Genomic DNA, 57,671 nt, shown 5'->3' with positions numbered 1-57,671 from the left:
AATATCAAAGTTATATGTAGGATAGCCTATATTTACTAACGGCTGTTCTTCTGTTTTCTTTGGATCAATTTGATTAAACTGACCTGCAGACATTTCAAGCCATTCTTTCACTTGTGCCCCATTTACTTTTACAGCATATAACGTATTTGGATACACGTATAAATCTGCAACGTTTTTAATTGCTAACGTTCCAGCTGGAATATCCGTATAATATGTAGCACCGTTTCGGCCACCTGCTTTAAATGGTGCGCCTGCAGATAAAACCGGAATATCTTTAATCTCTTCGTACTCTGGTTTTTTAAGTTCTTGTTCTACATACCATTTTTGCGCATTTGTCACAATTTGTACGGAAGGATCATCTTGTACTAATGAAAAATAACTATTAATTGGTGCTTTCGTTTTACCTACAGGTGTATTTACATAGTCGATTGTCGCTTGATGCTCATCTTTAATTTCATTAACTAATTTTTGATCAGATTCTACTAATGGGGTACCTTTACTATTAGCAATCGGGCGAAGTTGTGGCTTAGATTGGTCTTTTTGTACTTCCCATTTTCCGTTTACCTTTTTCAATTGCATATCAATAATACCTAAGTTACTTCCAAAGACACCAGGCATTACAACTGGAACACCATTAAATACATCCTTCACTTCAGTATGTGAATGTCCCATTAATACTGCATCTACGCCAGGAACTTCTGTCGCTAAATAAAACGATGAATTTTCCATTCCTTCGTTGTATCCACTCTTATCAACACCTGAATGCGCTAGTGCAACTATAATATCCGCACCTTGCGCCTTCATTTCCGGAACTAATTTTTTCGCTGTTTGCACAATATCTTTTGCCTTTACTTTTCCTTCTAAATTCGCTTTATCCCAATTCATAATTTGTGGTGGAACAAATCCCATTACACCAATCTTCACTATTTGTTTTTGGCCTGCTTCATCCACTACTTCTTTCTCTAAAATATGATATGGTTTATCAAAGTAATGCTCGTCATTCTCATCATTACCATCATGGTCATCTATATAGACATTCGAGTTAATAACCGGGAAATCCGTTTTTTCAATCACTTTATTTAAATAATCTAAACCGTAGTTAAATTCATGATTCCCAAGAGAGATGACGTCATACTTCATTAAATTCATTACACGATATAATGGATGTGTATAACTAGGATCCACACGATTCTTCTGATCTTTTATTTTATTTGCTACATAATCTCCAAGCGGTGTCCCTTGTAATGCATCCCCATCATCAAATAGGACAGAGTTCTTCACTTCTTCACGTGCTTTATTAACGAGTGTTGCCGTTTGTACGAGACCTACTTTATTATCTGTTTTCGTTTGATAATAATCGTAATTCATTAAGTTAACGTGAATATCTGATGTTTCTAGAATTCGTAAGTTAACTGTACTCTCCCCAGTGTTCTCATCTGCATGAGCTGTTGCTGGCATTACTTGCGGTGCTATAACACCAATCGCAAGAGTTGCTCCAGCCAGCATTTTTTTTGACTTTTTCACAAAAAATCCCCCTTATACAATTACCAGAAATAATGAAATGAATCCCTATCTGTCTCTAACCACATACCTTTTTTCTTCTATTAGAGACACAATTTTCATTTCATCCTGCGCTAACGAGTAGTCCCCTTAAACGCCCGATTGATGAAGACTAACAATTAATAGGAAATAAAGCTCCCACTCATTAAAGTTTCACCTTATCTGACATTATCATATATAAAGTTCTTTCCTATCGTCAATATTTTTTGACAAACTTCAACAAATTTTCTGTAAAGTTATTATAAACTTTTCATAAACATATAATATGCCCTTACATTGCTAATACTGCTGAATATGATACAATTACCAATTACAAGGAGGATGAATTTATGAAAAAAGTCATCTTAACAATTGTTTGTCTCCTCCTTCTGATCATTTCTTATTCTTATTTTGAAAAGAACGACGAGACAAAACAAAATGAATCTGAAGAAAAAACAGAAAAAACATCTGCCCCAAATTGGATTGATAAGCAAACAAACGAATCTTTTTATCATCTTGTATTAGGTGATTCACTCGCTAAAGGATATGGATCGACACAAGGTGGATTTGCTGAATTAGCTTCTAAGCAAATAGAAGCACAAATTCATAAACCAATTACAGTAGAAAACCTTGGGGTAAACGGTCTTACAACAGATCGTCTCGCTAAAAAAGTTCAATCAGAAGATGTAAAGGAAAAAATTAGAGCAGCAAATATAATTACAATTAATATTGGAGGAAATAATTTATTTCGTTTAAATCGTGATGTTGGTGTTATAGATGGTATAAAAATGTTAAATAAAGAAAAAGCCCATTTTGAAGCGGATATAAAAAGTATTGTAAAGACAGTTCGAGATCAAAATCCGGACGCTTTACTCATTCTCTCAGAACTCTATAACCCGTTACAACTCGATGACTCCATCGCAAGTTATGCAGATATGTTTTTAGATGGCTGGAATGAATCTGTTTATTCCATTTCCAAAGCAAATCAACCATCTATCGTTTTACCAATTCGCAAATTAATATCAAATGATAAAAAAGAGTTATTATTTGACCAAGTACACCCAAATGATAACGGCTATGCAATTATTGCCAATACATTTACAAAGCAAGTGTTATCCTACAAATATTAAAGCGACCATGAAACAATTCTATTTTTATAACATGTCTTTTTTGTTACAATGATAGTGGAAGGGGGCCTTTATATGGAATCACGCGAGTGGGAACGTATTGTTGATCATCTTCTTTCGCTAGTGCCTCTTTTTTATCGCAAATTTATGCTTCCTGGAGAATTTTCTTCTCAAAGACATATGCCGCCATCACATACACAAGTATTACTGCTTTTGCATGAAAACGGCACATTAGCAGTTTCCGAAATCGGCAAGCGGCTAGCGATTTCACGGCCTAACATGACACCTCTATTAAACAAACTTATTCAAGAAGAACTAATAGAGCGTCATTATAGCGAAAAAGATCGACGGGTCATTTTAATTTCTCTAACAGCTGAAGGGAAATTATTAGTAAATCAGTATCAGCAATTCATTTTAGACAAACTAAAAGAAAATTTCCAAACATTATCTGAGGAAGAGCGCGAAAAGCTCATTCATTCTCTTCAAACCATTCAAAATTTAATTTTGAAAACAAACGTATAAAGCTGCTTCTAAATAGAAGCAGCTTTATGATTCGTAATAATTACCATAGTATACATTGGAATATGGCCATGTTGTTAAATATGGTTTTTTTTCCTGTGTAGGCTGTTGTGTTGGTAATTGTGGTATTTGTGATAATTGCTGTAATTGTTGTTGCCGATATAATTCGTATTGTCTACTCGTATCATAAACCGGATAATAATTTACATATGGATATACTTGAGGTACGTAATAATAATACATTATCCTCTCCTCCTTTTTCTTAAACATATTCAAAGGAGAAAATGAATGTGACATTGTTTATAATTGTACAAGTGGTTCTCTCACTCGTTTCTTCCTTTTCTTCAAACGTAACTTACGGTTCTTTTCGTATAAATAATGCACAACGAAATATGAAATGAGACCAAACACAACTCCTAAAATCGTCATTCCAATTAATACATACACTTCACTTTGTAATAAGCTCTTTAATATCGTAAAAATGTGACTTGAAAACAAGTCCGATATCGTAAATGGTTCATGATGAATTTTCTGTACATGAAATGGATAAATCATTTTTCCTAGCGCATACGCAAGCGGAAATAAAAATACTGGGAGAAACGATATTTTCCCAATAATATTGCCAATAACTGCCGCAGGAAAAGATCCCTTTGCTAACCTGACGATTGGATAAAATATTACATATACGAGCGATGCCGTATAAATGACTAACATTTCTAAGCCGAATCCTATAGCAAACCCTAACGATACTTTCTTTGCGCCTTCTGGCGATCGAAGCAACTTATAATATTGAAACTTTAATATTCTCCACATCCGCTGGAAAAACGAATATGTTTTCTTAGTTGTTTTCACCCTCATCATCTCTTTAACTATATTTTTATATGTAGTATGTCCTTACACACTCTGAAAAACAAATTTAGTTTTCTCTTTTATTATAAATGATATCGAAATGGTTAACCAAATATACATCCGACATTTTAATATAAAAAAACCTCCCTTTTAGGAAGGCTCTTCTACATTTTTAAATAAACTCACTAATAACGCTTTTTGAGCATGCAATCGATTACCAGCTTGCTCAAAGACGATAGACTGCGGTCCATCTATAATTTCTCCTGTTACTTCTTCTTCACGATGGGCAGGTAAACAGTGTAAGAAACGATATGTTTGCTTCGCATGCTTAACAAGTTCGTTATTGATTTGGTAAGGTTGAAATAAAGTATACTTCTCTTCTTCGCCCTCTTGCCCCATGCTCATCCAAACGTCAGTATAAATGAAATCTGCTTCATTCACCGCTAATTCAGGATCATGCAAAACTTCAATTTCAGCTCCTGTTTCCTTGGCAATTGCTAACGCTTTTTTTACAATCTCTTCATTCGGTTCATACCCTACAGGCGTTGCCACAGTCATATGCATTCCGACTTTTGCACTCGCTAGCAACAATGAATGACATACATTATTTCCGTCACCTACGTAAGCCAATTTTATTCCTTTAAATGTATTTGTTTCTTCGTATATCGTCATAAGGTCTGCCAATGCTTGACAAGGATGGTGATCATCCGTTAAACCGTTAATAACAGGAATACTCGATTCTTTTGCAAGCTCTTCTACATCCGCGTGTGAGAATGTACGTATCATGATCCCGTCAATATACTGCGATAATACTTTCGCAGTATCTGAAACGCTTTCTCCTCTTCCCATTTGCATCTCTTTCCCACTTAAAAACATACCATGTCCCCCGAGCTGTACCATTCCTGCTTCAAAAGATACACGAGTACGAGTTGAATGCTTATCAAAAATAAGCCCTAATATTTTGCCTTGTAATAAAGGCTCTTGCTTATTCTTTTTTAAATATATAGCGAACTCAATTAAAGAAATAATTTCTTCTTTCGTTAATTCTTCTAGTGTTAAAAGATCTTTCGTATTTAATTTCGGTACTTGTACAGTTGACATGAAACTTCCCCCTTATATGATTGATACGTTTTTTGTACAAACTACTTTTTTTATTATATATACTGCCTGTTCTAACTCTTCATTCGTGACAATGAGTGGCGGTAATAGTCTTATCACATTAGGACCTGCTTGTAATACGAGAAGTCCTTCGTTTTCTAGTTGTTCTATAAAACTTGCAACTTCATGCTTACACTCAATCCCAATCATAAGCCCCTTACCACGTATATTTTGAATACATTCGACATGCTGTAATTCCTCTTGCAACTTCTCTAATACGTACTCGCCTTTTTCTTGTACTTCTTTTAAAAACGATGGTTTTTCACTTACTTGCAATACTTCTTTCGCTGCAGCCATCGCGATGTAATTCCCGCCAAAAGTTGAACCGTGTGATCCTGCAGTAAACGACGCTCCGAGCTCTTTCCGGCCAATCATCGCTCCGACAGGAATCCCATTCCCAAGCGCCTTTGCAACGGTAACGATATCAGGCTCTATTCCCACTTGTTCATAAGCGAATAGTGTTCCAGTTCTTCCTATCCCCGTTTGTACTTCGTCTATAATAAATAAGGAACCGAACTTATTACATAATGTTTCAATCTCTTTCAAAAAAGATAGATCAGCAAGTATTACTCCTCCCTCTCCTTGAACAACTTCTACCATTACCGCCGCAACTTCTTCATTCATTACTTCCTCTAATGCTTTAATATCGTTAAAAGGGATATGTAAAAAAGATGGAAGTAATGGACCAAATCCTTCTTTTACCTTATCTTGGCCCGTTGCACTCATCGTTCCAAATGTTCTACCGTGAAAAGACTGCTGGCATGTTACGACGAGAGATTTTCCAGTATGCTTACGTGCTAACTTTAAAGCCGCTTCATTTGCCTCTGCCCCACTATTACAGAAAAACACATAATCTAATTCTCTATTTTCTGTTAATAATGACGCAACTTCTTCTTGCAAGCTGTTTGTAAACAGGTTAGATATATGCCATATATCATCAAGTTGCTCTTGTACACCTTTGAGAACAGTAGGGTGACAATGTCCTAAATTACATACGCCAATTCCTGATGTGAAATCTAAATATTCCTTACCGTTATTATCAATAACTTTCGTTCCAGTTCCCTTTACAAACTCAATAGTTCTTCTGCCATACGTTTGAAAAAGATGACTCGTCATGCAATACTCACACCTTTCGTTACCGTCGTTCCAATACACTCTCCCGTAACCTCAGTAAAATCTTTTGTACCATTCACAATACTTATCTTTTGCACTCCCATTTTTAATGATGCTAGTGCCGCCTGTACTTTCGGAATCATCCCACCTGTAATAACACCTGTTTCTATAAAAGTAGCAATTTCAGATTCATCCGTTTCCTTTACCAAATTCCCTTCATGTAATATTCCATCTACATCCGTAATAAAAATAAGCTCTTTTGCCCCTAACGCAGCCGCAATCCCAGCTGCAGCATTGTCCGCATTTATGTTATAAACTTCATTACCATTTACCCCGATTGGAGCAATAACAGGAATATACTCCATATTCATTAATCCTTTTAATAAGGCTGTTTCTACATAACTTACTTCCCCCACATATCCTATCTCTTCACTGACAGGTTGAACTTGAAGTAAATTGCCGTCACATCCTGAACAACCTACCGCAAGTAAATTATGCTTTTGTAAATTCATTACGAGTTTTTTATTCGTACTTCCGCATAGCACCATTTGAACAACATCCATAACTTCTTTTGGTGTTACGCGTAATCCATCTCTTTTTTCTACGTTGATGTTACAATCTTTTAATTTGGCATCAATTTCTGGCCCACCACCATGAACAATCACTACTTTATACTTCTGTTGCAATTTCTTTATACATTCAAAAAACACAGCTTTTAATTGATTCAACATACTACCGCCGCATTTCACTACAATATATTCGCTCATCTTCTCTCTCCTTATGTACGATAACAAGCGTTTATTTTCACATATTCATAGCTTAAGTCACAGCCCCAAGCTGATCCTGTCTCTTCTCCTAAGTGTAAGTACACATTAATGACTATTTCATCTTCTTGTAATCTCTCTTTCATTTCTTCTTCAGAAAATGTTTGAGGCTCACTATTTTTTAATACCAATATAGATTGAAGAGTAATGTCAATTGTATTCGGACTAATAGCTACTTCACTTTGTCCAATACTGCTAATAATTCGTCCCCAGTTTGGGTCTTCACCATGTATTGCTGTTTTCACAAGACTCGAACCGACTATTTGCTTTGCAATTTTTTTTGCCTCTTCATTCGTTTGAGCTCCTAGCACATTTACTTCTATTAACTTCGTAGCGCCTTCACCATCTTGCGCAATTTTTTTTGCTAAATCTTCACATACCTTCTGTAAAGCACATACGAAAGTTTCCCAATCTGTATGTTCCATATTTATCGGCCTTGTTTCTGATAATCCACTTGCCATAACGATGACCATATCATTCGTAGAAGTATCTCCATCTACCGTAATTTGATTAAATGTATGATTCGTAATTTGGGATAATGCCGTTTGCAATACGTCATGCTCTATATGAGCATCTGTCGTAATAAAACTAAGCATCGTTGCCATATTCGGATGAATCATCCCTGAACCTTTTGCAACACCCGCAATCGTCACTTTCTTCCCATCAATAATCATTTCATAGCAAGTTTCTTTCGTTATGAGATCCGTCGTTAAAATTGCTTCAGAAAAAGAATATGCTTCACTTTCTTCCTTCGTCGGTATAAGAGTTGCAACTCCCTTTCGGATTATATCCATCGGTAGCGGAACACCAATTACACCTGTTGAAGCTACTGCAACGTAATTTTCTTTCAATCCAAAATGTTCCGCCCCTAATGTGCGCATCTCGTATGCGTCTTGTAATCCTTTCATTCCAGTACAAGCATTTGCATTTCCACTATTAACGATAATTGCTTGTAACTTCCCTTCTGCCGTTATACTATCCTTCGTTACTTGCAAAGGGGCTGCTTGTATTTGATTCGTTGTATACACAGCGGCACATGATGCTGGTACGTCACAAACGATTGCCCCTAAATCCTTTTTCAGACCATTTGCAGTACCAATTGCCGAAAAGCCTTTCGGCGTTACAATTGAACCATTTTCTAATTTTGTAATAGACGCTACTTTAATCATCATGTCCCCCTTATAGATAAAGCGGCATATGTTGTAAACCTGTTGTCTCTTCTAGTCCCGCTATTATGTTTGCATTTTGAATCGCTTGCCCAGCCGCGCCTTTCATCATATTGTCTATAACAGAAACGACCGTAACTATTTCTGTTCTTTCATCGTAAGCTATGCCAATATCACAATAATTTGAGCCTCTCACTTCTTTTGGACTTGGAAATTTCCCTTGCGTACAAATTCGGATGAAAGGCGATTGTTCATACGTTTCTTCATACAATTTTTGAAGTTGCTTTATTTCCATCTTTTGTTTTACTTTTGCATAAAGTGTAATCATGATTCCTCGTGATATCGGTATTAAATGTGTGCTAAATGTAATTGGCTGTAACTCACTATTCCATTCTGTAAGCATTTGCTCAATCTCTGGAACGTGCTGATGCTGGTTTACTTTATAGATGTGTAAGTTATCGTATAGCTCAGGAAAATGAGTCATTGTTGTTGGTGTTTTACCTGCTCCTGATACCCCTGATTTCGCGTCAATAATAATCGAATCTTCTTCAATCCTGCTACTACGTACTAACGGTGCTATCGCTAGCAATGTGGCTGTAGCAAAACATCCTGGGTTTGCAATTAAATTTGCCTTTTGAATCTTAGTCCTTTTCCATTCACTTAACCCATACACTGCTTTTCTAAGAATTTCTTCTTTCGCTGCTGGCCTTTTATACCACAGTTCATATGACGAAGGATCTATCATACGAAAGTCTCCAGATAGGTCAATTACTTTTAAACCTTCTGCTAATAACTTGGGAGTTAACTCCGCCGATACTCCTGCTGGTGTTGCTAGAAATACGATTTCTGCTTCTTTCCCTATTGTCTCCACATCAATTTCTTGTAACGTATGAACGAGGACATTTCGAAGATGCGGATATACATTTGTTATACACTCACCAACTTGTGAAAAAGAATGAAGAGATGCTATAGAAAAATATGGATGTTGTTCTAATAAACGAATTAACTCAATGCCCCCATATCCAGTGGCTCCAATAATTGCGACTTTCATAAGTTCCTCCTCAAATCGATTCTTTAAATTAAGTATGATTATAATATTGTATATTTATAGAGTCAATTAAATATTTATAAATTTTTAAAAGTAAAAAAACTTAATTTCACTAGAAAAACATTACACACAACCGAATTTTTATACAAAAATAGTGCATGGTAGTTTTTTTATTTCACTTCAAGTACAATAAAACAATACATACGTACATACAGGCGGGAAAAAATATGAACGAAAAATTAATTGAGAAAATGATTATAAAAAGTTTTCAGCAATATCAATGCAGTCCAATATCAAAAGAAGATCAGGAAATGCTAATTAAACATATTCAAACGATAATTCATTCAAATACTGAAATTGATGTATACGAGGCAGTTGAGGATATCGTTTACGATTATGTGACTGGAAAATAAAAAAATAGGAGATTTCCATATGGAAACCTCCTATTTTTTACTTAATGATTTACCTGCTACACGTTCAAATAAACCTGGGAATAAAGCATAAAGTTTCGGTCCAATTCCCATCCACTTCGGTAAGTTTACTTCACGTTTTTTCGTGTGCATCGACTTTACGATTTGTTCTGCTACGTATGTTGGTTTTAACATGTAACGTCCCATATTCTTTACATAGGTACCAGATTGATCCGCTATTTCAAAAAAGTTTGTATCTATCGGACCTGGATTAATTGCTGTAACATAAATATCTGTATTCGCTAATTCCATGCGTAAACTATTCGTAAATCCTAATACAGCATGTTTCGTTGCTGCATACGCACTTGATTTCGGAGTTGCAATTTTTCCGGCAAGGGAAGCAATATTAATAATATGTCCTTCGTTCTTGTTTACCATATAAGGTAGTACCGCTTTCGTACATGCTACTAATCCAAATACATTTACTTGGAACATATCTTTTACTTCATCCATTGACGCATCTTCAAACGTTTTAAAAATACCAAATCCCGCATTGTTTACTAATATATCAATACGTCCTACTTCTTGTAATACCTTTGAAAAAACAGACTGTACTTCCATCTCTTCACTTACATCTAATACATAATAATAGCAAGGCGTATTATAAGTTTCTTTAATTTTGTCTACTAACGCTTGTAGTTTCTCTTCTGTTCGAGCCATTAATACGGGAGTCGCTCCCTGTGCTGCAACTTGCATTGCAACTTGCTCACCAATCCCACTAGAAGCACCTGTAATGACGATTACTTTATTTTGTAAACGTCCTGTCATTGCTGTCACCTACTTTGCATAATAAATCAATTGTTGCGATGATTCATCAATCATCACTTGTTGATTATATGCTAAATAGTCCAATTGTCCAACCGTTTCTGAAATAGTAAGTGGTAATTGTTCTTTATATAATACCGGAAATAGTTTTACACATACTTCAAATGCTGTCATTGGTTTTTCCTTTAATAACTCAAGCACTTTAAAAGCACGTGTTTCTTGCTTTTGTAATCTCGTTTCAATAAGTTGTTTCACATTTAGAACATCTTCCCCATGCCCTGATAAAATGCGTGAAATATTCATTTCGCTTAAACGCTGTAATGTTTGATTATATTGTAGTAATGGGCGTGCCCGTTCTGTTTGCCCTTCATATGGTGGTTCTAGTATTGGATTCGAAGAAATATGACTGATGAGAGCATCTCCACCAATTAATATTCCATCAGATTCTCTATATAAAGAAATATGAGTAGAAGCATGACCTGGTGTTTCAAGTACTATAAATCCAGGCAAAGAATCAATACGATCTCCTTCTCTCACAGTATGCGTTAACGATCTATTACAAGAATATTTAAGTGTCCTCGTCGTCAATAACGACTCGTCTTTCAAAAATGCTGCTGGCACACCAAACTGTAAGGCCGTCTCTCTAAAAAATTCATGATACCGCTTTAAAAATTCTGGATTTTGTGTGATCCAAGGCTCATTCCAAGGATGTCCAATAATATTCGTCTTCTCAGAAAATATATTTAAAAGTCCACAATGATCTGCATGATGATGCGTAATGACTACTGTTTCAATATCTTCTATCGTATGTCCTAATGCACCTAATTGACTTTCTAACGCATTCCTTGCCTCTTCTGTATTCGTCCCTGTATCAATTAATGTTAATGTCTCCCCCTCAACTAAAAACACATTCACAGTTTCCACTGCAAATGGTACAGGAATCTCCATTCGGTGAATCGCCGTCATGCTTAGCCCCCCTGTCTCTTTCCGGTTCAAAAATGAATACTTCTTCAGTTTACAACTTCTATATATATTTGTCATTATTTTCAGATAAAAAGAGGTGTTTCCTATAAAAAAACGAATGTATGTACATTTATAAGAATTTCTAACCAAAATTAAAGGAGGAACATCATGTCTATTCAAAACATTTCCTTTCTCGGTGCAGGCTCTATTGCCGAAGCTATTATTGGTGGCTTGTTACATGCAAATGTCGTTAAAGGTGAACAAATTACTGTAAGTAATCGTTCTAACGAGACAAGATTACAAGAGCTACATAAAAAATACGGTGTCAAAGGTACTCATAATAAAAAAGAATTACTTACTGATGCAAATATTCTTTTTCTAGCAATGAAACCAAAGGATGTTGCAGAGGCGCTTACCCCTTTTAAAGAATACATAAATAATAACGTGCTTATTATTTCATTACTAGCAGGTGTTTCTACTCACTCAATTAGAAAACTACTTCAAAAAGACGTTCCAATTATTCGTGCAATGCCAAATACATCCGCAGCCATTTTAAAATCAGCTACCGCTATCTCCCCTTCAAAACATGCAACAGCGGAACATATTCACACTGCAACATCTTTATTTGAAACGATTGGTCTCGTCTCTGTTGTAGAGGAAGAAGATATGCATGCTGTCACTGCATTATCCGGAAGTGGACCTGCTTATATTTATTACGTAGTGGAAGCTATGGAAGAAGCTGCAACAAAAATTGGTTTAAAAGAAGATATTGCAAAATCACTTATTCTTCAAACGATGATTGGTGCTGCTGAAATGTTAAAAGCAAGTGACAAACACCCTTCTATTTTGCGAAAGGAAATTACTTCTCCTGGTGGAACTACTGAGGCAGGTATTGAAGTATTACAAGAACATAAATTTCAACAAGCACTTGTTTCTTGTATTACACAGGCAACGAAACGATCACATAATCTTGGAAAAACATTAGAACAACTAACAAAAGAAAAATAGAAAAAGGAGCTCAAGTTTATTTGAGCTCCTTTTTCTATAATTTACACTTAGTTATTGTTCTTCCCAAAAATCTCTTCTTGCAGGCGACGACCAGTTGGCGTTGCTGCAAGTCCACCTTCTGCTGTTTCACGAAGTGCTACTGGCATCGTTTGTCCGATTCTAAACATTGCCTCAATTACTTCATCACATGGAATTGTACTCGTTACACCAGCTAATGCTAAATCTGCTGAGATCATCGCATTTGCAGCTCCTGCTGCATTACGTTTTACACAAGGTACTTCTACAAGTCCTGCAACAGGATCACACACTAAACCAAGCATGTTCTTTAATGAAATTGCCATCGCTGTAGCTGCTTGATCTTGTGTTCCACCAGCCATCTCAACTGCAGCTGCAGCCGCCATTCCACTTGCTGAACCAACTTCAGCTTGGCATCCTCCTGCCGCACCAGAAATACAAGCGTTATTCGCAACAACCATACCGAAAGCTCCTGCTGTAAATAAGAATTCAATCATTTCTTCACGTGTAGGCTGCAATTTTTCTCTTAGTGCAAATAGTACACCTGGCACTGTTCCAGCAGACCCTGCTGTTGGTGTTGCACAAATAATTCCCATCGCTGCGTTTACTTCATTTGTTGCCACAGCTTTGCTTACTGCATCCAAAATCGTATCTCCAGATAAGCCTTTTCCACTCTTCATATACGCTTGAACTTTTACAGCATCTCCACCAGTTAAACCAGTTGGTGATTTCACGCCGCGAATACCACGTTCTACTGCTTGCTCCATCACTACTAAGTTCTTTTCCATACCAGCAATTACTTCTTCACGTGAAATACTTCTTGTTTCCATTTCACATTGAATCATAATTTCTGCGATTTTTACATTTTGTTCTTTAGCTTGCGCCACTAGTTCCGCTGCGTTCCGAAACATGGTGTGTCCCCCCTGCAATTATTCCATAATAGTTACTTGACAAATATTTTGTTGCGCTTTTATTTCTTCAATTACTTCATCTGCTAATAATTCATCTGTTTCGATGACCATAAGCGCTCTTCTTCCTTTTTCTTTACGAGATACACTCATCGTACTAATGTTAATCTCATGTTTCGCAAGGATTGAAGCTACCGCTGCAATAGCACCAAAGCGATCGTTATTTACAATAAGTAGTGCTGGGCTCGTGCCTGATAATTGAAGATCGAATCCGTTTAATTCTACAACTTCAATTTTACCGCCACCAATTGAGCAAGCAACAACTTCAATTTCATCTTCACCTTTATACAAACGAATTCTCGCTGTATTTGGATGAGGTGCATTGGCATCTTCTTCAATGAATTCCACTTCAATTTCGCGCTCTTTTGCTATTTCTAGCGCCTCTGGAATACGTAAGTCATCTGTTTCAAATCCTAATATTCCACCGATTAGTGCTACATCCGTACCATGCCCTCGATACGTCTTTGCAAATGATCCATATAACGAAATGCTTACTCTTTCTGGTTCATGACGAAACAGCTGGCGAGCAACTTGCCCCATTCTTGCCGCGCCTGCTGTATGTGAACTTGATGGTCCAATCATAACTGGACCGATAATATCAAATACTGAGCGATACTTCATCATAACTCCCCCTAAACCTCTATGAAAAAAATTTATTCTACTATTCTATTAAGCTGCTACATCTGTCGCTTTTCCAGTTGTACCACGAATTTGTTCTGCTATACGAATTGGATAGTTTTTGAATAAAAGTAATCCAATATAACCTGAAATAACACCAGTTATCATAATACATAAGAATCTTAGCATTATTTTCATTTAAAAATGATACAAGATAATCCACAATAAAGTCTGGTAGCAATCCAAAGTTTAACACAGAAGCCATTGCAAGCATAGCATAAACAAGTGATATAACCATTGCTAATGCAACTAAATTTGCACCCGCTATTCCACCTAGACTACCTGCTGATGTTCTGAACTCTTTTAAAGAGTGGTATACCTACCAATTAAATCTCCACCACCTTATTAATAAAAAGCTTCAACTAAGGAACTTGCAATAGATACACTCGCTAATCATATCGTTTAGCTAAAAAGTGAAAAAGACTTATGACAAATAATAGTAATATCTTTCCTATTATAATTCTCGTGTTACTCTCTCATGATTTAGTCAACTTCACTTGTTACGATAATGACTAAAATACATGTGACTTATCATAAATTATAATCTGCCCTCATTATAGCTTGTTTTTTATAAAACGCTTACTTTTGTTGAATTTTAAAAGTTCTGAATAAAAGTCCATTTCTGCTATTTGTATCACTTGTATGTCATCTGACTTATATAACAGTTTTTCTAAATAATCATTATTTCGTATTTTTATCCTATATATTCAAACCATCCTAATTTTCTGTATCATCCAAGTATAAGTATAAAATAATAACAGTTTTATTTTTAAATTTTTTTAGACAAAAAAAAATGGTAACCCGCCGTTACCATTTTTTATAAAATTATCATTTTTCTACTGGGAATGATTTCAAATCCGTCGCTATTTCTGTATTAGAAAACAACTCTCTAGCCTCTTTCAATAATTCCTTATATGTATCTCCTTGATAGCGAGAACTAATGTGAGTTAATATTAGTCGCTTCGCATTTGCCTGAAGTGCAATGCTCGCAGCTTGCTTAGATGTAGAATGAAAATAATCATACGCTTGTTGCTCATCTTCTGCTGCGAAAGTCGCTTCATGGACAAGTACATCTGCATCTTGCGCAAGCTCCCTACTCGCTTCGCAATATCGCGTATCACCTAAGATAGTAATAATTCTTCCTTTTTGAGGTGGGCCGATAAACTCATTTCCATTTAATATCGTGCCATCCTCTAATTCAACTGCTTCACCATCTTTTAAACGTTTAAAGATTGGACCTGGTTTCACACCCATCTCAAGCAACTTATCAACTAAAAGAGCACCTTGTATATCTCTCTCTACAATACGATATCCAAAACATTCTATACCGTGTGACAATCTTTTCGTTTCTACATAAAATTCATTATCTTCAAATACGGTACCTTCTTCTGTTATCTCCACAACTTCAAGTGGATATTTCACATGTGTCGTACTTACCGATAATGCCACTTCAATAAATTGTTTAATTCCTTTCGGTCCATACACCGTTAAAGGCGTAGTTCCTCCTTGAAATGAACGGCTACCTAATAAACCAGGCAATCCAAAAATATGATCGCCATGTAAATGCGTAATAAATATTTTTTCAATGCGGCGCGGACGTACAGATGTATGTAATATTTGATGTTGCGTGGCCTCGCCACAATCAAATAACCAAGTTTGTCCTCGTTCTTCTAACAATTGTAAAGCAATTGCTGAAACGTTCCTTCCTTTTGAAGGAACACCTGCACCAGTTCCTAAAAATACAAATTCCACTTTCTTTCCTCCAGCTCTAAATATACTCTATCTCTCATCTTACGGAATGTTATTTCAAATGGCAAATTGAATTTACATAACCAATCATCTAGACAACTATATAACACGAACATTATACTTAAAAAATTTAGCCATCGTTCGTGTTTTGTGGTAAAATGATTATACTACATTTTAAGGGAGCGTTTTATTATGAAAGAAGTATTTCGTTTACAAACTGATTTTTCATCTTCATTTGATCGCTGGGTAAGTTCTTTCGTGTCTGATCACCCAGCACAATTAGAATGGACAACTTTAAAGGAATTAATCCATGAATATACAACATCACATACAAATGATACGTTACCAGCATATATTTCTTCAGCTTTAACATATTACGCCCAACGTGTTTCAACTACAAACAGTTCAGAGATTGTTATTTTTGAAAACCCTACAATCTCGTAATCTATAAATAAAAAAGCACTGGTTACAGTGCTTTTTTATTTATACTTATTTAGTAAATCGTCATATTCCGTCCAAAAGTTTGTATACATCCTTTGATCAAACTCATCTAAAATTATCTTGTCACTTGATTTATTAAATAATTCTTTTGCTTGTAATGCAAAAGAAACAATTTGTCTTCTATATTCATTTTCATTCAATTCTATATGAAGCCCTTCATAGTATATAGCCTTTTGATCAGTAGAAATAACTTTGACAAAGTCCTTTAAAATCACGTTTTTACTTATATGGTTTATAGTCCAATGAATTGAAATTGGGCATCCTAACATTAGCATAGTGCCACATCCGTGCAAAATAAGCCCCTCTTCATTTTTAATATCACAAATATATTCTTTATCTAAAGTTCGTAACAAAGCTAAAGCTGATTCACTTATTCCCCATTCCTCATCCATACCTGCCTGCGTAATAATGGTTCCAGCCATATTTAAATATATTTCTCCATGAGAACATAAATCTTCCTGCTCATTAAACAACCATTTTTGATTCTCAATATTTATAATAAAATTTTGTGGTACCATTACAAATTCCCCTTTTATAAAAATATTTATTTTCCATATTATTTATAATCAATATCATGCATTTCATCCCATATATCTATTATAAATCCATTTAATATTTTAAAAACACAGATAAAAAAGATATTGACACTACGATTTTACAGTGCTAACATCAACATGTAATTGAATATGGTCTCTGTTAGGTGAGGCTCCTGTATAGAGAAACGCTGCTGCCCAAAAATGTCGAGAGACGCCAATGGGTCAACAGGAAAGGTCGGAATGAAGGCCTTTTTTAACGTAGCTGGTTTCAGTACCTATGCTATACAGTGCTAAAACTCAACGAGGGAGAGGTGCATGTATTTTGTCATACACAAAAACTGTTTTTATTTATGTTTACTAACAGTCTTTGTTGTAGACTCTTTTAACTGCGAATTCAGACCTTTACTCGTTTTGAGTAAAGGTCTTTTTACGTATATATGCACCTTACTATGAAACAAACATAGCATATTCAGAAACTACTAAATTGTACGGAGGTGAGGAACAGTTGGCAATTGATGATTCGGCCCAGATACCCATACGTTTTACATTCATATTTCATCATGTAGGTAGGAAAGAAACTGTTCCTCACCATTTCAAATAGTTAGGTAACAGATTGTTTCCTCTTTCATGACAGAGGAGGAACTACTGATGTTTAATTTACAAAGACAAGAAACAAAGCATGCTTATGAGCAAGATAGCATGCAAACAAATAACGAATTATTAGTGGAGGTTGCAACACATGATGTAAGCTCTGCGTTAAAACTTCTAGAAACAACACAAGATGGATTATCTAAACAAGAAGCGTCTCGTAGACTTTCTTTATACGGTCCGAACGAAATAGCTCATAATAAAATGGCGCCGTGGTACATTCAATTTCTGCTGGCATTTAAAAATCCATTTATTTTCGTTTTATTAGCTCTTGGAGCCCTTTCCTTTTTCACAGATGACATACAAGGAACAATTGTCGTATCTGCAATGGTCCTACTTAGTGCAACAATTCGGTTTTCCCAAGAATTTCGTTCTCAAAAAGCTGCCGATAAGTTAAAAGCTATGGTTCGAACAACTGCGAGCGTATTTAGAATAAATGGATTTGTACATGAAACAAAAAATGTAACGAATTTAAATCGAAATTACACAACAGAAATTCCAATTGAGGAACTTGTACCTGGCGATATTATTTCCCTTTCAGCCGGTGATATCGTTCCAGCTGATGTGCGTATTGTATCCGCTAAAGATTTATTTGTTAATCAATCTTCTTTAACAGGGGAAGCACTCCCTGTAGAAAAATACGAACACTGCTATCATACAGAAAATAAGCATATCTTACCGACAAACATGAAAAAAAATTACAATCCACTCGATATGGAAAACCTTTGTTTCATGGGAACAAATATTGTAAGTGGCAGCGCGAAAGCTGTTGTCATCTCAACAAGTACCGATACGTATTTCGGCTCTTTAGCAAATAAGGTAATCGGAAAGCGTGTAGAAACAAGCTTTGATAAAGGTGTAAACAAAGTAAGCTGGCTCTTAATTACATTCATGCTTATTATGGCACCTATTGTCCTTCTCATTAATGGATTCACAAAAGGAGATTGGCAAGAAGCTTTCTTCTTCGCTATTGCCGTCGCTGTTGGCCTTACACCTGAAATGTTACCAATGATTGTAACTGCTAATTTAGCTAAGGGTGCCGTTAACATGTCTAAACAAAAAGTAATTGTAAAACAGCTAAATTCTATTCAAAACTTAGGTGCTATGAACATTCTTTGTACAGATAAAACCGGAACTTTAACAGAAGATAAAGTGGTCCTTGTTCGTCACTTAGATCCCAAGGGGAATGAATGCAATCGCGTCTTGCAATTTGCCTATTTAAATAGTTTCTATCAAACTGGATTGAAAAATTTAATAGATAAAGCTGTTATTAAGCATACAGAGGAAAACAATAAATTTAATCCATTAGCTTTTCAAAAGCTAGATGAAATTCCATTCGATTTCGCCCGCCGACGTATGTCAGTCATCGTAAAGGATAGTTCAGGTGAACATACAATGGTTTGTAAAGGTGCCGTAGAAGAAATTTTATCAATTTGTAACTACACTGAAGTGGATGAAAAAATCGTCCCACTCACCGAGGAAATACGTTCAAATGTCAAAAAACTAAGTGAGACACTAAATAGTGAAGGTATGCGGGTTATTGCTGTGGCTTATAAAAAAGATAGAAGAATAAATGATAAAGAGTACGCAGTAAAAGACGAAACTGATATGATTCTCGCTGGATATATCGGCTTTTTAGATCCACCGAAACCATCTGCAGCAGCTGCAATTCAAGCATTACAAAAACATGGTGTACAAGTGAAAATTTTAACTGGCGATAACGAAATTGTTACAAGAAAGGTTTGTAAAGAAGTTGGATTAGATATCGGCGAACCAATCCTCGGTTACGAGATTGATTCTTTACCAGATAAAGCATTAGCAAAACTTGCTGAAGAAACGACTGTATTTGCGAAGCTTAATCCAATGCAAAAATCTCGTATTATACACGCATTACAAGGAAATGGACACACTGTAGGTTACATGGGAGACGGCATTAACGATGCCGTAGCATTACGTGAAGCTGATGTCGGAATATCTGTTGATACTGCTACTGATATTGCGAAAGAAGCTTCCGATATTATTCTACTCGAAAAAAGTTTAACTATATTAGAAGCCGGGATTTTAGAAGGACGTACTACATTCGGAAATATTTTAAAATATATTAAGATGACAGCTAGCTCTAACTTCGGTAATGTGTTTAGTGTGTTAGTAGCAAGTGCTTTCATTCCTTTTTTACCGATGCTTGCCATTCATCTTTTAATTCAAAACTTACTTTATGATATTTCACAACTTTCTATTCCATGGGACAAAATGGATAAAGAGTTTCTAGAAAAACCACGAAAATGGGATACTGCAAACTTACGAAACTTCATTATTTGTATCGGCCCAATTAGTTCCATATTTGATATTATCACATACGTAGTCATGTGGAATGTATTTGGTGCAAATACACCGAGCGAGCAATCATTATTCCAGTCCGGTTGGTTTGTCGTTGGATTGTTAACACAAACTTTAATTGTTCACATGATAAGAACACAAAAGATTCCATTTATTCAAAGCACTGCATCAACACCAGTCGTTTTATTAACCGCTCTTATTATGGCAATCGGGATTTATATTCCATTCTCACCACTTGGTGCAGCCGTTGGTTTACAAGCATTGCCACTTAACTACTTCCCTTGGTTAGTAGGAATACTATTAGGCTACGCTTTTTTAACACAATTCCTGAAAAAGCTTTATATTAAAAAGTTTCATAGCTGGTTGTAAAAATAAGAATGAGTGGGTATTCCCCGCTCATTCTAAAAGACATAACACATATTATATATGGAGGTGACCATGATGGTATGGTACGACATTGTATTCAGATTAGTTATCGCAATTATTGTAGGAGCTTGCATTGGAATGGAAAGACAATGGAGACACCGAATGGCTGGGTTACGGACAAATGCTCTCGTATCACTTGGTGCCTGTATATTTGTTTTATTATCCGTCATGCTTGATCATGATGCTAGCCCATCCCGCATTGCTGCTCAAGTCGTTAGTGGCATTGGCTTTTTAGGGGGTGGCGTTATTATCCGCGATGGTTTTAGTATTAGAGGGCTAAATACGGCAGCTACTTTATGGTGTGCAGCTGCTGTCGGTACTCTTACAGGCGCCGGTTTCCTCGTTGCAGCTATATTAGGTGCAGCTGGCGTGTTACTAGCAAATATACTTCTTCGCCCAATTGCTCTTTTTATGAATAAAAAATCAAAAGAAGAATCACCAGAACAAACGAACTACTTACTTTCCCTTACTTGTTCAGAAGAAAATGAAGCACATATTCGTTTTTTACTTATGCATATGGTAAGTACAGAAGGGCTCGGTTTAAAAGAATTGTATAGTGAAGATGTAGATTCTAATCAAAAAGTTTGTATACAGGCTACATTACATTGCAAGACAAATGCGGCTATCTTAATTGAAAAAATAGTAAGTAGAATGCTATTAGAATCTGGCGTTACTGGAGCTGGATGGAAGACTTCTTTAAATTTAGAAGCGAGTTAAACAGGAAAGGTGTCATGATTTTACTACTTCATGACACCTTCTACATAAACTTATTTTCTAACTTTTGTTGAAACGACTTCTCTTGCTTACGTAGTAGTTGACTACCTCGTTGTAAAATCGGTGTTCCATACTTATCGTTAATTTGATCAATGACAGCAAGTAGTGGTTCTTTTTTCGCATCCTCTTCAAATGAAAACAAATCTAATTGTTTCACCGATTCTGTCTTCCACTCTATTTCAGTAGCTGTAACACCTAGTAAACGAATGGAATCACCATCCCAATGTTGCTTCCATAAACGGGATGCTGCTTGAAAAATATCGCGTTCTTCCCAAATTGCATTTTTCAATTGCTTACTCCGTGTTACTGTTCGCCTATCATGGTATTTAATCATAATTTGAATATTATAGCTGACAAGGGTTCGCTTTTGTAATCTTTTACTCACTGATTTTGATAACCGTTCTAACATATCAAGCAATTCTTTCTCTTCATCCATATCCTTTGAAAAAGTCATCGAGTTACCGACACTTTTATGTTGGCCCATTTGACTCGGATCCACTTCCCTATCATCCATACCTTTTGCACGCTTTTGTAAATCAATACCATGCTTCCCAATTTTAGCGCGAATGATATGCTCGTCTCCCTTCGCTAACTGTTCAATTGTATGTATATGAATTTCATTTAATTTTTCAGCTGTTTTTTCTCCAATCCCATGCATTGCTTCAACTGGAAGTGGCCAAATCATTTCTGGAATATCACGTTTTCGAAGTACGGTAATACCGAGAGGTTTTTTCATATCAGAAGCTGTTTTTGCTAGGAAAAGATTTGGAGCGATTCCGATACTACACGGAAGCTGCAACTCTGTTAATAGTGCTTGTTGAATCATCTTTGCTATTTCAAGAGGCGAACCGAGTGCGTAGCAATCTGTAATATCTAAATATCCTTCATCTATTGAGACTGGTTGTATCTTTTCTGTAAAACGGGAAAGGACTTGAAACATTTGAAATGAAGCTTCGCGATATAATGTGAAATTAGGACGCCTTACAACTAATTGCGGGCATAACCTTTTCGCTTCCCAAAGGGGCATCGTCGTACGTATTCCGTATTCTCTCGCCTCATAACTACATGTTATAATAATTCCTTTTCTCTCTTTTTCATTTCCAGCAACCGCTAATGGCTTTCCTTGTAATGATGGATCATGAGCAATTTCAACAGATGCGAAAAAGCAATTCATATCTACATGTAAAATAACACGACCATTTTTCGGATACATTTCTCGCATAGTACTCACTCCCTAATCAGAACGTTCGTTCTTTCATTATATCAAATTTTGCACAATAGTTATAATAATTACTTGTTCTTTTTATAATCGATATAAAGAGGATATATATGTGAAAGGGTCTGATTATGATGAGATCAACTAATAAAGTGAAACTTTAATCAGCCCTCACCTAAATTCTTTACTTTCGCTGAATTTTGAGGTGGGGGGCTTACTGTCCGGCAAATAGCGGGATAAACTCAATTATACATTCCTTGTAGTTATATTAATCATTGCAATTAATTATTTACTACTTCCGATTTTCAATATGAATACGTTAGGATTATTCCTTCGTCTAGTACATGTAGCAACAACGTATATACTTCCATAGGTTTTCTTATATTGGCTTATACGTCTTGTCAAAGCAATCGAATCAAAATAAAAAGCGTGTAAATCACAATTGATTTACACGCTTTTTCTATTCCATTACTTCGCTACTTCTTCAATAATTGCAACAACTAATTCTGCTGTTTTTGCTAATTCTTCAACAGGAATCTTCTCGTTTGTTGTATGAATTTCTTCATAACCAACTGCTAAGTTAACTGTTGGGATACCATGTCCTGCAATTACGTTTGCATCACTTCCGCCACCACTTTGGTGAAGAGAAGGTGTACGACCAATTTTTTCAGCTGCACGTTTTGCAACTTCTACAACATGATCACCATCAGCAAATTTAAATCCTGGGTACATAACGTTTACTTCAACGTCTGCATGCCCGCCCATTTCTTTTGCAGTTGTTTCAAATGCTTCTTTCATTTTCGCAACTTGTGCTTCCATTTTCTCATTGATTAAAGAACGAGCTTCTGCAAAGATTTGTACATGATCGCAAACGATATTCGTTTGTGTACCACCTTCAAAACGTCCAATATTTGCAGTCGTTTCAGAGTCAATGCGACCAAGTGGCATCTTCGCAATTGCTTTCGCTGCGATAGTAATTGCAGATACACCTTTCTCCGGCGCTACACCAGCGTGAGCTGTTTTCCCGCGAATAATTGCGTTCACTTTCGCTTGTGTTGGAGCTGCAACAACGATTTCACCAACTTTTCCATCGCTATCTAATGCGTAGCCATATTTCGCTGTAATACGCTCACGGTCTAATGCTTTTGCACCAACAAGACCTGATTCTTCTCCGACTGTAATAATAAATTCAATTTTACCATGAGGGATATTTTTCTCTTTTAAAACACGGATTGCTTCGAACATTGATGCTAATCCAGCTTTATCATCCGCACCTAAAATTGTTGTACCATCTGATACGATATATCCATCTTTAATAGAAGGCTTAATTCCATTACCAGGAACTACTGTATCCATATGAGAAGTAAAGTAAATTGTATCAACACCATCTTTTGTTGCTGGTAAAGTACAAATTAAGTTACCTGCACCATGACCAGTTACAGCCATTGTGTCATCTTCAAATACTTCTACACCTAAATCTGTAAATTTCTTCGTTAATACTTTGCAGATTTCTGCTTCAAATTTCGTTTCAGAATCTACTTGTACTAATTCCATAAATTCATTTACTAAACGTTCTTGATTAATCATAAGACTGCGCCTCCTGCACTACCATTATGTATGTAACACTATTAATTATAACAGAATTTCGCAAAAGTTTCGAAATACAAGACAAAAAACAGATGGTTTACATGTCTAGATAACCATCTGCTTTCTATTACTCATTTAACAATACCCAGCGCATATGATCTTCCCACACGCCATTTACCATTAACATCTTCCTAGATACGCCTTCATATTGAAAACCTATCTTCGTTACTACTTGTATAGATGCTAAATTACGAGGCATAATCGGAGCTTCTATACGATGTAACTGAAATTCCCCAAAAGCAACTTGAATTGCTTTTCTAAGCGCTTCTGTCGTATACCCTTTGTTTAACTCTGCTTTATCTAATTTATAACTGAGTACACAAGATTGATAAATGCCACGAACGATTAAATTAAATGAAATACACCCAATTATTTTCGTATCATCACCCTTTTTAAAAATCCATAGTCTGATGATTTTCCCTTCTTCGAACTCTTTTCTATCCTTTTGCAACTTTTTCTTTTGATAATCTAGCGTAAAAAAATCATCCGGTCTATACTCTTCCCAAGCTTTTAAAAATTCACGATTTCTGTCGTAATATTGAAGAACTGTTTCAGCATACGACTCATCAATTTCCCTTAAGTATAAACGATCTGTTTCGTATATTTTCATCATCGTATCTCCATTCTTCAGCTTGCCCAACTAAAAATTAACAATATACCCTTTTACTATATTCTCTACACACTCTCAAATTTCCTGTTATATTTTGCAATCCCCTCCCGAATTTTGTCCTCACTCTCCCCTTGTCCATAATTTCATTTCTCGTTACAATGAAATTGTACTGATTTGCAAGGAGGTATAACGATGCATAAAAAAGCTCAAAAAGTTATGGTTTATGTGATGCTAATTTCTATGCTTGTAACAACATTACTTGCTGGCGCGAGTATGTTTTGGTAAAAAGGGCGATGTGTTCGTCCTTTTTTTACTTTTTACACATAACAAAATAAACCATCTCGACATCGAGATGGTTTATTTTATATAAAACACAATCGCTACAATACTAAAGGAAAATGACATTACAAGCGCTATTACAAAACTTGTATATTGTTTCTGCTGAAATGCCCCAATAACAAAAGTGAGATTAAGTAATGCCATACATACAATCGCTACAAGATAAGAACATATATTAAAAGTTGCCAATATGAATGTAATAACAAATAGAAATCCCATAAAAAACTGCATATACGAAAGTTTTGGATTCAAGTACATATGAGCAACCCCTTTATCTAATTTTATCTTTCTATACTCTCATTAACGCACGGTTATGTACACATGTCAAGACAACTTATTATAATAGAAAAAGCCACCCTTTTCGTTGGCTTTTTCATATGCGACGGCTCCTTTTTCTTTTGCCAATTGCTGAAATGATTTTTTCGATTTCACAATCCATACTTTCGTTCCAATTGGAATGCGATCAAACAAATATTCCACATCGTTTTTCTTCATTCTTATACACCCTTGTGAAATATACTTTCCAATTGAACTCGGTTGGTTTGTCCCATGTATTCCATATTTACTTCCATCAGTTCCTCTTGCATTAAATCCAATCCACCTTGACCCAAGTGGATTTTTTGGCGATCCACCTGGAATATCCTTCGCAATGTAATACGGATCCTTTGCTTTCATTACAACATCAAAAGTTCCTTCTGGAGTTAATTCATTCGTTTTCCCTGTCGCTACTGGAAAAACCTTTTGAATCTTTCCATCGTCAATGTAAGCTAATTTATTCGTTGCTTTATTTACAATAATAAAAGGATCTCCGGCACGTGGATTATCCCCAAGAGGCCAAATCGGTGATAAAGAAAGACATAATATGATAGAGAGAAGATACGGCATAGATAATTCCTACCTTCTATATAAGTTCTTTTATATTATCCTTTCCCTTAAAGCGACTTTTAATGAGTAAATATTGTTCCATTTCATACACAAGTTGAACAAGTTTCGCACGTATCTCAAATTCTTCGCGTGTAGCTGGCAATGGCATGTCTCTAAATAATTCCCTCATTTCTTGAAGCTGCCTTAAGGAAATAACGCCAGTACTTTCAGGGCTAATAGCATTACCAATGTTTTCAACAACATCTGCAATCATGTCAGCTTGTTCATATGTCCACGATAAAGAAGCTGCTAGTGGTATCATTCGCTCTAAAATTTCGAATTGTTGCATACGCATATTAAAATAACGATAGTAATAATCATCTTCTCGCATAAATGCATTCTCAAGTTTTTTAAACGATAAATCTCTTGCTTCATTTAACATATTCTCGGTTTCAATGAGTTCTGCTCCACTCCAACTACTTTCTCGATTTCGTAAATACACAACCATTTCAAACAAAATCGTTTTAAAATTACTCTCTATTTTATCCTGGTACTCTTTTAGCTTATTTTCACTACTCGGCATATACATATTTACTAATAACGCCACGCTAATCCCTATCGTTAATATAGCAATTTCATTTCCAACTATAAGCCATGTAATTTGCTTCAATGAATATAGATGCATAACAATAACTGAACTCGTGACAATACCTTCTTGAATTTTAAGCATTACTGCAGTCGGAATAAATGTAAGTAACAATATGCTAATTGCAAGTGGTGTATAGCCAATCGTTTCAAAAATACAAAACGCGAATGCCATTGATAATACACACGCTAGAAAACGATGTAACGACACTTGAAGTGATTTGCGCTTCGTATTTTGTACACATAAAATAACTAAAATACCTGCTGAACTATAAAATTCTAACCCTAATAACTGAGCAATAAAAACTGCCGCACCTGTCCCTATTGCTGTTTTTACTGTACGATATCCAATTTTAAACATATCATTACTCCTATATGTATAAACGTATTTACAGCTAGTATAAGAAAAGGATGACACAATGTCATCCTTTTCTACTTATTATTCACATAACCTTTTCATATTACAATATTTTTTGTAAAAATTGTCGCGCACGTTCACTTTTCGGCGCTGCAAAAAATTCTTCTGGCGCACTATCTTCTACAAGCTTTCCTCCGTCCAAGAAAATAACACGATCTGCCACTTCTTTTGCAAAACCCATTTCATGTGTAACGATAGCCATCGTCATTCCTGTCGTAACTAACGATTTCATAACTTCTAACACTTCTTTCACCATCTCTGGATCTAGCGCCGATGTCGGTTCATCAAATAACATAACTTCCGGTTCCATCGCTAACGCTCTTGCAATTGCTACACGTTGCTTTTGTCCTCCCGAAAGACGATTTGGATACGTATCTTTTTTATCTACTAATCCAACCTTTTTTAAAAGTTTCTCAGCTTTCTTTTCAGCTTCTTGCTTCGTTACCCCTTTTACATTGATAGGAGCATACGTAATATTTTCTAATACAGTCATATGAGGAAATAAGTGAAAATGCTGAAATACCATACCGACATTTTCACGAACATGCATAACATTCGTTTTCGGATTCGTTACTTCTTCCGTTCCAATCCAAATGTGACCATTCGTTGGTGCTTCTAACATATTCATACAACGTAAAAATGTTGATTTTCCTGATCCAGAAGGCCCTATAATTGCAACTACTTCCCCTTTTTCAATCGTTGTTGTAATTCCTTTTAATACTTCGTTTTTACCAAATGATTTATGAAGGTTTTCAATTTTAATCACTTTTCTTCATTCTCCCTTCAATTGCCTTCCCGACTAATGTAAGAATAATGACTAACATATAATAAATCAGTCCAACAAAAAGTAATGGTTCAAGATATTTAAATGTCTCACCGCCTACAATGTAAGCACGACGCATTAAATCAGTCGCGCCTATTACTGTTACTACAGCCGATTCTTTCGTAAGTGTCGCAAATTCGTTCACAAGCGCTGGTAATATATTTTTTAATGCTTGAGGGAAAATAATATTTCTCATCATTTTTCCGTACGGTATCCCTAAAGCCATTGCTGCTTCTGTTTGTCCTTTATCAACCGCTTGAATACCAGCACGAATTACTTCTGACATGTATGCACCTGAATTCAAGCTAAATGCAAGTACAGCAGCTAAGAATGCTGGTATTTCATAACCAATTATTTGTGGGACGCCGAAATAAATAATCATTAATTGCAATACAAGGGGTGTACCACGAAAAATTGATGTATAAAAATCTGCTGCTATATTTAATGCTCGTATTCTAGCAATTTTACAAAGTGCTAATAGCGTTCCTAAAATAAATCCTGCTAAAGCTGATACTGCTACAATTTTCAAAGTAACTTCTAAACCTTTTAGTATATATGGTATCGAAGGCGTAATCGCCGAAAAATCTAAGTTCATTCTTTTCATTCCCCTCACAGAAAAGTGAAAGGCAGCTTATTTTCCGCTGCCAAACCATTTCTTCACTAATTTATCCATTTCTCCATTTTCTTGCATTTTTTTAATTACTTTATTAAATTCAGCTGTTTTATCACTGTTTTTCGGAAGGGCAATTGCTGCTCCAACTTCTTCTGGTGCTTCTTTAATTTCAATTCCTTGTAAATCTTTCATTTTCTCTAAATAATTTTTAGCAACTGTGTCTTCTATAATTGCAGCATCAAAACGACCAGCTTTAATTTCCTGTACGATTTCTGGTATACGGTCACGTCCCTCAACTTGGAAATCTACTTGTTTTTTAAATTCTGCTGCTTTCTCTTCCTGAATAGACCCTGTTTGTACTCCTACTTTTTTCCCTTTTAAATCCTCTACAGATTTAATGTTAGAATCCTTTTTAGAAATGACCATATTTTTCGCAACAAAATAAATATCTGTAAAATTAACATTATTTTTACGCTCTGCAGTTGGCGTCATGCCTGCCATTACGAAATCAACTTTTCCTGAACTAAGAGATGCTAATAAACCACCAAAATCCATATCTTTCACTTTCACTTCATACCCAAGTTCTTTTCCGATATATTTAGCAACATCAACATCAAAACCAATAATTTCATCACTTTTTGAAGCTTCCACGTATTCATATGGTTTATAATCCGCTGAAGTCCCCATAACCAGTACTTTTTCACTTTTTCCAGTTGCCTTTTCTTCCCCATTACTACAAGCGCTGAATATACTTACAATTAAAATAAGTGCAAACGATATTGATACTAACTTCTTCATCTTTCTTCCCCCTAATAATGTATATTTAAAAGTTTAATAGAATATTTATTCGATGTTTGTATTGTATCAGCACTTTTATTTTTATGCAATATATAAAATAAAAATAAATAAAAAAGCAATACAAACACTGCTTATTATGTATAAAATAATGCATAAAATAACATAACTATTATCTCATGAATTTTAATAATAAATAAAAAAGGCGGCACATCCACTTGATTGTGGATGTGCCGCCTTTTCTCTTATTTTTTATAGTTCTTCACAATTCTCTTCGAAATACGATTGTAGTTTTGCAATAACTTGCATCGGTTCATGACCTTCAATTTCATGACGCTCTACCATCGTTACAATTTTTCCATCTTTTAATAAAGCAAATGATGGAGAAGAAGGTGGGTACCCTTCGAAATATTCACGCGCTCTTGCTGTCGCTTCTTTATCTTGACCTGCAAACACCGTTACAAGGTGGTTAGGACGTTTATCATAATGTACGGAATGCGCAGCAGCAGGACGAGCAATACCACCTGCACAACCACATACAGAGTTTACCATTACAAGTGTTGTTCCATTTCTTTTAAACGCTTCTTCTACCGCTTCCGGCGTCGTCAATTCTGTATATCCAGCAGAGACAATTTCTTCACGCGCTTGGCGGACAACATCATTCATAAAAAAGTTAAAATTAATCACTCTTTTCCCTCCTCTAAAACTACCTATTTGTATCTTACCAGTTAATGTTTATGAAATACAAGTAAGTTTACTTGTATTTAAGTATAGAAAAGGTGTTAGAGCTCTTGCTCTAACACCTTTTCTTTAATGACCACGATGTTTTTGCTTTGCTTTTAGTACTTTCATTAAACGTCTTCTTTCTTTTTCAGCTTCTCGCTTCTCTTTAGACTGCACTTTCTTTTCTTGTTTATGCAATTCATAAGATAAACTAATTGCCTCTTGCGCCTTAGTAAAACGTTTAACATTTGTTTCTTTTGCTGCTTGTCGTATGATACGCTTTATGTTTTTAGGACGCTGTTTTTCTTTAACTTCTACACCACATTTTGCAAAGTGCTGAAAATGCTCTAAAAGTGAACCATTCACAAACATAAGCACTTCTTCATCTGACAGTTCCGACCCAAAAATATACCTCGCTCCATACAATTTCCCTTTTTCTTTACATGTAATGATTCCAACAAAAAATTGGCCATCGTGATATACTGTCAAATCCATTGACAGCCCCTCCTTTAAAAGATTAGAAATACGGGACATCCCGGAGGGGAAGGTTACTGACATGAAATCATGCGTCTGGACTACCAACCAGAGCTGTGTTTTTGTATTTCTTTCACTATTATTATATCTTTTTTTCCATAATCTTCATATATTCAGCAATCATTTTTTTATGCGATCCTACAATATAGTCAGGTAGTTCTGTTACTGAAAAAAATTTAAGCTGAACTGCTTCTTCTTTATTCATAACAAAATCCCCTTCGTATTCATCCGTATAATAGGCGGTTGTTACAGATTGAAATTCATCACCGTTTTCTAATTTTGTAAAGTAGTTCGCTCCAGAAAATACATTGATTAGTCGCAAGTTCTTCACTTTTATTCCTGTCTCTTCATATACTTCACGATAAGCTGTTTCTTCTGGTGATTCACTAAGCTCCATTAGCCCGCCAGGTAGCCCCCATTTTCCGTACGGCTCTGTCCGCTGCTGCAATAAAACATATCCATTTTCATTTATAACGAGTACAACAGCACCAACTAAAATTAAAGGGCGATGACCAACTATTTTTCGTAATTCTTCTACATATCCCACCGTATCGCCTCCTTTTTCGTTGTCCACACTATTGTATCATATGTACGAAACGACAAAATGCGTATATTTTTCATTTTTTTAACAAAATATTTATTTTATGTGATTCATCTACTGTAGCTAACATAATAGATTCGACTTCTGTACTCTCCTCTAGAAATTCTCTCGCCCACGCTTCTGTTTTTCCTAATAATGCAAGAACATCTTTCTGTATCCTCCCATCCTTTACTAATACAAAAGAAACTGGAGATTTTTTTCCCGCCACTTTAAGATCAAGCCGCGAAACTGCTTCATATTCTGGATACCGAAATATAGAAACGACACCGTTCGCTTCCCATAATGCTAATTTAATCGTTTGAATATCGCTCACATTTCGCATACGAAGTTCCGAAAACAAATATTCCACGGTAATTCTCGCCTTTTTCAAATTGCTAAAATCAATGGAACCATTATGTATAAGAATAATAGGTGCTGGCTCTAAAAAACGTCTCCATCTATCCCATTTCAGCATTAAAACTGAGCTTATAATATGAAGTACAACAAGTATGAACGTTGTAATCATCGATCCCAGTAACCCTACTTTTTCATCAGACAATGAGTTAGAAATATTCCCACCAAGCAATAACACTAATACAACATCTAAAAAACGAAGTTGTGCGATAGACCTTTGCCCCATCGCTTTCGCAACTAATATTAAAAATATGTATGCTATAATAGCCCGAATAACCCATTCACTATTAGAAAGATGCCGTGCTCCTTCAAAAATATGCATATGCATCACTTTGCACTCCTTACCCGTCTCAAACTGCTATCCTGTTTTAGTTTGCAACGTTTATGAGCATATATGTAAAAAAAGCTGGTTCGTTTAAAAACGAACCAGCTTTTTTTACTTAACTGAAAACATATATTTTTTATAAGTTTTCCGTACCGATAATATGAGCCCCATCATAATCATATTTGAGAATAAGGAACTTCCCCCATACGATAAGAAAGGTAATGCAATACCTTTTACAGGCATTAATCCAACGATCATACCGATGTTTTGGAATATTTGAACTGTTAATATACCGATTGATCCAGCGCATAATAATGTACCAAATAAATTATCAGCGGAATAACCAATAATAATTGTTCGATATAGTAGTAATAGGAACAAGAAGACAACTAAGGCTGCTACGATAAATCCACCTTCTTCGGCAATTGTAGCGAAAATAAAGTCAGTATGCTTCTCGGGAATATAGACGCTTCCTCCCCCAAACCCTTTACCTTCCATTCCTCCACTACCTACAGCTAAAATCGATTGCTGTGTTTGATAACCTTGATCTGCATTTTCAAATGGATTTAACCAACCTACAATACGCGACTGTTGGTGAGGCTTTAGTAAAGTAACTAAATTATTATAGAAAAAATCTTGATACTTAAAGAAAATAAATATTAAAGCAGATAATATGGTCAACGGAATAACTGTACATAATGCTATCAATTTCTTTTGAATACCTGACATAAATAAAATACATGCAATAGCAGCAGCATATAAGAACACCATACCTGTATCAGGTTGACTATATACAACCGCCATAGGTGGAAGTGACACTAGCATAATTTTACCTACTAGCTTTAAATCTGTTTGGAATGTCCTTGCCATATACTGTGCATTATGTTTCACTGCTATACTCGCTACTACAAGTAGCAATGCAATTTTGAAAAACTCAGACGGCTGAATTTGTCCAAATACTGGGAAAACAAACCATCTTTTTGCACCTAATTTTTCAGGTGTAAAACCTGATGGTGGTAATACTTTCAAAAGAATAAGTGAAGCAAACCCAGCAATATAAAGCGGCCAAGATAATTTTTGCAATTGATCTAAGTCGATGCTTGCAACAAGAAGTAACAATACAACCCCAATTATGTAGTTAACACCTTGTTTCATAGCAAAGTTTGCAGCTCCATACTGTCCCGTTTGCTGACTGCTATATATAGCAGCTATACTCGTCACACATAGTGCACACAAAATTAAAATTAATTTTACATCTAAACTTTTTAGAAACTCGGTACTTCTTTTCATGACATCCTCCTGAAACATTGTTACGGCAAAAATAAAAAACCAGGAGTCAACATTCTTCATGTTTTGACGACTGATTACACATTATCTATAAAACACTTATATAGAATAACTCTCTTTTTCATACAATACAATATATTATACTACAGTTTCGTCAGTAAGATTTGCCAAAAAAATTATTCTTTTCTTATTTTATATCCATATACCATATATCAGCAATGTATTTTCGTAAATTCCTAATACATAATCGTTTATTGTAAGATTACTGGGAAAGATATTTATACATATAGTAGGATGTAGATGAAGAAATAAGATAATAAAAAGCTCGCATAAGCGAGCTTTTTATTCAGAGTGTTGGGAAACCCTTTAGGGTTCCCCACACTCTGGAATCATTTTGATTTTAGCGAATAAAAACAACATAAAATAATAGAGTTTCAAAAAAATAGCCCTCCACCAGACCTTTTTTGGTCAGATGGAGGGCTATTTTTTTCATGTTTTGACAAGTTGCGGTGAGATAAGCCTGCATTTGGACAGACTTCAGCCCCCGAAATCGAGCATATCGATAGCCATGTAGTTCTTTGGCGTCCGCAAAGCTTCGCTCTATAGTTGAACAGCGTACTTTGTACAACTTTTTCCCTGTAACTGTTAGTTTGTTTTTTCTAGCGATATCCTTATATTTCTCCCATATATGATGAGTGATAACTTTTTGTTTTTGTTTCTTTGAAAAACATACCTCACGTAGCGGACAAACAGCGCAGTCTTCTGGGTTGGATTTATAGTGACGATATCCTTCACGATCCGTTGTCGCATACTCTAAAATACACCCCACCGGACAAGCAAATGCATTCATTTCTTCTACATATTTAAATTGGCTTTTTGGTACTTCTTTATTTCGTTTTCCAAATCGGCGATACCCCATCACCATAAATATATTTCTCTCCGATAATTTCTTACAGATATACCCTGTAAAATAGCCTGCATCAAGAGCTACAGCTTCCACTTTAAATCCGAATTTATCAATTTGAGCTTGTAGACGCGCTAAATATGGCTCGGAATCTGCCATATTTCCAGCCGTTACATAAGTATCTGTAATAATATTGTACTTCGCATCAGTCGTACGATGGTCTAAGAAATGAAAACCGTTCGGTTTTCCATCTCTCATTAAAAATCCACTATCTGGATCCGTAGTACTTATACGAGTTTTTTTAGTGGGAGTATCACTTTCCTTTCTGGGTTTTAATTCTTTTTTTCGTGTACCTCACGATCTTCAATTACCGCAGCTTCTAGTTCATCTATATAAAACTTTGCCTTTTCTTTTTTATATTTATGTACAAACTTATTTTTATTAGCATTGGCCTTAATGTGCGTAGAATCTGTCATCAGCGCACGTCCTCCCACCATCCGGTGCTCTGTCGCTTGCCTCACGATCTCATCAAAAATTTCTTCGAAAATATTTGTATGAATAAAGCGAGTACGACGATTCCAACTGATTGTAGAATGATCTGGAATAGTATCTGATAGAGAAAACCCTAAAAACCAACGGTAGGCGATATTCGTTTTAATCTCTTTTTCCAATTGACGCTCCGAACGAATACCGTAAAAATATCCAATAAACATCATTTTAAATAAAACGATAGGATGGATTGACGGACGTCCATTGTTTTCACAGTAATAAGGGCGTAACTTCTCTTCAATAAAATCAAAACTAATTGTCGCTTCGATCGCACGAAGGAAATGATCTTGTGGAACCAACTCTTCTACAGAAACAGATACACGTTTATCACGATGATTTTTTAAAGCACCCATCATAAAAAATCTCTCCTTTACCTCTTTTTATCAGTGTTGACACATAAAAAGAGGTTCAGACACAAAAACAGGCTGTGGAGAAGACTTTCTCCACAGCCTGAATAAAAAGCTCGCATAAGCGAGCTTTTTATTAATATACAGATGTATTATTTTCTGACATGTTTTCTAAAATTTCTTTAACACGTCCTAAGAACTTACCACAAATTAAACCATCAAGTACTCGGTGATCAAGTGATAAACATAAGTTAACCATATCACGAGCACCGAACATACCGTTATCCATAATTACTGGGCGTTTTACAATTGATTCAACTTGTAAAATAGCCGCTTGCGGGTAATTAATAATACCCATAGATTGAACAGAACCGAATGATCCTGTGTTATTAATTGTAAATGTTCCACCTTGCATTTCGTCTGCTTTTAACGATTTCGTACGTACTTTTCCTGCAAGTTCTGTAATTTCACGAGCAATACCTTTAATTGTTTTCTCGTCCGCTTGCTTAATTACTGGTACAAATAGTTCTTCCTCTGTTGCAACAGCGATAGAAAGGTTAATATCTTTCTTCTGAACAATTTTATCGCCAGCCCACATTGAATTAATTTGAGGATACTCTTTTAACGCTTGTGCTACTGCTTTTACGAAGAAAGCAAAGAACGTTAAGTTAAAGCCTTCACGCTTCTTAAAGTCACCTTTAATTGAGTTACGGTATGACACAAGGTTTGTCACATCTACTTCAATCATCATCCAAGCATGTGGTGCTTCGTGTTTACTACGTAGCATGTTTGCTGCGATTGCTTTACGCACACCTGTTACTGGAATTTCAATATCTCCAGGCATTGTAGGTACAGAAACTGGTTTCGCAGCTTCTACTTTTTGCGCTACTGGTGCTGCTTTTGGTGCTTCTGGGCGAGCTTCTACTACTGCCGCTACAGCTTCCTCTTTCTTCGCCGCACCTGCTTGTGGGATATTTCCAGATTCCACAAGCTTTAAAATATCTTTACGAGTGATACGGCCGTTTGCTCCCGTACCTTCTACTAGATCTAAATCAACGTTATGCTCACCCGCAAGCTTTAACACAGCTGGTGAAAAACGTGGTTTTCCATCAGTTGGTTGCTTTACTTTCGGTGCTTTTTCAGACGTAGCTATTTCTGCCTTTGATTCTTCTTTTGTTTTTTCCTCAACAGCTGTTGCTGCTACTTCATCTGCGCCTTCTACTTGAATAACACAAACTACTTCACCTACAGCTAACGTATCACCTTCACCAGCGATTAACTCTTTCACAACACCCGTGAAAGAAGATGGTACTTCAGCATTTACTTTATCAGTCATTACTTCTGCAAGCGGATCATACTTATTTACGTGATCGCCAACATTAACGAGCCATTTACTAATTGTGCCCTCTGTAACGCTCTCCCCGAGCTGAGGCATTGTAATATTTTCTACAGCCATGTATAGTCCCCCCGATTAAAATTCCGCAAGTTCACGCATTGCTTTTTCAACTTTATCTGGATTTACCATAAAGAATTTTTCCATTGTTGGTGCATATGGCATTGCTGGAACGTCTGGACCTGCAAGACGTGCGATTGGCGCATCTAAATCAAATAGACAGTTTTCAGCGATAATTGCTGCCACTTCACTCATAATGCTTCCTTCTTTATTGTCTTCTGTTACAAGAAGAACTTTACCTGTTTTAGAAGCTGCTTCAATGATTGCTTCTTTATCTAATGGATATACAGTACGTAAATCAAGAATGTGTGCAGAGATGCCATCTTGTGCTAACTTTTCAGCCGCTTGAAGAGCAAAATGAACACATAATCCGTACGTGATAACTGTAATATCATCACCTTCACGTTTTACATCTGCTTTTCCGATTGGTAATACGTAGTCATCCTCCGGTACTTCACCTTTAATTAAACGATATGCACGTTTATGTTCAAAGAATAATACTGGATCTTCATCACGAATGGCTGCTTTTAATAAGCCTTTTGCATCATATGGTGTAGAAGGGATAACGATTTTTAAACCTGGTTGGTTTGCAAACATCGCTTCTACAGATTGTGAATGATACAATGCACCGTGAACACCCCCGCCAAATGGTGCACGGATTGTAACTGGACAAGTCCAATCATTATTAGAACGATAACGAATTTTTGCTGCCTCAGAAACAATTTGGTTTACTGCTGGCATGATGAAATCAGCAAACTGCATTTCAGCGATTGGACGCATACCATACATTGCTGCACCAATTGCTACCCCAGCAATTGCAGATTCTGCAAGCGGTGCATCAAGCGCACGATCTTCACCAAATTGATCATACAAACCGTGTGTCGCTTTAAACACGCCACCTTTTTTACCAACATCTTCTCCTAAAACGAATACTTTCTCATCGCGTTCCATTTCTTCGCGCATTGCTAATGTAATAGCATCAATATAAGACATTACAGCCATGAAACGTTCCCCCCTATTCTGCGTATACGTGCTTCAATGCATCTTCAGGTGCTGCATACGGAGCATTTTCTGCATATTCTGTTGCTTCATTTACGATATGCATAATTTCGTCTAACATTTGTTTTTCCGATTCCTCAGTTAACACACCAGCTTCTTTTAAATAAGCCGCGAATGTTATAATTGAATCTTTTTTCTTTGCTTCTTCTACTTCTTCTTTATCACGATAAACACGATCATCATCGTCACTAGAATGTGCTGTTAAACGATATGATACTGTTTCAATTAAAGTTGGGCCTTCACCACGACGACCGCGATCTGCTGCTTCTTTTACAGCTTTATATACTGCAAGCGGATCGTTTCCGTCTATTGTATATCCAGGCATACCGTAACCAATCGCACGATCTGATACGTTTTTACATGCTAATTGTTTTTCAACTGGAATAGAGATTGCATATTTGTTATTTTCACACATAAAAATAACAGGTAGTTTGTGTACACCAGCAAAGTTTGCCCCTTCATGGAAGTCACCTTGGTTTGAAGAACCTTCTCCAAATGTAACGAACGTTACTAAATCTTTCTTCTCCATTTTTCCAGCTAGTGCAATACCAACTGCATGTGGTACTTGCGTTGTTACTGGAGATGAACCTGTAACAATACGATTTTTCTTTTGACCGAAGTGACCAGGCATTTGACGACCACCAGAGTTTGGATCTCCAGCTTTCGCGAAAGCAGACAACATAAGCTCTTTAGCTGTCATACCAAATGCTAGTACAACACCCATATCACGGTAGTATGGTAATGCATAATCTTTCTCTCTATCAAGAGCGAACGCCGCTCCAACTTGTGCAGCCTCTTGTCCTTGACAAGAAATTACGAATGGAATTTTACCAGCGCGGTTTAATAACCACATACGTTCGTCAATTTTACGTGCAAGTAACATCGTACGGAACATTTCTAATACTTGCTCATCACTTAAGCCAAGCTCTTCATGGCGCTTTTCTTTTACTTCTGCCATTTTTCATAACCTCCTAAATCCACATTTTTATGCGTGTAACGCTCTTCCATCTACAGCAAGTGCTGCTTCACCAATCGCCTCAGATAATGATGGATGCGGATGAATTGTATGTGCTACTTCCCAAGGTGTTGCATCAAGTACTCTTGCAAGACCCGCTTCAGAAATCATATCTGTTACATGCGGTCCAATCATATGAACACCAAGAATGTCATTTGTCTCTTCATCAACTACAAGTTTTACGAAACCATCTGATTCTCCGTATACAAGTGCTTTTCCGATTGCGCGGAATGAGAACTTACCTACTTTTAACTTATAGCCTTTTTCTTTCGCTTCTTGTTCTGTTAAACCGACAGAAGCAACTTCTGGACTGCTATATACGCATTTTGATACCATAGAGTAATCAATTGGTGTAACTTCTTTCCCTGCAATATGTTCTACTGCAGCAATTCCTTCATGAGAAGCAACGTGAGCAAGTTGCAGGCCACCGATTACATCTCCAATTGCGTAAATATGCGATTCTTTCGTTTGATAAAACTCATTTGTTTGAATGTATCCTTTTTCCACAACGATATCTGTGTTCTCTAAGCCAATATTTTGCGTATTCGCTTGTCTTCCTACAGATACAAGCATTTTTTCTGCTTTAAATTCTTTATTTTCACCGTTGTGTTCAGCTTGGATTGTTACTCCATTATCTTTTACCAATGTTTCTGGTAATACTTTTGCACCAGTTACCACTTTAATACCTTTTTTCTTGAATAGACGTTGCATTTCTTTTGAAACATCTTGATCTTCTAGTGGTAATATCGTTTTTGCATACTCTAATACTGTAACTTCTACACCGAAGTCAGCAAGCATAGATGCCCACTCAATCCCGATTACACCGCCACCAACGATAATAATTGAACTAGGAAGCGTTTCCATTTTTAGGGCATGATCTGAAGACATTACGTACTCTCCGTCTAATTCTAAACCTGGTAATGAATTTGGACGAGAACCTGTTGCAATAAGTACATTTTTTGGAATTAACATTTCATTCTCTTCTCCACTTGCAAGTTCAACTGAAATTGTCCCTGGCATCGGAGAGAAAATAGATGGGCCAAGAATACGGCCAATACCTTCAAACACATCAATTTTACCTTGTTTCATTAAATGTTGAACGCCTTTATGAAGCTGCGTTACAATCTTCTCTTTACGCTCTTGTACTTTCGCAAAGTTTAGTTCTACATTGCTTGCAATAACTCCGAACTCTTCGCTTTTTTTAGCAGTTGCATATACTTCCGCACTACGTAAAAGAGCTTTACTAGGAATACATCCTTTGTGTAAACAAGTACCACCAAGATTTTCTTTTTCGACTAGTGCAGTTTTTAACCCTAGTTGTGATGCACGAATTGCAGCAACATATCCACCAGTACCGCCGCCAACGATGACTAAATCATATTCTTTTGCCATTATCTCAACCCCTAGCTACCGTTTCTTTTTCACGTACAACGTATTCTTTTGGAGCTTCTTCTTCACGTAATACACGAAGTGCTCCTTCTGCTAACGCTTCTAACTCATCTTCGCCTGGATGTACGATAACATCTGCAATCCAGTCCACTCGCTCTTTTATTTCATCGACAAGAATTTTACTGTATGCCAGTCCACCAGTTAATACGATTGCATCGATTTTCCCGTGAAGTACAGCGCTAGCTCCACCAATCTCTTTTGCAACTTGATATGCCATTGCTTTATAAATAAGAGTTGCTTCAGGATCACCTTTTTCAACCATTTTCTCTACTTTAATCGCATCATTTGTACCGATTAAACTTACAAGTCCACCTTGTCCGACAAGCTTTTTAATCATTTCATCTCGGTAATACTCACCAGAGAAACACATTTCTACTAGTTGCCCTACTGGTACTGTACCAGCACGCTCTGGACTAAATGGTCCTTCTCCGTTTAAACCGTTATTCACATCGATTACTCTTCCTTTTTTATGAGCACCAACTGTAATACCACCGCCCATATGCGTAACTAATAAATTTAAATCCTCATATTTGTGGTTTAACTGTTCAGCTACTTTACGAGCAACTGCTTTTTGATTTAATGCATGGAAGATACTTTTACGTTCCATACCAGCAATACCACTTATACGAGCAACTGGCTCCATCTCATCTACAACGACAGGATCCACAATAAATGCAGGAATGTTTAATCCAGAAGCAATTTCATATGCTAAAATGCCTCCAAGGTTTGAAGCGTGATGACCGCTAAACCCATTTTTTAAATCTTCTAACATCGCATCGTTTACTGTATACGTACCGCCTTCGATTGGACGAAGTAATCCACCACGTCCACAAACAGCGTTTAACTTTGAAATGTTAATACCATGAGAATGTAGAACTTCTAAAATCGTTTCTTTTCGAAACTCATATTGGTCGATAATTCGCTTGTATTTCCCAATCTGTTCTACGTCATGACGAATCGTTTCTTCTAAAACGGGTCTTTCATTATCAAAAACACCAATTTTTGTGGATGTACTACCTGGGTTAATAACAAGAATTCGATTTACAGACAATGTTGCTACCTCCACTAATAAATTCAAAAGGAAGTGGAAACCTCATACGAGATAACCACGCCTTTTGTAAAAGTTATATATGAATGATTAGCGACGGCTAATAATATCGTGACCGTTGCGTAAGTAAGTGCTACGAGAATTTTTCAAGCTTGCAATGCGCTCTTCAGCTAGACGATCTGCCGCTACATAAGTTGCTATGCCATCGCGTTTTGAAATTTCGATTACTTTTGCAATTGTGTCATAAATAGACTCAACACGTTTTAGTGCACGTTCTCTATTGTATCCATATAATTCGTCTGCTACGTTAATTACGCCACCTGCATTAATTACATAATCTGGTGCGTATACAATACCCATTTCATGAATGATGTCACCGTGACGATTTTCTTTTAATTGGTTATTTGCAGAACCTGCGATTACTTTTGCTTTAAGTTGTGGAATAGTTTCATCATTAACTGTTGCGCCTAATGCACATGGTGCGTAAATATCGCATTCAACACCATAAATTTCATTTGGTTCAACTGCTGATGCACCGAATTCTTCTACAGCACGTTGTACAGCTTCTTTATTAATATCTGTAACGATTAATTTTGCTCCTTCAGCGTGTAAATGTTTGCATAGGTGATATGCTACGTTACCAACGCCTTGAACAGCAATTACTTTTCCTTCTAAATTGTCAGTACCGAAAGCTTCTTTTGCAGCTGCTTTCATACCACGGTAAACACCGTATGCAGTTACTGGAGATGGGTTACCAGAAGAACCGAATGATGGTGAGATACCTGTTACAAAGTCAGTTTCTTCATGGATAATATCCATATCATCTACTGTTGTACCAACATCTTCAGCTGTAATGTAACGTCCGTTTAGTCCTTGGATATAACGTCCTAGTGCACGGAACATTGCTTCGCTCTTATCTTTACGAGGATCACCGATAATTACTGTTTTCGCACCACCTAAGTTTAAACCAGCTGCTGCGTTTTTATATGTCATCCCTTTTGCAAGACGCAATGCATCTTCAATCGCCGCTTCTTCAGAATCATATGTCCACATTCTTGTTCCACCAAGAGCCGGTCCAAGTGTTGTATCATGAATTGCAATAATTGCTTTTAAACCAGATTCTTTATCTTGACAAAATACTACTTGCTCATAATCATATTTTTCTAAGTATTCGAAGATTTCTAATGTCATTGTCGTTTCCCCCTAATGTTTTACCCTTTTTGGTTTATTTTGAAGCAGTCGCAACTGCCAATGCTAATGAATATACTTTTGTTTCTGCTGAATCAGCACGAGATGTTAAAACAATTGGTGCTTTTGCGCCAGCAATCATTGCTCCTACTTTTGCATCCGCAAAGTATACGAGTGATTTATATAGCACATTTCCAGCTTCAATCGTTGGGACGAGTAAAATATCTGCCTTACCTGCTACATCACTTACTATGCCTTTATGTTCTGCTGCAATTTGTGATACTGCATTATCTAAAGCAAGTGGTCCATCAACGATACAATCTTTAATTTGTCCGCGGCGATTCATTTGTGTTAACATCGCTGCATCAATTGTCGCCTGCATCGCTGGATTCACAACTTCTACTGCTGCGATTGGTGCCACTTTTGGCAAGTCGATTCCTATTGCCCGGGCAACTTCTACAGTATTTTGTATAATAGCAGCTTTTTGTGTTACGTCAGGTGCGATGTTCATCGCTGCATCTGTAACGAAAATAAGACGATCGTAATTTTGAACTTCAAATGCTGCTACATGTGAAAGTACGCTACCTTTACGTAGGCCCCACTCTTTGTTTAACACAGCCTTCAAAATATTCGCTGTTGGGATGTTCCCCTTCATAAGCACATCTGCTTCACCATTTCTCACAGCTTTAACAGAAAGTTCTGCAGCTTCAGCACTAGACATTGCTGCAATCACTTCAACATGTTCTGAAGTTTGTAAACCATGTTCTTGTAGCATCCCCATTATTTTTTCTTGATTTCCATATAGACGAAATTGAGCTAGCTGTAATTTAATTGCTTTCGCTACAGCTTCAATTACTTCATGATCTTCAGCTACTGCTACAGCCACAGTTTTTTTAGGCTTTCCTGCTGCTTGATCAATTAAGTATTCTAACTTCATATTTTGTAATCAACCCTTTCCGTCGTCCCTCGTCTATTTATAAAGCAAATACCGTGCCAACTTTTAAAAGTGGTCTTACCAATAATGAAAACGCATTCAAAATGCAGTAAAATCAATACTTTAGAAAATAACGAAAGATTCTGTCTTATTTTGTCGCTTTTTGTATACCATGCAATAAATTGCATGGTACGCAATTTATTGCATGCTATTTTTTGCATGGTCATACTTTTCTAGCTTGTAATATAAATTTCGAACGGAAATTCCTAACGCTTTTGCAGTTTGTGTTTTATTCCCATCAAATCTCTCCAAATATTCATAAATAATATTCCCTTCAAACTCTGTCACTAAATGTTCAAGTGGCTTTTCTTCTAATTCAGGTAATAAATGAGATTGCTTTGACTCCACCTGCTCTTCGTTATGTAATGGCGGTAAATGGTGTACATCAATATAGGTCTCGTTATAATTCATAAAGATAATAGCTCTCCCCAAAATATTTTCAAGTTCCCTCACATTTCCTGGCCATTCGTATGATTGTAAATATAAAACGGCTGAATCAGTGAGCCCTTCTACATTACGACCGTAATCTTGATTAATTTTTTGAATCAATCTGTCCGCAATTGTCGGTATATCTCCTTTACGTTGACGAAGAGATGGAATTTGAATTGGAATTTTATTTAATCGATAATATAAATCCTCCCTAAACTTCCCTTCTAGAATAGCCTTTTCTAAATTCACATGTGTCGCTGCAATTACTCGAACATTAATAGGTATCGCTTTCGTTCCACCAACTTTTACAATTTCTTTTTCCTGCAATACACGAAGGAGTTTCGCTTGTGTATTTGCAGACAACTCCCCTATTTCATCTAAAAAAATACTACCGTTATTCGCTTCCTCAAAGAACCCACGTTTCCCGCCTCTTTTCGCTCCAGAAAACGCCCCTTCCTCATAACCAAATAATTCACTTTCTAACAACGTCTCCGAAATGGCCGCACAGTTTACACGGACGAACTTATTGTATTTTCGATTACTTCCATTATGGATTGCATGTGCAAACAATTCTTTACCAGTCCCAGATTCCCCGCGTAACAGTACTGTTGCTGGTGTATTCGCTCCTAGCTTCGCCTGTTCGATAGCTGCCGTTGTTTCATCTGAATTTCCGACAATATCATCAAATGAATATTTTGCTTCTAATGTACGAATAATTTGCCTTGCTCTATTCAATTCATTTGTTAATTTTTGAATTTCCGACACGTCACGGATAACACCGACGCTTCCTTTCAATATTCCATCCACAATAACTGGTGCTACGTTTACAATTACATCTCGCTTTTTTTGCCCAATCTTCATATGTATTCCGCGCACCGCACGACGCGTTCGAAGTACTTTCATATGCATACTTTCGCCTTCTACAATATCAGTTGTAGCAGGCTTCCCAATAATATCTTCTTCTGTTAAACCCGTTAATTTCGTATATGCTGGGTTAATGACTAAACCTCTTCCTTTTTCATCCACAACCGAAATCGCTTCTTCAGATGAGTTAATAATTGCCTCTAATAGTGTTTGAATTTCTTTTAAGTCTGTAACTTCTTCCGCAAGATCTACAACTTCTGTTATATCTTTAAAAATTGCAAATGCCCCTTGTACCTCTCCTCCTTCTTTTAATATTGGAATACGCGTTGTAATAATTTTCTTTCCATTCTCTAATGTCAGTTCATAATTTACTTCTATTTGTTTCGTACGTATAATGCGAAGTAATTTACTAGTTGGAATGACTTCTAAAATATACTTTCCTATCGCCTCTTCTTTTTTATATCCGATAATACGCTCTGCACTTTTATTAAAAAGACGAACTTGTCCCTCTCGATCAATTACAATCATGCCGTCATGTGTAGAATTTAAAATTAATTCTCCTTGTTGCGTCTGTTCCTCTAACCGCCCAATTAGCCCTTCCTTCTCATGCGCTAATCCTGTAACAATTTTTGCGATATCACCTGGTATAAGAAGAGTGTCTTTTTTCTTTTTTTCTAATAAAACTTTATGTACATCATCTTCACCTGTCATATCAAATATTACATCGATATGCATAGAAAGAAATGGAGTTACACTTTCTCCAATTGCAATCCCGTATTCCTTAGCAATTTGTAGTCCTTTTGCCAACGGATTTATATCAATAATCCCTATAATTTGAAATATATTCGAACTTTGTAACAGATTCAGCAGCGCGCTCCCGCCTTCACCTGCACCAACAATTAATACTTTTTGTTTCATATATTACACTTCCTCTCGAAGTAACTCTGCAAATTTTTTCACACCCTTATCTTACTCGTTCAGCACCCTCTTGACAAACCCCCTTTCCGTATAACATCATTAAAATATACGAAATAATCTGAAAAGGAGCGTTATGTATGCAGCGTTACGTTGCTCTACTATTAGCACTTATCCCTATTTCATTAGCTGTGTTTGGTATAAAGTTAATGAGAGATACTGTATTCGGGATTCTATTTCCACCAATTTCCATACTGTGGTTACAATTTTTAATCGGCGCTCTCTGCTTCGCGCTCGGGTTTTATATCTTTGGTGGCTTCGTCTTGCACCGAGATCGCAAACGAAATAAAGTACAAGCTCGCTTTAGAAGATAGGAATGCCCCACTATTTATAAATAAAAAAATGAGACCGTTACACGCGGTCTCATTTTTTTATTGGCAATAACGTTCTTGCCGTTTCAGGGTAATCAGTAATAATCGCCGATATATTCATATCAAAATATTTACGCATAAGCGTTTCTTCATTAATTGTATAAGGGCGAACTTCTACACCACTTTCCATCGTTAGTTCGGCAATAGCATCTTGAAGATAACGATAATTCGGATGTACTGCTGTAGCCCCCATTTTTTTCGCGTATGCCCACGGACTATGCAAACCTTCGCGATATAAAATTGCTGTTTGAATATCAGGAGCCATCATATGGCACCGTTTCATACTGTAGTGATTAAACGAAGAAAATATAACACGATCCTCTAGACTAAATTTCCGTACAAGCGTTATAACTTCTTCCTCTAAACCTCTGTATGGAATTTTATTATTTTTAAGTTCAATATTAAGTAGCAAACTCGTTTGTTCAAGCCATTCTAATACCTCTTCTAAAAGTGGTATTTTACAAAAACCTACTTTATCACCAAATTTATAACTTGCATCTAACTTGCATAAGTCCTCATATACATAATTGCGAACCGCACCTTTTCCATTTGTTGTCCGGTCCACCGTTTCATCGTGAATGACGACAACTTTTCCATCTTTCGTTAATTGAACATCAAGTTCAATTCCATCCGCTCTAAAAGACTCAGCTGCTTCAAATGAAATCATTGTATTTTCTGGGTACGTTCCAGCCGCACCACGATGTGCAAATATAAGAGTCATCCTCACTCCCCCAATCTTATGCTATACTATACGAAAAAGGAGGTACTTCTATGAGACCATTACAAATCTCTCCAGATACTGCAGTCCGCTTATCAAAAGCACTAGGTGTTCCACTTGAACAACTCATGCATATGCCGCAGCACATTTTAATTCAAAAACTAGTTGAATTAGAAAAACAAAATAAAGACGAAGAATAATACAGTCCTGTTTTGCAGGACTTTTTATTATTTTCTATTATATCACGGATGCCTTTCCTACTAAAATCCTTTAACAGATGTACTACGATGTGATTTAGCCGTTCCTTCATCATTTAATAATGAATCACATCTTTTCTTTTTTGTTACACGTCATAAAGAAAGCAGACCATTTATTTATAAGTCCCCATTGCGTCCTAAAAACACGATCATAAAAAAACTAGAAGCCCTTTATATTGTTTTTTATTGAACGTGCGGAGCATCCCCTGATTCGTATAGTTCTTTCGCTTTTTCCTCCCCGAATGTAGTTAAAATATAATGTTGCTCTTCTAACGCATCCATTGCTCTAGTTGCTTTACAAACGCTATCTTCTTGAGCATCCGAGAAATAATTGTGATCTTCTACAATTTTACTAAAATCTTTTTTCGCCCATCTATCAGCAATTGCTAAAAGTTCATTTTTCTTCGCAAAGCTACTCTTATTTATAATTTCTTTTAATTTTTTAGCATTACTTTGAATCATTGGGATAGAGCCCGATTTTCGTTCTGCCACCACTTTTTGATGAGTCATGCGATGCATCGCTGTAATGACTTCGCTTTCAGTAGAATTTTCAGTAACATACACATCAACAAAGACCCCATCTACCTCTCTACCTACTATTGTTTGGTCTTCTTTTTTATCTATTTGAGCGCTCACTTCTTTATCTACGGGATTATCTGCAAGTTCTAACATTCCAAATGTAACTGCAATAGCAAGAACTCCCATAGCTGCTACTATTCCTAGCCAAGTTGAAATTTTATTTTCCATTCCCCTTCTCCCTATCTATATCTATTTTATTGCCTTATAAAAAACTCACTTACATGTAATATTACTAAAAATAGGTTTTATTTTCCATACTATCAAATAATCTCTTTTTCTCAACAAAATAAAAAGACCAACGAATTATAACATTCATTGGTCTTTAAATAAAAAGTTCATTGGTTTTAAATTTGATATCGAGTATCAATTTCAAGAATTATTAAGCTTTACTAAAACTTAAATCCCTTACTACTTTTACTCTCAACTAGCTTTATGTTCAAGTCTCAGCTTATCCGCAACCATTGCGATAAACTCAGAATTCGTAGGTTTTGCTTTTGACATGGATACTGTATAACCGAATAAGGACGAAATAGAATCAATATTCCCACGGCTCCAAGCTACTTCAATTGCGTGACGAATTGCGCGCTCCACACGGCTTGCTGTTGTATTATATTTCTTTGCGATATCTGGATACAATACTTTCGTAATCGATCCTAATAATTCGATATCATTGTATACCATGGAGATTGCTTCTCGTAAATACATATATCCTTTAATATGAGCGGGTACACCAATTTCATGAATGATACTCGTAATACTCGCATCTAAGTTTTTCGGTTTTCCATCTACTGTTGTGGCTGATCGGAATGATGGTAGTGGACGCTTAATCATAGTGTTTGCTTTACCACTCACTTGACGAATATGACTCGTTAAATTCTCCATATCAAATGGTTTTAATATGAAATATGAGGCACCTAAGTCAACTGCTTTTTTCGTCACATCTTCTTGGCCAAATGCTGTCAACATAATTACGCTAGGCTGTTTTAACCTTTCAATATGTCGCATTTTCTCCAATACAGCTAAACCATCTAAGTGTGGCATAATAATGTCTAAAACGAGTACATCAGGTTGCTTATCTGTTAATAAGTTTAAACACTCTTGACCATTATAAGCAGTACCGATTACTTCCATATCATCTTGAGCGGCTACATAGCTCTCTAACATTGATACTAGTTCTTTATTATCATCCACAAGACATACTTTAATTTTCTCCACAGCTTTTCCTCCCTTACCGAATCGATTCTCCGACATGTGTATCCTTCTAGGCTACATGAATTGTTCGACAATTGTGTGAAAATTCCCTTTTAAAGTTTCTTACTTTCCGATAAAATCACAAAAAAATATGTTTATCGCTCATTTATTCCCTTTCGCAACACATTCCATCATAGAAATACAACGAAACGTTCAACCCTTTCCTTTTATTTTACAACAAAAAACACCTCTTGCGGAGCTTTTACAAAATTTCAACGAATTTTTCAACAGAAAAAGCGAGCTAATAATATATATTAGCTCGCTTTTTTCTCTTGATCATAAATATTAATTCCAGCTTGATGTAACATCCATTCAATATGAACACCATATCCTGATGTTGGATCATTTACAAATACATGTGTAACAGCACCAATTACTTTTTCATTTTGTACAATTGGACTTCCGCTCATTCCTTGTACGATACCGCCCGTTTTCGCTAATAGACGTTTATCTGTTACTTTTATTACCATACCCTTTGTGGCTGGGAATTTTTGCTGCACTGTACTAACAACTTCAATATCAAACGCTTCTACTTTATCTTGATCAATAACTGTTAATATTTTTGCCGGTCCTTCTTTTACTTGATGAGATAATGCGATAGGCATTGCTTTATCCATTATACCGTTTTTCATATTCGTATTTAATTTTCCAAAAATACCATATGGACTATTAATTGTAATATTGCCAATCACTTCACGGTCTGGTGAGAATCTTGCTAATTTCTCCCCTGGATTCCCATGACTACCTCTTTCAATTGATGTAACTGTCGAGCGCATAATTTGTCCATCTTCGACTTGAATCGGCTTTTTCGTATCATTATCAGAAATAACATGACCAAGTGCCCCATATTTCATAGAATCTGGATGAACAAATGTCATCGTTCCAATTCCAGCTGCCGAATCACGGATATACAAGCCAATTCGATAAGACGATTCACCGTTGTCTTTTTGTGGAGTTAGCTTCGTACGAATATATTTTCCATCTCTTAACAATACAAGAGTAAGCGGTTCACCTGTTTCTCCACTATTATGAATAAACGGTGCTACATCACTCATTCTTTCAATTGTTTTACCATTAATTTCAGTAATCATATCTCCAATTTGTACACCTGCTGTTTCACCAGGAGATATTTTACCTTTTTCAGTTTGAATTAAATGATGGCCTACAACAAGTACACCTTTTGTATTTAATTTCACACCAATTGATTGTCCACCTGGAATCACTTTAAAATCTTTTAACACTTTCACATTTACTTTTTTCACTGGAAAACCAGCAAGCTGAAATACCATATCAGCTTCACCATTTTGATGAGAATTTACCATAAGTCCTTGTTTTTGTTCATTCGAACTCACTGTAAATACATGACGATTTGTGGATGAAGCTTTGAAAACTGGTAATGATGATATTTCTGATTGTTGCCCTTCAAAAACAACAAGTTGTTTCGGTGATGAAATAAACGTTCGAAGCGGTTTAAAACATCCAATAAAAACTAAAGAAACAAGGAGACAAAGACCTATTATTTTTCGAAATTTTTCTAATTTCAACTTGTTCACTCTCCTCGCTCCTACCCCACATTCAGCCTCTTGGCTTCACTTTTTAATCTCTCCTTGCAGTGCTTTATTTATAACCGGAAGAATTAAGAAATCGTCATTTGAGAAAAAAAGCTATCCATTACTGGATAGCCTCTGCTGTCTGTTTAAAATGATGCGCTTGCGTAAGTAATTCTTTCGCATGCTCTGTCGTTAAATCTGTGATTTCCACACCAGAAATCATTCGAGCTATTTCTGTTACTTTATCCTCCATAGTTAAAACAGTAACTGATGTAATTGTCCGATCATTCGCTACTTGTTTTCGAATAAATAAATGTGAATCCGCCATTGAAGCTACTTGAGGTAAGTGCGTAATACAAAGTACTTGCGAGTTTACTGATACTCGATAAATTTTTTCCGCAATAGCCTGTGCGACCCGGCCACTTACACCCGTATCCACTTCATCAAAAATAACAGATGCAACCCCTTGATGCTTAGAAAAAATGCTTTTTAAAGCTAAAATGATACGAGATAACTCTCCGCCAGAAGCAACCTTTGAAAGTGGTTTTAGCGGCTCTCCTGGGTTCGTTGAAATATAAAATTCCACATGATCGTAACCATCCGCCGTAAGTCTTACCGGCGCACCTTCCACAAGGGGCTCTTCTGCATTTCCTTCTCTCTTCATAATTCTCACTTCAAATTTCGTTTTTTCCATATATAATTCTTTTAATTCCTGATGAATTGCATTTGTAAGGTGTTCTGCAAGCTCATGACGCATATCACTTAACAACGTTGCTTCTTTCATAATAACACTTTCTAATTCCTTCAACTGTTTCTTCGTCGTTTCAATATGAACGTCTTTATTTTCAATCGTAAAAATTTCCTGTTCAATTTTATCAGCATACGCTAAAATCTCTTCTACATTATTTCCATATTTTCTCTTTAGCATACGAATTTCATTCAAACGTGTTTCAATTTCATCTAAACGATTTGGATCATATTCCATCATATCGAGCTTTTCCCTCAGTTGATAGGCAACCTCTTCTAATAAGTAATAGCTATTTGCAATTGAATCATGATTCTCTTGATACACTTCATCTAAATGTGTAATACTTTCCATTTGCCCCATTGCACTTCTTACATTATCTAATCCTTGTCCGTCGGCACTTAAAGAACGATATGCATCACCTAACGCTTTATAAATCTTTTCAAAATTAGAAATTTGCAATCGTTCCTCAGTTAATTCATTTTCTTCATCCATCTTTAAATCCGCCTTGCGAATTTCCTCGTGCTGAAATTGAATTAAATCTAAGCGATGTGCCATTTGTTGCTCATTTTCACTTAACGATTTCAATTGTTTTTTTAATTTTTCATAGTCAGCGTATACGTTTTGATATATGTCTAATTGTTTAACGATTCGATCCCCATCAAAGTGATCAAGCATAAACAGATGTCGTTCTTCATTCATTAAATCTTGCGTTTCGTGCTGTCCATGAATATCAACAAGTGTTTTCCCAATTTCTTTTAATATGCTAAGTGTAACAAGCTTCCCATTTACACGACATACACTCTTCCCGTTCGCAGCAATATCACGCTTTAAAATAATCATACCATCTTCTATTTCTATATCTAACTCTTCTGCCTTTTCAATACATGGATGCTTCTCATCTTCAACATAAAATAGCCCTTCAATCTCAGCCTTTTCTGTTCCATATCGAACAAATTCTGCTGACCCACGGCCACCTACAAGTAAACTAATTGCATCAATAATAATCGATTTTCCGGCCCCTGTTTCACCGCTTAAAACCGTTAAACCTTTTTGAAAAGAAATATTTAATGCTTCAATAATAGCAAAGTTTCTAATCGATAATTCCGATAACAATGCCCCATTCACCTCGTTATAAAATAATCCCTTACTAAAGGATTTTCTCAGTTCTTCATTCAAATAATCATGCTATATATTTGTATGTATATACTCTTCTAACCCGCTTCATTGTACCAAACATTTGTTTTACGGGTCAATCCATCTATTTTTTAACTTTATGCAAACAAAATATTATATTACAATTGAAAATTCATATTTTTAACCAATAAAAATATCTTGTTCACTTTCCACTTTACGATGGAAAGCAAACAAGATTTTTTGTTACAACATATTTAAGAAACGATCAGAGACAACACCTGTATCGTCAGGTGTACGGCAAATAATTAAGCAAGTATCATCACCACAGATGGTTCCGATGATCTCATCCCACTCTAAATGATCAATAAGTGCTCCAAGTGAATGAGCGTTACCAGGCAATGTTTTTAGCACAAGCATATGTCCTGCCGTGTCTAATTTTACAAATGAATCCACTAGATTTCGTTTTAATTTTTGTAACGGGTTAAATCGTTGATCTGCTGGCAAGCTATATTTATAGCGCCCATCATGTAATGGCACCTTCACTAAGTGCAGTTCTTTAATATCGCGCGATACTGTTGCTTGCGTTACATTAAATCCCTCATTACGTAAAATATCAACTAATTCATCTTGTGTTTCAATTTCTTTGTTTGCAATAATTTCCCTGATTTTAATATGGCGCTGACCTTTATTCATACATTTGCACCTCACACTATCTCTTACCATAGTTTAAACATTGGTATACTTCACTTATTTATGTTAACTTATAATTCGTTTCTTGTACACAATTGTTTTTACAATCATTATACAATTACAGCAAAAAGAGGAACAACATATGTTATTCCCCTTTCCCTTTTTGTTTTAGAACGTCATGCGCTTCTGTAACAACTTGCTCTATAGAAATCGGAGAATGATTTTCGCCATTCTCACGTTCACCATGCCATTTCAGATGAATTAAAAATTCAATATTACCATCCCCACCCGTAATTGGTGAGAATGTTAAACCTTCCACATCATAGCCTTCTTTTAAAGCAAACTCGACAATCATTTCTACAACAGCTTCATGTACTTTTCTATCACGAACGATACCTTTTTTCCCAACTTGCTCTCTTCCAGCTTCAAACTGCGGTTTAATTAACGCTGCTACATCTCCGTTAGGCATAAGCATTGTTTTTAAAACTGGCAGTATAAGCTTTAATGATATAAATGAAACATCAATACTTGCAAATTGAGGTAAACCACGTTCTAAGTCTGCCGGTGTCACGTAACGGAAGTTTGTTCGTTCCATTACAACAACACGCTCATCTTGACGTAATTTCCACGCTAGTTGATTGTATCCTACATCTAATGCATAAGATAATTTCGCTCCATTTTGAAGCGCGCAATCTGTAAAGCCACCAGTTGATGAACCAATATCTATCATAACTTTATCTTGTAAATCAAGATGAAATGTCTCTAATGCCTTTTCAAGTTTATAACCACCACGACTTACATACGGCATAACTTGTCCCTTCACCGTAATCTCAGTATCTTGCGAGATTTTCTCTCCTGGCTTATCAAGTCTCATCTCATTTGCATATACGAGTCCGGCCATAATGGCGCGCTTTGCTTTCTCACGCGTTTCTATAAGTCCTCGCTCTACTAATAGTACATCTACTCTTTCTTTTTTTACGCTCATTTGTTACGCCCTTTTTTGTTTTGATGGAATCATTGTATGAATACGGTCTACAACAGCATCTGTCGTTAAACCAATTTCTTCTAATAATTTTGTTACACTTCCGTGCTCTATGAAGCGGTCTGGAATACCCATTCGTTCAACTAATGCACTATGGTAACCATTTTCAGATGCAAATTCAACTACTCCTGTTCCAAAACCACCGATTAAACAAGCTTCTTCAATCGTTAAAATCGGTATATTCTTTCCTAGAAGATCATGTAAATATGCTTCATCCATTGGTTTAATAAAGCGAGCATTCACTACTTTCACTGAAACCCCAGCTTTTTCAAGACGCTCAGCTGCTTCCATTGCCATTGGTATTGTCGTACCAAACGTTAAAATAGCTGCTTGTGTCCCCTCTTTTAACGTCTCCCACGTACCGATTGGAATCGCCTTTAATTCTTTATCCATATGAACGCCAAGTCCATTACCGCGAGCATAACGCAATGCGATTGGTCCATCTTCATATTGCATCGCCGTATAAACTAAATGTTGCCCTTCATTTTCATCTTTCGGCATCATAAGCACCATATTCGGCAAGTGACGTAAGAATGAGATATCAAATACGCCTTGATGCGTTTCACCATCTGCTCCTACTAATCCCGAGCGATCTATTCCGATGAAAACATTTAAATTTTGGCGGCATATATCATGAACAACTTGGTCATATGCTCTTTGTAAAAATGTTGAATAAATCGCTAAGAATGGCTTCATTCCTTGCGTTGCCATACCTGCTGCCATTGTTGTAGCATGCTGTTCTGCAATACCTACATCAATCATACGATCTGGGAATTCTTTTTGGAATTTCTCAAGTTTTGATCCAACAGGCATTGCAGGTGTAATTGCTACGATACGCTCATCCGCTCTCGCTAGCTTAAGTACTGTTTCACTAACGACAGCACTCCATGCTGGTGCAACTTCTTTCGGCTTAACGAAGTCACCTGATTCAATTTTATAAGGTCCTGTTCCATGCCAAGTTCCAATAACGTCACTCTCAGCCGGTTTATAACCTTTTCCTTTTTTCGTAATAACGTGAACAAGCACTGGGCCTTTTGTTTTCTTTGCATATTGCAACGTTTCGAATAACTTTTCATAATCATGCCCATCGACTGGACCTAAATATGTAAAGCCTAACTCTTCGAAAAAGACACCAGATACTAGTAAATATTTAAGACTATCTTTTATTTTCTCTGCTGTCGCAGCCACTTTCCCGCCAACTGCTGGGATTTTCTTTAATATATACTCTAATTCATCTTTTACCCAGTGATATTTTCCTGCGGTACGTAAACGACCGAGCACATTATGAAGCGCACCAACGTTTGGTGCAATTGACATTTCATTATCATTCAAAATAACAATCATGTCTGTTTTTTCATGTCCAATATGGTTCAATGCCTCTAAAGCCATTCCGCCTGTTAAAGCACCATCTCCAATAATTGGTATAACATATTCTTTCGTTTTCTTTAAATCACGTGCCAGAGCCATTCCCATTGCAGCCGATAACGAAGTCGAGCTATGACCAGTTTCCCATACATCGTGCTCACTCTCGCAACGTTTCGGGAAACCACATAGACCTTGATATTGCCTTAATGTACCAAACTCTTTCGCACGTCCAGTTAAAATTTTATGTACATAGGATTGATGTCCTACATCCCATAAAAATTTATCTTGCGGGCTATCAAATAATTTGTGCAGAGCAATTGTGAGTTCTACTACACCTAAATTAGGTGCAATATGTCCACCTGTTTGAGAGAGCTCTTCAATTAAAAACTTACGAATATCCTCACTCAATCCCTCTAGTTCACTGATAGACATATCTTTCAAAAAACTAGGGTTTTGAATTTGCGTTAGATCCACATGGATCACTCACTTTCATTTCATAATCTGTCAACATGTCAAATATTATAAAAAACATTTACACAAAACAAGAAATTCTCTTTTCTATTTTTCGTCTTGTCCCGCTATTAACCAGTCTATTGCGCCCTAATCCTATTATAAACCATATTTCTTTAGGCGATGAAAAAAATAGCCGCTAACACGAAGTGATAACGGCAATGTAATCTACATATATTTTTGCCAATAACAAGAAAAGAAAAACCTTTTCCTACATTTATATCATAAAATGATGAATGACTCAACAAATGAAAACGCTGTTATATTAGTTATTACGTTTTGCAATCAAATCACAAATAGATAGTAAATATTCATCTTGTAATTGCAAGGAACTAATCGCACCTTTTGCTTCTGCAATTGTTTCTTCTAAAATATCCTTTGCTCTATCTACAGTAAACAACGTTGTATATGTGCTCTTTTCATTAGAAAGATCGCTACCAATCGGTTTTCCAATCTCTTCTTCAGTTCCTTCGACATCTAAAATATCATCTCGAATTTGGAAAGCTAGACCGATATATTTGGCAAACGTAAGCAACTTTTCTTCTTGCTCTTCTGTCGCATCAGAAAGTATCGCACCCGCAAGTACAGCAAATTCAAGCAGTTTTCCGGTCTTATGTTTATGGATGTACTCCAATTCATCAATCGTAAGGCGTTTCCCTTCAGCTTCCATATCTGCCACTTGTCCGCCAACCATTCCTTCTGGTCCTGCTGCTTTTGCAAGTTCAAGTACAAGTCTTACTTTTTTTTCGGCAGAAATTTCTTTTTGCTCATATGCCATAATAACTTGAAAAGCATACGTCAATAAGCCATCTCCTGCTAAAACTGCCATCGCTTCACCAAATACTTTGTGATTTGTGGGCTTTCCTCTTCTTAAATCATCATCATCCATACAAGGTAAATCATCATGAACTAATGAATATGTATGAATCATTTCAAGAGCACAAGCTGCACCTACTCCAAGATTTCTTTCTTTCCCAAACGCTTGTAATGTTGCAAACAAAAGTAACGGGCGGAGACGTTTTCCACCCGCTTCCAAAGAATATGCCATCGCTTCACGAAGTACATTTGGACATTGTAATTCATTTGCATAGCTTACAAGTTTTTCTTCTACGAAAGTTTTACTTTCTTTCAAAAAAGTATCAAAAGCAATCGTCACTATGCTTCATCTCCTAAAGCAGTAAACGGTTCAAGCTCTCCATCTTCCCCAAGAATAACTGCCATTTGTTCTTGTACATTCTTCAGCTTCTCATCACAAAGCTTAGATAATTCCATACCTTCTTTAAAATAAGAAATCGCTTCTTCTAAAGGTACGTCACCTTGTTCTAGCTTAGAAACAAGATGCTCAAGTTGCGAAATTGCCTCTTCAAAGCTTAATTTATTTTCCATTATTCAATTCACGCTCCTCTATGCCTGATACGCTACAATCTAGTATTCCATCTTGTAATTGAACTGAAACAGCATCTCCAAGGCTTACATCTTTCACACTTTTTAACACTTGCTTCTCTTCATCATATACAAGCCCGTACCCTCTCATCATTACTTTAAGCGGACTTAACGCTTCAAGTTTTTGAGCAGCTCTTACAAAGGCAAATTCTTTCGTTTGAAGTAACGTTTGCATTTCACGTTGTAATTGCTTTTGCAACGTTTCAACAGCTACCTTCGTTTGCATAATTTTTTGAGATGGGTGGTGCTTCTCTAAATAAAATGAAAGTTGCTTTAACTGATTCACCTTTTTATCAATATAGCGCTCTTTCGCTAAAACAAGCTGTTCTAGCGCTCTATCTAATTGCTCTTCCTTTTGCTCATATACTTGTCTTGGATAACGGAACGCATACGATTTTTGCAACACTTGTAGTTTTTCTTCTTTTTTATGTACTAACTCTCTCATTGCTCTTTGCAATCTCAGAGTTCTTTGTAATACCTTTTCTTGTAACTCTATAATGTTAGGTGCTGCCAGCTCAGCTGCTGCAGTCGGTGTTGGCGCGCGTAAATCTGCAACAAAATCTGCGATTGTAAAATCCGTTTCATGGCCTACTGCCGAAATAATAGGAATTTCACTCTTAAAGATTGCTCTTGCAACCATTTCCTCATTGAAAGCCCATAATTCCTCAATAGAACCTCCACCACGACCAACGATTAGTACATCTATCTCTCCCATTTCATTCGCT

The 57,671-nt window shown here is 36.3% G+C and carries 58 protein-coding genes and 1 riboswitch (2 of these 59 running past the window's edge); of the genes, 10 read left to right on the top strand and 48 right to left on the bottom strand.

Translation table 11 applies throughout. The features are described 5' to 3' along the window. On the bottom strand, positions 1-1,524 hold the 5' portion of the coding sequence (cpdB, locus tag QCI79_RS30460) for a bifunctional 2',3'-cyclic-nucleotide 2'-phosphodiesterase/3'-nucleotidase (protein WP_021728428.1). 801 nt of this gene lie to the left of the window's left edge; the window shows 1,524 of its 2,325 coding nt (coding positions 1-1,524); its start codon is at positions 1,522-1,524; the stop codon falls past the left edge of the window. Positions 1,525-1,889: 365 nt separating this feature from the next. On the opposite strand from cpdB, the gene QCI79_RS30455 reads away from it, so the two are divergent. Together QCI79_RS30455 and QCI79_RS30450 are read left to right on the top strand one after the other, a co-directional pair. After that, the gene (locus QCI79_RS30455) at positions 1,890-2,669 is read left to right on the top strand and encodes a GDSL-type esterase/lipase family protein (protein WP_000755850.1); all 780 of its coding nucleotides are present in this window, start codon (positions 1,890-1,892) and stop codon (positions 2,667-2,669) included. A 72-nt stretch (positions 2,670-2,741) separates the two neighbouring features. Further along, a complete protein-coding gene (locus QCI79_RS30450; RefSeq protein WP_000445819.1) occupies positions 2,742-3,188 on the top strand; it encodes a MarR family winged helix-turn-helix transcriptional regulator in 447 nt (148 codons plus the stop codon). 24 nt (positions 3,189-3,212) lie between these two features. On the opposite strand, the gene QCI79_RS30445 is transcribed toward QCI79_RS30450, so the two are convergent. The 7 genes from QCI79_RS30445 to argC form a co-directional block, all read right to left on the bottom strand. After that, positions 3,213-3,428, bottom strand: coding sequence for a hypothetical protein (locus tag QCI79_RS30445; RefSeq protein WP_000291957.1), 216 nt, complete (start codon positions 3,426-3,428; stop codon positions 3,213-3,215). Positions 3,429-3,485: 57 nt separating this feature from the next. Next, the gene (locus QCI79_RS30440) at positions 3,486-4,046 is read right to left on the bottom strand and encodes a DUF2062 domain-containing protein (RefSeq protein WP_002005691.1); all 561 of its coding nucleotides are present in this window, start codon (positions 4,044-4,046) and stop codon (positions 3,486-3,488) included. A gap of 138 nt (positions 4,047-4,184) precedes the next feature. After that, entirely contained in the window at positions 4,185-5,135 is a 951-nt protein-coding gene (gene argF, locus QCI79_RS30435) for an ornithine carbamoyltransferase (protein ID WP_000108852.1), read from the bottom strand. Between the two features lie 12 nt (positions 5,136-5,147). Then, the gene (locus QCI79_RS30430; protein WP_000200557.1) at positions 5,148-6,308 is read right to left on the bottom strand and encodes an acetylornithine transaminase; all 1,161 of its coding nucleotides are present in this window, start codon (positions 6,306-6,308) and stop codon (positions 5,148-5,150) included. Beyond that, on the bottom strand, positions 6,305-7,072 hold the full coding sequence (gene argB, locus QCI79_RS30425) for an acetylglutamate kinase (protein ID WP_000006080.1): 768 nt from the start codon (positions 7,070-7,072) through the stop codon (positions 6,305-6,307). The genes QCI79_RS30430 and argB overlap by 4 nt, the downstream gene beginning before the upstream one ends. Before the next feature lie 11 nt (positions 7,073-7,083). Continuing rightward, on the bottom strand, positions 7,084-8,298 hold the full coding sequence (gene argJ, locus QCI79_RS30420; RefSeq protein ID WP_000598375.1) for a bifunctional glutamate N-acetyltransferase/amino-acid acetyltransferase ArgJ: 1,215 nt from the start codon (positions 8,296-8,298) through the stop codon (positions 7,084-7,086). 10 nt (positions 8,299-8,308) lie between these two features. Further along, the gene (argC, locus tag QCI79_RS30415) at positions 8,309-9,346 is read right to left on the bottom strand and encodes an N-acetyl-gamma-glutamyl-phosphate reductase (protein WP_000861253.1); all 1,038 of its coding nucleotides are present in this window, start codon (positions 9,344-9,346) and stop codon (positions 8,309-8,311) included. Positions 9,347-9,570: 224 nt separating this feature from the next. Here argC and QCI79_RS30410 point away from each other — a divergent pair, with 224 nt between their 5' ends. Continuing rightward, positions 9,571-9,756 (top strand): YqzH family protein, encoded by a 186-nt coding sequence (locus tag QCI79_RS30410; protein ID WP_001003219.1) that lies wholly within the window; start codon positions 9,571-9,573, stop codon positions 9,754-9,756. A 30-nt stretch (positions 9,757-9,786) separates the two neighbouring features. On the opposite strand, the gene QCI79_RS30405 is transcribed toward QCI79_RS30410, so the two are convergent. Then, positions 9,787-10,581 carry an SDR family NAD(P)-dependent oxidoreductase gene (locus QCI79_RS30405; protein ID WP_000147791.1) on the bottom strand — a complete coding sequence of 265 codons (795 nt, stop codon included), beginning with the start codon at positions 10,579-10,581 and terminating at the stop codon, positions 9,787-9,789. A 9-nt stretch (positions 10,582-10,590) separates the two neighbouring features. Beyond that, positions 10,591-11,544: an MBL fold metallo-hydrolase gene (locus QCI79_RS30400; RefSeq protein WP_000125118.1), complete on the bottom strand. Its 954-nt coding sequence runs from the start codon at positions 11,542-11,544 to the stop codon at positions 10,591-10,593. Between the two features lie 165 nt (positions 11,545-11,709). On the opposite strand from QCI79_RS30400, the gene proI reads away from it, so the two are divergent. Then, positions 11,710-12,549: a pyrroline-5-carboxylate reductase ProI gene (gene proI / locus QCI79_RS30395; protein WP_000027252.1), complete on the top strand. Its 840-nt coding sequence runs from the start codon at positions 11,710-11,712 to the stop codon at positions 12,547-12,549. Positions 12,550-12,596: 47 nt separating this feature from the next. On the opposite strand, the gene sdaAA is transcribed toward proI, so the two are convergent. From sdaAA to rnz, 3 genes are all read right to left on the bottom strand, one after another. Then, positions 12,597-13,475 carry an L-serine ammonia-lyase, iron-sulfur-dependent, subunit alpha gene (sdaAA, locus tag QCI79_RS30390; RefSeq protein WP_000489461.1) on the bottom strand — a complete coding sequence of 293 codons (879 nt, stop codon included), beginning with the start codon at positions 13,473-13,475 and terminating at the stop codon, positions 12,597-12,599. A gap of 18 nt (positions 13,476-13,493) precedes the next feature. After that, positions 13,494-14,153: an L-serine ammonia-lyase, iron-sulfur-dependent subunit beta gene (gene sdaAB, locus QCI79_RS30385; RefSeq protein WP_000877445.1), complete on the bottom strand. Its 660-nt coding sequence runs from the start codon at positions 14,151-14,153 to the stop codon at positions 13,494-13,496. 885 nt (positions 14,154-15,038) lie between these two features. After that, positions 15,039-15,962: a ribonuclease Z gene (rnz, locus tag QCI79_RS30375; protein ID WP_000397458.1), complete on the bottom strand. Its 924-nt coding sequence runs from the start codon at positions 15,960-15,962 to the stop codon at positions 15,039-15,041. A gap of 189 nt (positions 15,963-16,151) precedes the next feature. Between rnz and QCI79_RS30370 the strand changes: the two genes are divergently transcribed. Beyond that, on the top strand, positions 16,152-16,403 hold the full coding sequence (locus QCI79_RS30370; RefSeq protein WP_000665709.1) for a DUF3932 family protein: 252 nt from the start codon (positions 16,152-16,154) through the stop codon (positions 16,401-16,403). A 35-nt stretch (positions 16,404-16,438) separates the two neighbouring features. Here the strand turns inward: QCI79_RS30370 and QCI79_RS30365 are convergent, their stop codons facing one another. Continuing rightward, positions 16,439-16,978: a hypothetical protein gene (locus tag QCI79_RS30365; protein WP_000249059.1), complete on the bottom strand. Its 540-nt coding sequence runs from the start codon at positions 16,976-16,978 to the stop codon at positions 16,439-16,441. A 167-nt stretch (positions 16,979-17,145) separates the two neighbouring features. Continuing rightward, a riboswitch (M-box (ykoK) riboswitch) is annotated at positions 17,146-17,313 on the top strand. Between the two features lie 331 nt (positions 17,314-17,644). On the opposite strand from QCI79_RS30365, the gene mgtA reads away from it, so the two are divergent. Together mgtA and QCI79_RS30355 are read left to right on the top strand one after the other, a co-directional pair. Beyond that, positions 17,645-20,350 carry a magnesium-translocating P-type ATPase gene (mgtA, locus tag QCI79_RS30360; RefSeq protein WP_000482701.1) on the top strand — a complete coding sequence of 902 codons (2,706 nt, stop codon included), beginning with the start codon at positions 17,645-17,647 and terminating at the stop codon, positions 20,348-20,350. Between the two features lie 72 nt (positions 20,351-20,422). Beyond that, the gene (locus tag QCI79_RS30355; protein WP_000262344.1) at positions 20,423-21,124 is read left to right on the top strand and encodes an MgtC/SapB family protein; all 702 of its coding nucleotides are present in this window, start codon (positions 20,423-20,425) and stop codon (positions 21,122-21,124) included. A gap of 40 nt (positions 21,125-21,164) precedes the next feature. Here QCI79_RS30355 and QCI79_RS30350 read toward each other — a convergent pair whose 3' ends face one another. The 3 genes from QCI79_RS30350 to QCI79_RS30340 all read right to left on the bottom strand — a co-directional run bounded on the left by QCI79_RS30350 (position 21,165) and on the right by QCI79_RS30340 (position 24,657). Then, on the bottom strand, positions 21,165-22,403 hold the full coding sequence (locus QCI79_RS30350; RefSeq protein WP_001208855.1) for a DNA polymerase IV: 1,239 nt from the start codon (positions 22,401-22,403) through the stop codon (positions 21,165-21,167). 462 nt (positions 22,404-22,865) lie between these two features. Next, the gene (locus QCI79_RS30345; protein WP_000609803.1) at positions 22,866-23,984 is read right to left on the bottom strand and encodes a tripeptidase T; all 1,119 of its coding nucleotides are present in this window, start codon (positions 23,982-23,984) and stop codon (positions 22,866-22,868) included. Positions 23,985-24,111: 127 nt separating this feature from the next. Then, entirely contained in the window at positions 24,112-24,657 is a 546-nt protein-coding gene (locus QCI79_RS30340) for a GNAT family N-acetyltransferase (RefSeq protein WP_001987197.1), read from the bottom strand. 189 nt (positions 24,658-24,846) lie between these two features. Here QCI79_RS30340 and prli42 point away from each other — a divergent pair, with 189 nt between their 5' ends. Next, entirely contained in the window at positions 24,847-24,939 is a 93-nt protein-coding gene (prli42, locus tag QCI79_RS30335; RefSeq protein WP_000549040.1) for a stressosome-associated protein Prli42, read from the top strand. A 72-nt stretch (positions 24,940-25,011) separates the two neighbouring features. Here prli42 and QCI79_RS30330 read toward each other — a convergent pair whose 3' ends face one another. From QCI79_RS30330 to QCI79_RS30235, 20 genes are all read right to left on the bottom strand, one after another. Beyond that, positions 25,012-25,251 (bottom strand): DUF3894 domain-containing protein, encoded by a 240-nt coding sequence (locus tag QCI79_RS30330; protein WP_000281167.1) that lies wholly within the window; start codon positions 25,249-25,251, stop codon positions 25,012-25,014. Positions 25,252-25,317: 66 nt separating this feature from the next. Next, the gene (locus QCI79_RS30325) at positions 25,318-25,878 is read right to left on the bottom strand and encodes a L,D-transpeptidase (RefSeq protein ID WP_001146565.1); all 561 of its coding nucleotides are present in this window, start codon (positions 25,876-25,878) and stop codon (positions 25,318-25,320) included. A gap of 16 nt (positions 25,879-25,894) precedes the next feature. Further along, positions 25,895-26,863, bottom strand: coding sequence for an aromatic acid exporter family protein (locus QCI79_RS30320; protein WP_000472667.1), 969 nt, complete (start codon positions 26,861-26,863; stop codon positions 25,895-25,897). Between the two features lie 100 nt (positions 26,864-26,963). Next, a complete protein-coding gene (locus QCI79_RS30315) occupies positions 26,964-27,686 on the bottom strand; it encodes an amino acid ABC transporter ATP-binding protein (RefSeq protein WP_000590209.1) in 723 nt (240 codons plus the stop codon). Beyond that, on the bottom strand, positions 27,679-28,338 hold the full coding sequence (locus QCI79_RS30310) for an amino acid ABC transporter permease (RefSeq protein WP_001046915.1): 660 nt from the start codon (positions 28,336-28,338) through the stop codon (positions 27,679-27,681). Before QCI79_RS30310 ends, QCI79_RS30315 begins: the two co-directional genes overlap by 8 nt. 36 nt (positions 28,339-28,374) lie before the next feature. Beyond that, positions 28,375-29,154, bottom strand: a complete 780-nt coding sequence (locus QCI79_RS30305; RefSeq protein WP_000737668.1) for a transporter substrate-binding domain-containing protein — start codon at positions 29,152-29,154, stop codon at positions 28,375-28,377. A 249-nt stretch (positions 29,155-29,403) separates the two neighbouring features. Continuing rightward, positions 29,404-29,817: a BrxA/BrxB family bacilliredoxin gene (locus tag QCI79_RS30300; protein ID WP_001979317.1), complete on the bottom strand. Its 414-nt coding sequence runs from the start codon at positions 29,815-29,817 to the stop codon at positions 29,404-29,406. Positions 29,818-29,961: 144 nt separating this feature from the next. Continuing rightward, entirely contained in the window at positions 29,962-30,369 is a 408-nt protein-coding gene (locus tag QCI79_RS30295) for a YjdF family protein (RefSeq protein ID WP_000366590.1), read from the bottom strand. A 121-nt stretch (positions 30,370-30,490) separates the two neighbouring features. Further along, the gene (locus QCI79_RS30290) at positions 30,491-30,955 is read right to left on the bottom strand and encodes an NUDIX hydrolase (RefSeq protein WP_000542555.1); all 465 of its coding nucleotides are present in this window, start codon (positions 30,953-30,955) and stop codon (positions 30,491-30,493) included. Between the two features lie 70 nt (positions 30,956-31,025). Beyond that, entirely contained in the window at positions 31,026-31,730 is a 705-nt protein-coding gene (locus QCI79_RS30285) for a DUF421 domain-containing protein (RefSeq protein WP_000550971.1), read from the bottom strand. 108 nt (positions 31,731-31,838) lie between these two features. After that, positions 31,839-33,017: an FtsW/RodA/SpoVE family cell cycle protein gene (locus QCI79_RS30280; RefSeq protein WP_000831181.1), complete on the bottom strand. Its 1,179-nt coding sequence runs from the start codon at positions 33,015-33,017 to the stop codon at positions 31,839-31,841. Positions 33,018-33,414: 397 nt separating this feature from the next. After that, a protein-coding gene (locus QCI79_RS30275; RefSeq protein ID WP_209291804.1) for an IS1182 family transposase occupies positions 33,415-34,823 on the bottom strand; the annotation gives its coding sequence in 2 pieces (ribosomal slippage) (positions 33,415-34,265 and positions 34,265-34,823; 1,410 coding nt in all). A 127-nt stretch (positions 34,824-34,950) separates the two neighbouring features. Continuing rightward, complete coding sequence (locus QCI79_RS30270) at positions 34,951-36,270, bottom strand: dihydrolipoamide acetyltransferase family protein (RefSeq protein ID WP_000257679.1); 1,320 nt, start codon at positions 36,268-36,270, stop codon at positions 34,951-34,953. 15 nt (positions 36,271-36,285) lie between these two features. Next, entirely contained in the window at positions 36,286-37,269 is a 984-nt protein-coding gene (gene bfmBAB / locus QCI79_RS30265) for a 3-methyl-2-oxobutanoate dehydrogenase subunit beta (RefSeq protein WP_000290071.1), read from the bottom strand. Positions 37,270-37,282: 13 nt separating this feature from the next. Then, the gene (bfmBAA, locus tag QCI79_RS30260) at positions 37,283-38,284 is read right to left on the bottom strand and encodes a 3-methyl-2-oxobutanoate dehydrogenase subunit alpha (RefSeq protein WP_000852551.1); all 1,002 of its coding nucleotides are present in this window, start codon (positions 38,282-38,284) and stop codon (positions 37,283-37,285) included. Between the two features lie 27 nt (positions 38,285-38,311). Beyond that, positions 38,312-39,733 carry a dihydrolipoyl dehydrogenase gene (gene lpdA, locus QCI79_RS30255; RefSeq protein WP_001051289.1) on the bottom strand — a complete coding sequence of 474 codons (1,422 nt, stop codon included), beginning with the start codon at positions 39,731-39,733 and terminating at the stop codon, positions 38,312-38,314. Positions 39,734-39,737: 4 nt separating this feature from the next. Beyond that, positions 39,738-40,841, bottom strand: coding sequence for a butyrate kinase (buk, locus tag QCI79_RS30250; protein WP_000115780.1), 1,104 nt, complete (start codon positions 40,839-40,841; stop codon positions 39,738-39,740). A gap of 87 nt (positions 40,842-40,928) precedes the next feature. Beyond that, positions 40,929-42,029 (bottom strand): leucine dehydrogenase, encoded by a 1,101-nt coding sequence (locus QCI79_RS30245; protein WP_000171357.1) that lies wholly within the window; start codon positions 42,027-42,029, stop codon positions 40,929-40,931. A gap of 34 nt (positions 42,030-42,063) precedes the next feature. After that, complete coding sequence (gene yqiS, locus QCI79_RS30240) at positions 42,064-42,963, bottom strand: phosphate butyryltransferase (protein WP_000764671.1); 900 nt, start codon at positions 42,961-42,963, stop codon at positions 42,064-42,066. Positions 42,964-43,158: 195 nt separating this feature from the next. Then, complete coding sequence (locus tag QCI79_RS30235; protein WP_000810974.1) at positions 43,159-45,231, bottom strand: sigma-54 interaction domain-containing protein; 2,073 nt, start codon at positions 45,229-45,231, stop codon at positions 43,159-43,161. Between the two features lie 137 nt (positions 45,232-45,368). On the opposite strand from QCI79_RS30235, the gene QCI79_RS30230 reads away from it, so the two are divergent. Beyond that, the gene (locus tag QCI79_RS30230) at positions 45,369-45,602 is read left to right on the top strand and encodes a DUF2627 domain-containing protein (protein ID WP_001190210.1); all 234 of its coding nucleotides are present in this window, start codon (positions 45,369-45,371) and stop codon (positions 45,600-45,602) included. A 49-nt stretch (positions 45,603-45,651) separates the two neighbouring features. Here the strand turns inward: QCI79_RS30230 and QCI79_RS30225 are convergent, their stop codons facing one another. Next, positions 45,652-46,380 (bottom strand): glycerophosphodiester phosphodiesterase, encoded by a 729-nt coding sequence (locus tag QCI79_RS30225; RefSeq protein WP_000172580.1) that lies wholly within the window; start codon positions 46,378-46,380, stop codon positions 45,652-45,654. A gap of 50 nt (positions 46,381-46,430) precedes the next feature. On the opposite strand from QCI79_RS30225, the gene QCI79_RS30220 reads away from it, so the two are divergent. Beyond that, positions 46,431-46,577 (top strand): YycC family protein, encoded by a 147-nt coding sequence (locus tag QCI79_RS30220; RefSeq protein WP_001247671.1) that lies wholly within the window; start codon positions 46,431-46,433, stop codon positions 46,575-46,577. Between the two features lie 240 nt (positions 46,578-46,817). Here the strand turns inward: QCI79_RS30220 and QCI79_RS30215 are convergent, their stop codons facing one another. From QCI79_RS30215 to xseA, 10 genes are all read right to left on the bottom strand, one after another. Beyond that, positions 46,818-47,381 carry a PRK06770 family protein gene (locus QCI79_RS30215; protein ID WP_000428227.1) on the bottom strand — a complete coding sequence of 188 codons (564 nt, stop codon included), beginning with the start codon at positions 47,379-47,381 and terminating at the stop codon, positions 46,818-46,820. A 252-nt stretch (positions 47,382-47,633) separates the two neighbouring features. After that, positions 47,634-48,428: a sporulation transcription factor Spo0A gene (gene spo0A, locus QCI79_RS30210; RefSeq protein WP_021727703.1), complete on the bottom strand. Its 795-nt coding sequence runs from the start codon at positions 48,426-48,428 to the stop codon at positions 47,634-47,636. A gap of 290 nt (positions 48,429-48,718) precedes the next feature. Beyond that, complete coding sequence (spoIVB, locus tag QCI79_RS30205) at positions 48,719-50,017, bottom strand: SpoIVB peptidase (protein ID WP_021727702.1); 1,299 nt, start codon at positions 50,015-50,017, stop codon at positions 48,719-48,721. Between the two features lie 118 nt (positions 50,018-50,135). Beyond that, on the bottom strand, positions 50,136-51,875 hold the full coding sequence (gene recN, locus QCI79_RS30200) for a DNA repair protein RecN (protein WP_000947764.1): 1,740 nt from the start codon (positions 51,873-51,875) through the stop codon (positions 50,136-50,138). A 264-nt stretch (positions 51,876-52,139) separates the two neighbouring features. Beyond that, positions 52,140-52,589 carry an arginine repressor ArgR gene (argR, locus tag QCI79_RS30195; protein WP_001032580.1) on the bottom strand — a complete coding sequence of 150 codons (450 nt, stop codon included), beginning with the start codon at positions 52,587-52,589 and terminating at the stop codon, positions 52,140-52,142. 142 nt (positions 52,590-52,731) lie between these two features. Continuing rightward, positions 52,732-53,571, bottom strand: a complete 840-nt coding sequence (locus QCI79_RS30190) for a TlyA family RNA methyltransferase (RefSeq protein WP_000111874.1) — start codon at positions 53,569-53,571, stop codon at positions 52,732-52,734. A 3-nt stretch (positions 53,572-53,574) separates the two neighbouring features. Next, entirely contained in the window at positions 53,575-55,467 is a 1,893-nt protein-coding gene (gene dxs / locus QCI79_RS30185) for a 1-deoxy-D-xylulose-5-phosphate synthase (protein ID WP_000366454.1), read from the bottom strand. Between the two features lie 301 nt (positions 55,468-55,768). Next, positions 55,769-56,659 carry a (2E,6E)-farnesyl diphosphate synthase gene (gene ispA / locus QCI79_RS30180; protein WP_000150374.1) on the bottom strand — a complete coding sequence of 297 codons (891 nt, stop codon included), beginning with the start codon at positions 56,657-56,659 and terminating at the stop codon, positions 55,769-55,771. Further along, entirely contained in the window at positions 56,659-56,889 is a 231-nt protein-coding gene (gene xseB / locus QCI79_RS30175; RefSeq protein WP_000428423.1) for an exodeoxyribonuclease VII small subunit, read from the bottom strand. The genes ispA and xseB overlap by 1 nt, the downstream gene beginning before the upstream one ends. Beyond that, a protein-coding gene (gene xseA, locus QCI79_RS30170; protein WP_000415249.1) for an exodeoxyribonuclease VII large subunit crosses the window boundary here: on the bottom strand, positions 56,879-57,671 show its 3' portion. 566 nt of this gene lie beyond the right edge of the window; the window shows 793 of its 1,359 coding nt (coding positions 567-1,359); the start codon falls outside the window, past its right edge; its stop codon occupies positions 56,879-56,881. Before xseA ends, xseB begins: the two co-directional genes overlap by 11 nt.

This window comes from Bacillus cereus group sp. MG1 (genome assembly GCF_040460035.1).
Taxonomy (GTDB): domain Bacteria; phylum Bacillota; class Bacilli; order Bacillales; family Bacillaceae_G; genus Bacillus_A; species Bacillus_A cereus.
The sequence above is the reverse complement of the archived record's forward strand: the minus strand, read 5'-3'. Positions and strand labels throughout refer to the sequence as shown.

What these genes read in the sequence shown, in the direction of transcription:
- QCI79_RS30400 (WP_000125118.1), bottom strand. Translation starts at nt 11,544, where the DNA reads ATGACGGCGATTCACCGAATGGAGATTCCTGTACCATTTGCAGTGGAA.
- QCI79_RS30450 (WP_000445819.1), top strand. Translation starts at nt 2,742, where the DNA reads ATGGAATCACGCGAGTGGGAACGTATTGTTGATCATCTTCTTTCGCTA.
- argJ (WP_000598375.1), bottom strand. Translation starts at nt 8,298, where the DNA reads ATGATTAAAGTAGCGTCTATTACAAAATTAGAAAATGGTTCAATTGTA.
- argC (WP_000861253.1), bottom strand. Translation starts at nt 9,346, where the DNA reads ATGAAAGTCGCAATTATTGGAGCCACTGGATATGGGGGCATTGAGTTA.
- QCI79_RS30405 (WP_000147791.1), bottom strand. Translation starts at nt 10,581, where the DNA reads ATGACAGGACGTTTACAAAATAAAGTAATCGTCATTACAGGTGCTTCT.
- QCI79_RS30285 (WP_000550971.1), bottom strand. Translation starts at nt 31,730, where the DNA reads ATGCATATGCATATTTTTGAAGGAGCACGGCATCTTTCTAATAGTGAA.
- proI (WP_000027252.1), top strand. Translation starts at nt 11,710, where the DNA reads ATGTCTATTCAAAACATTTCCTTTCTCGGTGCAGGCTCTATTGCCGAA.
- QCI79_RS30325 (WP_001146565.1), bottom strand. Translation starts at nt 25,878, where the DNA reads ATGCCGTATCTTCTCTCTATCATATTATGTCTTTCTTTATCACCGATT.
- QCI79_RS30340 (WP_001987197.1), bottom strand. Translation starts at nt 24,657, where the DNA reads ATGATGAAAATATACGAAACAGATCGTTTATACTTAAGGGAAATTGAT.
- QCI79_RS30300 (WP_001979317.1), bottom strand. Translation starts at nt 29,817, where the DNA reads ATGAATGATGTTGTCCGCCAAGCGCGTGAAGAAATTGTCTCTGCTGGA.
- lpdA (WP_001051289.1), bottom strand. Translation starts at nt 39,733, where the DNA reads ATGGCAAAAGAATATGATTTAGTCATCGTTGGCGGCGGTACTGGTGGA.
- QCI79_RS30215 (WP_000428227.1), bottom strand. Translation starts at nt 47,381, where the DNA reads ATGGAAAATAAAATTTCAACTTGGCTAGGAATAGTAGCAGCTATGGGA.
- QCI79_RS30230 (WP_001190210.1), top strand. Translation starts at nt 45,369, where the DNA reads ATGCAGCGTTACGTTGCTCTACTATTAGCACTTATCCCTATTTCATTA.
- QCI79_RS30245 (WP_000171357.1), bottom strand. Translation starts at nt 42,029, where the DNA reads ATGACATTAGAAATCTTCGAATACTTAGAAAAATATGATTATGAGCAA.
- sdaAB (WP_000877445.1), bottom strand. Translation starts at nt 14,153, where the DNA reads ATGAAGTATCGCTCAGTATTTGATATTATCGGTCCAGTTATGATTGGA.
- yqiS (WP_000764671.1), bottom strand. Translation starts at nt 42,963, where the DNA reads ATGAAGTTAGAATACTTAATTGATCAAGCAGCAGGAAAGCCTAAAAAA.
- QCI79_RS30345 (WP_000609803.1), bottom strand. Translation starts at nt 23,984, where the DNA reads ATGATTAATCAAGAACGTTTAGTAAATGAATTTATGGAATTAGTACAA.
- QCI79_RS30445 (WP_000291957.1), bottom strand. Translation starts at nt 3,428, where the DNA reads ATGTATTATTATTACGTACCTCAAGTATATCCATATGTAAATTATTAT.
- QCI79_RS30305 (WP_000737668.1), bottom strand. Translation starts at nt 29,154, where the DNA reads ATGAAGAAGTTAGTATCAATATCGTTTGCACTTATTTTAATTGTAAGT.
- QCI79_RS30455 (WP_000755850.1), top strand. Translation starts at nt 1,890, where the DNA reads ATGAAAAAAGTCATCTTAACAATTGTTTGTCTCCTCCTTCTGATCATT.
- QCI79_RS30370 (WP_000665709.1), top strand. Translation starts at nt 16,152, where the DNA reads ATGAAAGAAGTATTTCGTTTACAAACTGATTTTTCATCTTCATTTGAT.
- argR (WP_001032580.1), bottom strand. Translation starts at nt 52,589, where the DNA reads ATGAATAAAGGTCAGCGCCATATTAAAATCAGGGAAATTATTGCAAAC.
- QCI79_RS30280 (WP_000831181.1), bottom strand. Translation starts at nt 33,017, where the DNA reads ATGAAAAGAAGTACCGAGTTTCTAAAAAGTTTAGATGTAAAATTAATT.
- QCI79_RS30235 (WP_000810974.1), bottom strand. Translation starts at nt 45,231, where the DNA reads ATGAAACAAAAAGTATTAATTGTTGGTGCAGGTGAAGGCGGGAGCGCG.
- QCI79_RS30320 (WP_000472667.1), bottom strand. Translation starts at nt 26,863, where the DNA reads ATGTTTAAAATTGGATATCGTACAGTAAAAACAGCAATAGGGACAGGT.
- bfmBAB (WP_000290071.1), bottom strand. Translation starts at nt 37,269, where the DNA reads ATGGCTGTAATGTCTTATATTGATGCTATTACATTAGCAATGCGCGAA.
- QCI79_RS30190 (WP_000111874.1), bottom strand. Translation starts at nt 53,571, where the DNA reads ATGAGCGTAAAAAAAGAAAGAGTAGATGTACTATTAGTAGAGCGAGGA.
- argF (WP_000108852.1), bottom strand. Translation starts at nt 5,135, where the DNA reads ATGTCAACTGTACAAGTACCGAAATTAAATACGAAAGATCTTTTAACA.
- QCI79_RS30330 (WP_000281167.1), bottom strand. Translation starts at nt 25,251, where the DNA reads ATGTACTTGAATCCAAAACTTTCGTATATGCAGTTTTTTATGGGATTT.
- QCI79_RS30365 (WP_000249059.1), bottom strand. Translation starts at nt 16,978, where the DNA reads ATGGTACCACAAAATTTTATTATAAATATTGAGAATCAAAAATGGTTG.
- bfmBAA (WP_000852551.1), bottom strand. Translation starts at nt 38,284, where the DNA reads ATGGCAGAAGTAAAAGAAAAGCGCCATGAAGAGCTTGGCTTAAGTGAT.
- QCI79_RS30220 (WP_001247671.1), top strand. Translation starts at nt 46,431, where the DNA reads ATGAGACCATTACAAATCTCTCCAGATACTGCAGTCCGCTTATCAAAA.
- QCI79_RS30225 (WP_000172580.1), bottom strand. Translation starts at nt 46,380, where the DNA reads ATGACTCTTATATTTGCACATCGTGGTGCGGCTGGAACGTACCCAGAA.
- QCI79_RS30410 (WP_001003219.1), top strand. Translation starts at nt 9,571, where the DNA reads ATGAACGAAAAATTAATTGAGAAAATGATTATAAAAAGTTTTCAGCAA.
- QCI79_RS30295 (WP_000366590.1), bottom strand. Translation starts at nt 30,369, where the DNA reads ATGGATTTGACAGTATATCACGATGGCCAATTTTTTGTTGGAATCATT.
- QCI79_RS30310 (WP_001046915.1), bottom strand. Translation starts at nt 28,338, where the DNA reads ATGAACTTAGATTTTTCGGCGATTACGCCTTCGATACCATATATACTA.
- QCI79_RS30355 (WP_000262344.1), top strand. Translation starts at nt 20,423, where the DNA reads ATGGTATGGTACGACATTGTATTCAGATTAGTTATCGCAATTATTGTA.
- prli42 (WP_000549040.1), top strand. Translation starts at nt 24,847, where the DNA reads ATGCATAAAAAAGCTCAAAAAGTTATGGTTTATGTGATGCTAATTTCT.
- QCI79_RS30440 (WP_002005691.1), bottom strand. Translation starts at nt 4,046, where the DNA reads ATGATGAGGGTGAAAACAACTAAGAAAACATATTCGTTTTTCCAGCGG.
- QCI79_RS30350 (WP_001208855.1), bottom strand. Translation starts at nt 22,403, where the DNA reads ATGCGAGAAATGTATCCGAAAAATGGTCGTGTTATTTTACATGTAGAT.
- sdaAA (WP_000489461.1), bottom strand. Translation starts at nt 13,475, where the DNA reads ATGTTTCGGAACGCAGCGGAACTAGTGGCGCAAGCTAAAGAACAAAAT.
- QCI79_RS30270 (WP_000257679.1), bottom strand. Translation starts at nt 36,270, where the DNA reads ATGGCTGTAGAAAATATTACAATGCCTCAGCTCGGGGAGAGCGTTACA.
- xseB (WP_000428423.1), bottom strand. Translation starts at nt 56,889, where the DNA reads ATGGAAAATAAATTAAGCTTTGAAGAGGCAATTTCGCAACTTGAGCAT.
- argB (WP_000006080.1), bottom strand. Translation starts at nt 7,072, where the DNA reads ATGAGCGAATATATTGTAGTGAAATGCGGCGGTAGTATGTTGAATCAA.
- QCI79_RS30430 (WP_000200557.1), bottom strand. Translation starts at nt 6,308, where the DNA reads ATGACGAGTCATCTTTTTCAAACGTATGGCAGAAGAACTATTGAGTTT.
- mgtA (WP_000482701.1), top strand. Translation starts at nt 17,645, where the DNA reads ATGTTTAATTTACAAAGACAAGAAACAAAGCATGCTTATGAGCAAGAT.